This window comes from Streptomyces sp. NPDC090442 (assembly GCF_044769405.1).
Classification (GTDB): Bacteria; Actinomycetota; Actinomycetes; order Streptomycetales; family Streptomycetaceae; genus Streptomyces.
Genome location: NZ_JBIVXW010000010.1, coordinates 113,629 through 164,321 on the forward strand (window position 1 = coordinate 113,629; position 50,693 = coordinate 164,321).

The 50,693-nt window shown below is 72.8% G+C and carries 46 protein-coding genes and 3 tRNA genes (1 of these 49 running past the window's edge); 25 read left to right on the forward strand and 24 right to left on the reverse strand.

The genetic code is table 11. The features are described 5' to 3' along the window. From ACIQU6_RS10215 to ACIQU6_RS10225, 3 genes are all read left to right on the forward strand, one after another. Window positions 1-89, forward strand: partial view of an FkbM family methyltransferase gene (locus tag ACIQU6_RS10215; RefSeq protein WP_403481190.1) — the final stretch only. The gene continues 751 nt to the left of window position 1, outside the view; 89 of the gene's 840 nt are visible here — the last part of the coding sequence; the start codon falls outside the window, past its left edge; its stop codon occupies window positions 87-89. Beyond that, the gene (locus tag ACIQU6_RS10220) at window positions 73-705 is read left to right on the forward strand and encodes a hypothetical protein (RefSeq protein WP_403481191.1); all 633 of its coding nucleotides are present in this window, start codon (window positions 73-75) and stop codon (window positions 703-705) included. Before ACIQU6_RS10215 ends, ACIQU6_RS10220 begins: the two co-directional genes overlap by 17 nt. 408 nt (window positions 706-1,113) lie before the next feature. Then, on the forward strand, window positions 1,114-2,145 hold the full coding sequence (locus tag ACIQU6_RS10225; protein WP_403481192.1) for a rod shape-determining protein: 1,032 nt from the start codon (window positions 1,114-1,116) through the stop codon (window positions 2,143-2,145). Window positions 2,146-2,236: 91 nt separating this feature from the next. Here the strand turns inward: ACIQU6_RS10225 and ACIQU6_RS10230 are convergent, their stop codons facing one another. Beyond that, window positions 2,237-2,833: a histidine phosphatase family protein gene (locus ACIQU6_RS10230; RefSeq protein ID WP_274915840.1), complete on the reverse strand. Its 597-nt coding sequence runs from the start codon at window positions 2,831-2,833 to the stop codon at window positions 2,237-2,239. 64 nt (window positions 2,834-2,897) lie between these two features. After that, window positions 2,898-3,296, reverse strand: coding sequence for a thioredoxin (trxA, locus tag ACIQU6_RS10235; protein WP_403481193.1), 399 nt, complete (start codon window positions 3,294-3,296; stop codon window positions 2,898-2,900). Window positions 3,297-3,766: 470 nt separating this feature from the next. On the opposite strand from trxA, the gene ACIQU6_RS10240 reads away from it, so the two are divergent. Together ACIQU6_RS10240 and ACIQU6_RS10245 are read left to right on the forward strand one after the other, a co-directional pair. Continuing rightward, window positions 3,767-4,558, forward strand: coding sequence for an MBL fold metallo-hydrolase (locus tag ACIQU6_RS10240; RefSeq protein ID WP_403481194.1), 792 nt, complete (start codon window positions 3,767-3,769; stop codon window positions 4,556-4,558). Window positions 4,559-4,692: 134 nt separating this feature from the next. Continuing rightward, window positions 4,693-5,568 carry a glycosyltransferase family 2 protein gene (locus ACIQU6_RS10245; protein WP_403481195.1) on the forward strand — a complete coding sequence of 292 codons (876 nt, stop codon included), beginning with the start codon at window positions 4,693-4,695 and terminating at the stop codon, window positions 5,566-5,568. A gap of 417 nt (window positions 5,569-5,985) precedes the next feature. On the opposite strand, the gene ACIQU6_RS10250 is transcribed toward ACIQU6_RS10245, so the two are convergent. From ACIQU6_RS10250 to ACIQU6_RS10260, 3 genes are all read right to left on the reverse strand, one after another. Beyond that, window positions 5,986-6,062, reverse strand: a tRNA-Ile gene (locus tag ACIQU6_RS10250). A 178-nt stretch (window positions 6,063-6,240) separates the two neighbouring features. Then, window positions 6,241-6,313 (reverse strand) — tRNA-Asn (locus ACIQU6_RS10255). Window positions 6,314-6,318: 5 nt separating this feature from the next. Further along, a tRNA-Asn gene (locus ACIQU6_RS10260) sits at window positions 6,319-6,391 on the reverse strand. Between the two features lie 214 nt (window positions 6,392-6,605). Here ACIQU6_RS10260 and ACIQU6_RS10265 point away from each other — a divergent pair. Together ACIQU6_RS10265 and ACIQU6_RS10270 are read left to right on the forward strand one after the other, a co-directional pair. Then, window positions 6,606-6,905, forward strand: coding sequence for a YtxH domain-containing protein (locus tag ACIQU6_RS10265; RefSeq protein WP_403481196.1), 300 nt, complete (start codon window positions 6,606-6,608; stop codon window positions 6,903-6,905). A gap of 66 nt (window positions 6,906-6,971) precedes the next feature. Continuing rightward, entirely contained in the window at window positions 6,972-8,417 is a 1,446-nt protein-coding gene (locus ACIQU6_RS10270; RefSeq protein ID WP_403481197.1) for an FGGY family carbohydrate kinase, read from the forward strand. A gap of 17 nt (window positions 8,418-8,434) precedes the next feature. On the opposite strand, the gene ACIQU6_RS10275 is transcribed toward ACIQU6_RS10270, so the two are convergent. From ACIQU6_RS10275 to ACIQU6_RS10305, 7 genes are all read right to left on the reverse strand, one after another. Then, on the reverse strand, window positions 8,435-9,625 hold the full coding sequence (locus tag ACIQU6_RS10275) for an RNA polymerase sigma factor (RefSeq protein ID WP_403481198.1): 1,191 nt from the start codon (window positions 9,623-9,625) through the stop codon (window positions 8,435-8,437). A 358-nt stretch (window positions 9,626-9,983) separates the two neighbouring features. Next, window positions 9,984-11,891: a DNA primase gene (dnaG, locus tag ACIQU6_RS10280; RefSeq protein WP_403481199.1), complete on the reverse strand. Its 1,908-nt coding sequence runs from the start codon at window positions 11,889-11,891 to the stop codon at window positions 9,984-9,986. A gap of 78 nt (window positions 11,892-11,969) precedes the next feature. After that, a complete protein-coding gene (locus ACIQU6_RS10285; RefSeq protein ID WP_403481200.1) occupies window positions 11,970-12,995 on the reverse strand; it encodes a threo-3-hydroxy-L-aspartate ammonia-lyase in 1,026 nt (341 codons plus the stop codon). 9 nt (window positions 12,996-13,004) lie between these two features. Then, window positions 13,005-14,267 carry an NAD(P)/FAD-dependent oxidoreductase gene (locus ACIQU6_RS10290; RefSeq protein ID WP_403481201.1) on the reverse strand — a complete coding sequence of 421 codons (1,263 nt, stop codon included), beginning with the start codon at window positions 14,265-14,267 and terminating at the stop codon, window positions 13,005-13,007. A 253-nt stretch (window positions 14,268-14,520) separates the two neighbouring features. Beyond that, window positions 14,521-15,906 (reverse strand): deoxyguanosinetriphosphate triphosphohydrolase, encoded by a 1,386-nt coding sequence (locus ACIQU6_RS10295; RefSeq protein WP_403481202.1) that lies wholly within the window; start codon window positions 15,904-15,906, stop codon window positions 14,521-14,523. Window positions 15,907-16,075: 169 nt separating this feature from the next. After that, complete coding sequence (locus tag ACIQU6_RS10300; RefSeq protein WP_403481203.1) at window positions 16,076-17,086, reverse strand: adenosine deaminase; 1,011 nt, start codon at window positions 17,084-17,086, stop codon at window positions 16,076-16,078. 108 nt (window positions 17,087-17,194) lie between these two features. Then, on the reverse strand, window positions 17,195-17,650 hold the full coding sequence (locus ACIQU6_RS10305) for a gamma-glutamylcyclotransferase family protein (RefSeq protein WP_403481204.1): 456 nt from the start codon (window positions 17,648-17,650) through the stop codon (window positions 17,195-17,197). Between the two features lie 175 nt (window positions 17,651-17,825). Here ACIQU6_RS10305 and ACIQU6_RS10310 point away from each other — a divergent pair, with 175 nt between their 5' ends. Then, window positions 17,826-18,518, forward strand: coding sequence for a vancomycin high temperature exclusion protein (locus ACIQU6_RS10310; protein WP_403481205.1), 693 nt, complete (start codon window positions 17,826-17,828; stop codon window positions 18,516-18,518). 37 nt (window positions 18,519-18,555) lie between these two features. Here ACIQU6_RS10310 and ACIQU6_RS10315 read toward each other — a convergent pair whose 3' ends face one another. Together ACIQU6_RS10315 and cutA are read right to left on the reverse strand one after the other, a co-directional pair. Continuing rightward, on the reverse strand, window positions 18,556-19,494 hold the full coding sequence (locus ACIQU6_RS10315; RefSeq protein ID WP_403481206.1) for a trypsin-like serine peptidase: 939 nt from the start codon (window positions 19,492-19,494) through the stop codon (window positions 18,556-18,558). A gap of 46 nt (window positions 19,495-19,540) precedes the next feature. Beyond that, window positions 19,541-19,918, reverse strand: a complete 378-nt coding sequence (cutA, locus tag ACIQU6_RS10320) for a divalent-cation tolerance protein CutA (RefSeq protein WP_403481207.1) — start codon at window positions 19,916-19,918, stop codon at window positions 19,541-19,543. Between the two features lie 300 nt (window positions 19,919-20,218). Here cutA and ACIQU6_RS10325 point away from each other — a divergent pair, with 300 nt between their 5' ends. After that, the gene (locus ACIQU6_RS10325) at window positions 20,219-20,587 is read left to right on the forward strand and encodes a cupin (protein ID WP_403481208.1); all 369 of its coding nucleotides are present in this window, start codon (window positions 20,219-20,221) and stop codon (window positions 20,585-20,587) included. 27 nt (window positions 20,588-20,614) lie between these two features. On the opposite strand, the gene ACIQU6_RS10330 is transcribed toward ACIQU6_RS10325, so the two are convergent. Beyond that, window positions 20,615-21,403, reverse strand: a complete 789-nt coding sequence (locus ACIQU6_RS10330; RefSeq protein ID WP_403481209.1) for a sulfite exporter TauE/SafE family protein — start codon at window positions 21,401-21,403, stop codon at window positions 20,615-20,617. A 78-nt stretch (window positions 21,404-21,481) separates the two neighbouring features. Between ACIQU6_RS10330 and ACIQU6_RS10335 the strand changes: the two genes are divergently transcribed. Beyond that, complete coding sequence (locus ACIQU6_RS10335; RefSeq protein ID WP_403481235.1) at window positions 21,482-22,333, forward strand: aldo/keto reductase; 852 nt, start codon at window positions 21,482-21,484, stop codon at window positions 22,331-22,333. Here the strand turns inward: ACIQU6_RS10335 and ACIQU6_RS10340 are convergent. Continuing rightward, complete coding sequence (locus tag ACIQU6_RS10340) at window positions 22,330-22,626, reverse strand: hypothetical protein (protein ID WP_403481210.1); 297 nt, start codon at window positions 22,624-22,626, stop codon at window positions 22,330-22,332. The genes ACIQU6_RS10335 and ACIQU6_RS10340 overlap by 4 nt on opposite strands. Before the next feature lie 148 nt (window positions 22,627-22,774). On the opposite strand from ACIQU6_RS10340, the gene ACIQU6_RS10345 reads away from it, so the two are divergent. Genes ACIQU6_RS10345 through ACIQU6_RS10355 form a run of 3 tightly spaced genes read left to right on the forward strand, consistent with a single transcriptional unit; the run spans window position 22,775 to window position 25,105 of the window. Next, window positions 22,775-23,605 (forward strand): helix-turn-helix domain-containing protein, encoded by an 831-nt coding sequence (locus ACIQU6_RS10345; protein WP_403481211.1) that lies wholly within the window; start codon window positions 22,775-22,777, stop codon window positions 23,603-23,605. Then, window positions 23,602-23,892: a DUF397 domain-containing protein gene (locus tag ACIQU6_RS10350; RefSeq protein ID WP_403481212.1), complete on the forward strand. Its 291-nt coding sequence runs from the start codon at window positions 23,602-23,604 to the stop codon at window positions 23,890-23,892. Before ACIQU6_RS10345 ends, ACIQU6_RS10350 begins: the two co-directional genes overlap by 4 nt. A gap of 10 nt (window positions 23,893-23,902) precedes the next feature. Continuing rightward, window positions 23,903-25,105: a M20 family metallopeptidase gene (locus ACIQU6_RS10355; protein WP_403481213.1), complete on the forward strand. Its 1,203-nt coding sequence runs from the start codon at window positions 23,903-23,905 to the stop codon at window positions 25,103-25,105. Window positions 25,106-25,141: 36 nt separating this feature from the next. Here ACIQU6_RS10355 and ACIQU6_RS10360 read toward each other — a convergent pair whose 3' ends face one another. Further along, window positions 25,142-25,411, reverse strand: coding sequence for a hypothetical protein (locus ACIQU6_RS10360; RefSeq protein ID WP_403481214.1), 270 nt, complete (start codon window positions 25,409-25,411; stop codon window positions 25,142-25,144). 188 nt (window positions 25,412-25,599) lie between these two features. Here ACIQU6_RS10360 and ACIQU6_RS10365 point away from each other — a divergent pair, with 188 nt between their 5' ends. Next, window positions 25,600-27,582 carry a glycoside hydrolase gene (locus ACIQU6_RS10365; protein ID WP_403481215.1) on the forward strand — a complete coding sequence of 661 codons (1,983 nt, stop codon included), beginning with the start codon at window positions 25,600-25,602 and terminating at the stop codon, window positions 27,580-27,582. A 34-nt stretch (window positions 27,583-27,616) separates the two neighbouring features. Here the strand turns inward: ACIQU6_RS10365 and ACIQU6_RS10370 are convergent, their stop codons facing one another. Next, window positions 27,617-28,273 (reverse strand): response regulator, encoded by a 657-nt coding sequence (locus ACIQU6_RS10370; RefSeq protein ID WP_403481216.1) that lies wholly within the window; start codon window positions 28,271-28,273, stop codon window positions 27,617-27,619. Window positions 28,274-28,308: 35 nt separating this feature from the next. After that, window positions 28,309-29,640: a sensor domain-containing protein gene (locus ACIQU6_RS10375; RefSeq protein ID WP_403481217.1), complete on the reverse strand. Its 1,332-nt coding sequence runs from the start codon at window positions 29,638-29,640 to the stop codon at window positions 28,309-28,311. A gap of 62 nt (window positions 29,641-29,702) precedes the next feature. On the opposite strand from ACIQU6_RS10375, the gene ACIQU6_RS10380 reads away from it, so the two are divergent. The 7 genes from ACIQU6_RS10380 (at window position 29,703) to ACIQU6_RS10410 (ending at window position 37,574) form a co-directional block, all read left to right on the forward strand. Further along, window positions 29,703-30,641 (forward strand): oxidoreductase, encoded by a 939-nt coding sequence (locus ACIQU6_RS10380; protein WP_403481218.1) that lies wholly within the window; start codon window positions 29,703-29,705, stop codon window positions 30,639-30,641. Window positions 30,642-30,833: 192 nt separating this feature from the next. Continuing rightward, window positions 30,834-32,708, forward strand: a complete 1,875-nt coding sequence (locus ACIQU6_RS10385; protein ID WP_403481219.1) for an APC family permease — start codon at window positions 30,834-30,836, stop codon at window positions 32,706-32,708. 551 nt (window positions 32,709-33,259) lie between these two features. Continuing rightward, a complete protein-coding gene (locus tag ACIQU6_RS10390; protein WP_403481220.1) occupies window positions 33,260-34,519 on the forward strand; it encodes an ABC transporter substrate-binding protein in 1,260 nt (419 codons plus the stop codon). After that, complete coding sequence (locus tag ACIQU6_RS10395) at window positions 34,516-35,439, forward strand: carbohydrate ABC transporter permease (RefSeq protein WP_403481221.1); 924 nt, start codon at window positions 34,516-34,518, stop codon at window positions 35,437-35,439. The genes ACIQU6_RS10390 and ACIQU6_RS10395 overlap by 4 nt, the downstream gene beginning before the upstream one ends. A gap of 6 nt (window positions 35,440-35,445) precedes the next feature. Further along, window positions 35,446-36,282, forward strand: a complete 837-nt coding sequence (locus ACIQU6_RS10400) for a carbohydrate ABC transporter permease (RefSeq protein ID WP_403481222.1) — start codon at window positions 35,446-35,448, stop codon at window positions 36,280-36,282. A gap of 96 nt (window positions 36,283-36,378) precedes the next feature. After that, complete coding sequence (locus tag ACIQU6_RS10405) at window positions 36,379-36,519, forward strand: hypothetical protein (protein WP_403481223.1); 141 nt, start codon at window positions 36,379-36,381, stop codon at window positions 36,517-36,519. A 116-nt stretch (window positions 36,520-36,635) separates the two neighbouring features. Beyond that, entirely contained in the window at window positions 36,636-37,574 is a 939-nt protein-coding gene (locus tag ACIQU6_RS10410; RefSeq protein WP_403481224.1) for a TauD/TfdA dioxygenase family protein, read from the forward strand. Between the two features lie 51 nt (window positions 37,575-37,625). On the opposite strand, the gene ACIQU6_RS10415 is transcribed toward ACIQU6_RS10410, so the two are convergent. Further along, on the reverse strand, window positions 37,626-38,468 hold the full coding sequence (locus ACIQU6_RS10415) for an ArsR/SmtB family transcription factor (RefSeq protein WP_403481225.1): 843 nt from the start codon (window positions 38,466-38,468) through the stop codon (window positions 37,626-37,628). Between the two features lie 579 nt (window positions 38,469-39,047). Between ACIQU6_RS10415 and ACIQU6_RS10420 the strand changes: the two genes are divergently transcribed. Then, a complete protein-coding gene (locus tag ACIQU6_RS10420; protein WP_403481226.1) occupies window positions 39,048-39,533 on the forward strand; it encodes a hypothetical protein in 486 nt (161 codons plus the stop codon). A gap of 160 nt (window positions 39,534-39,693) precedes the next feature. Here ACIQU6_RS10420 and ppdK read toward each other — a convergent pair whose 3' ends face one another. The 3 genes from ppdK to dusB form a co-directional block, all read right to left on the reverse strand. Beyond that, a complete protein-coding gene (gene ppdK / locus ACIQU6_RS10425) occupies window positions 39,694-42,429 on the reverse strand; it encodes a pyruvate, phosphate dikinase (protein WP_403481227.1) in 2,736 nt (911 codons plus the stop codon). A gap of 325 nt (window positions 42,430-42,754) precedes the next feature. Continuing rightward, window positions 42,755-43,486, reverse strand: a complete 732-nt coding sequence (locus ACIQU6_RS10430; protein WP_403481236.1) for a type 1 glutamine amidotransferase — start codon at window positions 43,484-43,486, stop codon at window positions 42,755-42,757. A 575-nt stretch (window positions 43,487-44,061) separates the two neighbouring features. Next, window positions 44,062-45,198, reverse strand: a complete 1,137-nt coding sequence (gene dusB / locus ACIQU6_RS10435) for a tRNA dihydrouridine synthase DusB (protein ID WP_403481228.1) — start codon at window positions 45,196-45,198, stop codon at window positions 44,062-44,064. Window positions 45,199-45,263: 65 nt separating this feature from the next. Here dusB and ACIQU6_RS10440 point away from each other — a divergent pair, with 65 nt between their 5' ends. Then, window positions 45,264-46,721 carry an MFS transporter gene (locus ACIQU6_RS10440; protein ID WP_403481229.1) on the forward strand — a complete coding sequence of 486 codons (1,458 nt, stop codon included), beginning with the start codon at window positions 45,264-45,266 and terminating at the stop codon, window positions 46,719-46,721. 55 nt (window positions 46,722-46,776) lie between these two features. Here ACIQU6_RS10440 and ACIQU6_RS10445 read toward each other — a convergent pair whose 3' ends face one another. Further along, entirely contained in the window at window positions 46,777-47,787 is a 1,011-nt protein-coding gene (locus ACIQU6_RS10445) for a helix-turn-helix transcriptional regulator (protein WP_403481230.1), read from the reverse strand. A 101-nt stretch (window positions 47,788-47,888) separates the two neighbouring features. On the opposite strand from ACIQU6_RS10445, the gene ACIQU6_RS10450 reads away from it, so the two are divergent. Both ACIQU6_RS10450 and ACIQU6_RS10455 read left to right on the forward strand, forming a co-directional pair. Continuing rightward, window positions 47,889-49,343, forward strand: coding sequence for an MFS transporter (locus ACIQU6_RS10450; RefSeq protein WP_403481231.1), 1,455 nt, complete (start codon window positions 47,889-47,891; stop codon window positions 49,341-49,343). 142 nt (window positions 49,344-49,485) lie between these two features. Beyond that, window positions 49,486-50,490 carry an aldo/keto reductase gene (locus ACIQU6_RS10455; protein ID WP_403481232.1) on the forward strand — a complete coding sequence of 335 codons (1,005 nt, stop codon included), beginning with the start codon at window positions 49,486-49,488 and terminating at the stop codon, window positions 50,488-50,490. The last annotated feature ends 203 nt before the right edge of the window (window positions 50,491-50,693 follow it).

Sequence of the window (50,693 nt, forward strand, 5' to 3'; positions counted from 1 at the left end):
CCGGCTCCGCGCACACCGCGCCGGCCGCTGTCTCCGCGTCTCCCCCGGCCGCCATCCGCGACCATGTCCATCATGAACCCCGCCACTGACAACGACCCGCCCGCCGGCACCGCCGCCCACCCCGACCTGCCGGGGCCGCTCGCGTTCCAACTCGTGCTGCTGCGCCGGATGGCCGACCACCACCCGACCCTCGTCGAGGACGCCCTCCGCCAACTCGGCGCCTCCCGGGCCCAGATGCGCGAGGCCAACCGCCGCTGGCAGGCCCGGATGCACAGCCCCCGGGCCCGCGCCGGCATCCAGCCGTACCGGGCGCTGCTCGGCGTGCCCGAGACCGTCACCACCCGCCGGATCGGCGATCTGACCTGCGAGGCGCTCACCTGGCCGGTCCCGCTCTGGCCGGATCTGCGGTTCGAGGTCCTCACCGCTCCCGGGGGCGGCGCCTGGAACGCCTGGCTCGTACGCGCACCGGGCGCCGCCGGCCCGGACCTCCGTACGACCGCGGACCTCGTCCCGTGGTCCTGCACCGTCGACGAGGTCGCCCGCGCCTTCGCCCCGGCCCGCCCGATGGAGGGCAGCGCCCCGACCCGCTGGCGCCTGGCCTGCACCGCTCCCGACCCGGACGGCACCCCGCGGAACGTCGTCGCGGAGTTCACCTGGGGCCTCTACCAGCGACGGGCCGACATCGACGGGCCGGCCAACACCTGAACGGGACGGGCAACGCCCAAGCTCTGGCAGGCGTCGACACCGGACGGGTAGCGAAACAGGGTTGACGACTAGTCATACGCCGCCGCCGAGAGCCACGGAGCGTGGCAGAGCACTCGCCCCCTCCCCTGCCCCCTTCCGGCCTCCCGGCTCGCCGAGCCACAGAGCCACGGAGCCGCCAAACCACCAAACCGCTGAGCTGCCGAAGCCCCGAGCCGCCGCTCCCCCTCGGCCCCGCGGCCGCCCCGACTCCGCCCCTCCCCACCCCCGTCCCCCGACCGGACGCGCTCAGCGCGCGGGGGCCGTCGGCGGCCCGGAGGATGGCGCACGAGCGCTCACGTGCGGGCGCTCGTGACCCAGTTACCGGCCCACCGGGGACGTTCCCATCGGCCCATCGGGGAGGAATCCACCATGACCATCAGCCTCGCCCAACTGCGCCGCTGCTCGGCCGCCGTCGACCTCGGCGCCGCCCGGACCAGGGTCTACGTCAAGAACCAAGGGCTGGTCGTCGACGAACCGACCGTCGCCGCGGTCAACACCCGCACCGGCTCGATGCTCGCCGTGGGCGCCCAGGCCGAGGTGATGGACGGCCGCACCCCCGACTACATCCGGGTCGTCCGGCCGGTCTCCAACGGGACGGTCGTGGACATCGACATGGCCCAGCGGCTGTTGCGGCACCTGGTCGGCGACAAGCTGCGCAAGACCTGGCGGCGGCGCCCGTCCATGCGGGCCGCGGTGTGTCTCCCGTACGGCAGTGAGCCGCTGGCGCAGCGGGCGGCCGTGGAGACCCTGACCGGGTTGGGCGCCCGCCGGGTCGAGCTGGTCGACACGTTGGTCGCCGCGGCCGTGGGGTGCGGGCTCCCGGTGGAGCAGCCGGAGGCGACGATGATCGTGGTGTGTGGTGCGGGCACCACACAGGTGGCGGTGCTCTCGCTCGGTTCGATCGTGGCCGCCGAGACCGTCCCCGTGGGCGGCAACGCCATCGACCACGCGGTGATCCAGCACCTGCGGCTGCAACACGACCTGATGCTGCCCAACCAGTCCTCGCGTCCGCTGCATCTGATGCTGTCCGGGGACGGCGAACTCGCCCCCGGATCCACGGAGGTGCACGGGCGGGACGTGGCGAGCGGGCTCGCCCGGTCCGTGCACGTGGACACCGAGCGGGTGCGGCGCGCGATCATCACCCCGCTGACGGCGATCCTGGACGGCATCGGGGCGGTGCTGCGCCGCTGCCCGCCGGACCTCGTCGCCGACCTGGGCGAGCGCGGCATCATGCTGGCCGGCGGCAGCGCGCTGATCCCGGGGCTGGAGCCGATGATCCACGAGGCCACGTCGATGCCGGTGCACATCGCGGACCAGCCGGGCACCTGCGCGGTGCAGGGGCTGGGCGCCATGATCGAGGGCAAGGTGCAGCCGCTGCATCTCGACCCGTTGGCGCCGTAGGCGGGTCAGGGCCCGTTTTGCGCGGCCGGTGGGCGAAGCCGCGGGAGCGTTCGGCCCACGGGCCGGGGCCCGCTCCCGCCGGCCCCGTCGCTCAGAGGCTGCGGGCGTTCCAGGCGACGACCGCCGGGCGACCGTGTTCCGTGCCCAGGACGCCGATCGCGCCGGTGCCGAAGGTGAACAGGCCGCCGGCGGCGGGCGGGAGGCCCAGGCGGCGGGCGGTCAGTACGCGCAGGAAGTGCGCGTGCGCGACCAGTGCCACATCGCCCTCGTCGGTCTCCAGGTGGGGCGCGACCAGTGCCAGGACGCGGTCGGCGCGGGCGCCGACCTCCTCGGGGGACTCCCCTGGGTGGTCGGCCGGTCCGGGCGCGACGCCGTCGTCGAAGAGGTACCAGTCGGGTCTGCTGCGGTGGATCTGGGCGGTGGTGATGCCCTCGTCGCCGCCGTAGTCCCATTCCCGCAGGTCGTCGACGATCTGCGGGGTGGGGAGGCCGGCCAGTTCGGCGGTGCGCAGGGCACGCGTCATGGGGCTGGCGTACACCTGCGCGATCTTCCGGCCGGACAGCAGCGGCCGTAGCGCGCGGGCCTGCTCCTCGCCGTTGGCGGTGAGCGGGAGGTCGGTCCAGCTGGTGTGCCGGCCGTCGCGGCTCCACTCGGTCTCGCCGTGCCGGACCAGCAGCAGCTCGCTCATGCCGGGAGCTCGATTCGCTCGCCCTCGCCCGCGCGCGGCGCGCGCCCGCTGGTGGTTCGCCCGGTCACTCGCCCTGCGCCTGCTCTCCGTTGCCGCCCTGGGCCTGCTGGGCCTCGGCGACCGAGGCGCGGACCTCGTCCATGTCGAGCGCGCGGGCCTGGCCGATGACGTCTTCGAGGGCGGCCTCCGGGAGCGCGCCGGGCTGGGCGAACACCGCGATGTTCTCGCGGACGATCATCAGGGTGGGGATGGAGCGGATCTCGAAGGCGGCGGCGAGTTCCGGCTCCTTCTCGGTGTTGATCTTGGCGTAGAGCAGGTCGTCGTGCTTCTCGGACGAGCGCTCGAAGACCGGCCCGAACTGCTTGCACGGGCCGCACCATTCGGCCCAGAAGTCGATCAGCACGAATTCGTTGCCGGAGACGATCTCGTCGAAGTTTTCCTTGGTGAGTTCCACGGTGCTCATAAGCGCTCCCTGCTTCCGGTGTCGGGGCCTTGGCGCGTTGCCGCTTCGGCCTTCGAGGACGGCTGTGGTGGTGTGGCTGGTTCGGTGCGGTGCTGGTTGCGGCTCTTCGGTTGATTCCGGTGCGGGCCCGGTGTCGGGGTACGACGCTACGCCCCGGGCGGAGCGCGTCCGCACCGGCCGTGCCCACGGCATCCGCGGGCGCCCCGGCCGGTTGTCCGGCGCCCCGTCGCACCTTCCGTAACGGGAGCAATCCATGCGGTATTCCGCACACCGGCCCTCCAGCCGTTCGGTCCGAACCGTCCCGCTCCCCTGCCCATCCCACACCGTCCTAGACATCCCGTGGCCGACGTCACTCCGCCGCGACGTGCGCGCCCCCTCCGGCCGCCGTCCACCCCCTTCTGCACGCCCGGCCCGGACCACCGCCGCGCCCTACGATGGACGGAGGGGCGCCCGGAAGGAGGCGCGGCCGTATGGAGACGCGCGTCGATGAGATCGCCGACGGGATCTACCGGATCTCCACCTTCGCTCCCGATGTGGCCGGGCCCGCGGGCTTCACGTTCAACCAGTTCCTCATCGATGCGGAGGAGCCGCTCCTCTTCCACACGGGCATGCGGCACCTCTTCCCGAGGGTCTCGGAGGCCGTGGGCCGGATCGTGCCGGTGGACCAGTTGCGCTGGCTGGCGTTCGGGCATGTGGAGGCCGACGAGTGCGGGGCGATGAACGCGTTCCTGGCCGCGGCGCCGCGGGCCGAGGTGGCGCACGGCCTCCAGGGGTGCCTGGTCTCGCTGAACGACCTCGCCGACCGGCCGCCGCGCCCGTTGGCACACGGCGAGACGCTCGACCTGGGTGGCAAGGAGGTGCTCCGGCGTCGGGTGCTGCACCTCAACACCCCGCACGTGCCGCACAATTGGGAGGCGCGGGTGCTGTTCGAGGAGACCACCGGCACGCTGTTGTGCGGCGACCTGTTCACCCAGCTCGGCGACGGCCCGCCGGTGACCGATCACGACCTGGTGGAGCCGGCGTTGGCTGCGGAGGAGGCGTTCCGCCAGACGTCGTGCCTGACGGCGGCGGTGGAGACCATGCGGTCGTTGGCGCACCTCGCGCCGCGGACGCTGGCGGTGATGCACGGCTCGTCGTATTACGGTGACGGAGCGGCGGCGCTGCGCGCGTTGGCGAACGGCTATGCGGAGCGGTTCAGTCCGGAGGTGGCCTTCGCCGCCCGTCCGAGCGCCCTCGCCGGCGCCAACGCCCCGCGGGGCTGAGCTCCGACGTGGCGCCCGTCGGCCGGTCGGTCCGGGGGCCAACGGAACGTCGCGGGGGCTGCGTCGTGGTGCGAAGTGGTCTGCGGCGACGGCTAGCATCGCTGAAGAGACCGCCAAGAACGGAGTGTTCATCTGTGCGTCAGTTGCGCGTAGGCGTCGCCATCTTGACCATGGGAAACCGCCCCGCCGAACTCCGGGACCTGCTGGATTCGGTGGCGAAGCAGGATCTCCCCGCGACGCACATCGTGGTCGTCGGCAACGGTTCGCCGCTGCCGCCGCTGCCCGAGGGCGTGACCGGCGTCTCGCTCAGCGAGAACCTGGGCGTCTCCGGCGGCCGGAACGTCGCCCTGGACGAGCTGCGCAAGCTGGGCGACCTGGACGTGGTGGTCGATCTGGACGACGACGGGCTGCTGATCAGCACGGACGTCTTCAGCCGGCTCGCGGAACTGTACGAGGGTGACCGGGAGTTGGGGATCGTCAGCTTCCGCATCGCCGACGAGCTGGGCCGTACCCAGCGCCGCCACGTCCCGCGCCTGCGGGTCGGCGATCCGCAGCAGGGCGGGCTGGTCACGACGTTCCTGGGCGGCGGGCACGCGCTCTCCGTCCCGATGCTGGACCGGATCGGCGGCTGGCCGGACGAGTTCTTCTACGCCCACGAGGAGACCGATCTGGCCTGGCGGGCGTTGGACGACGGCTGGCGGATCCGTTACGCGCCGGAGCTCCTCCTCCAGCACCCGTACACCTCGCCGACCCGACACGCGGTCTACCACCGGATGGTCGCGCGGAACCGCGTCTGGTTGGCGAAGCGCCATCTGCCGGCCGTCCTCGTCCCCGTGTACCTCGGCGTCTGGGCGGCGCTGACGGTCGTCCGCAGCCGCTCGGTGGCGGGCCTGCGGGCCTGGGCCGCGGGCTTCGCCGAGGGGGTCCGCACGCCCTGCGGCCACCGCCGCCCGATGCGCTGGCGCACGGTGTGGCGCATGACGCGCCTGGGCCGCCCGCCGATCATCTAGCCGGCGCCGGCGGTTCCGCCGGGCCCTGGACGCGGGCCCCCGACCAAGTGGGCACTCCCGAAGGGGTTTTCGGCCCTTCGCCGCCCACCGGGCGCTGCGGGCCTCGCTCTTCGGGCGCCCGCTGTCCGACATCGCCGGAATCGACGCCCACGACCGACGGAACCGCCCAGCGCCCCGACACGCACCTGACGGCGCGCCGGCCACCCCGAAGCCCCCCTCCGGCCTCGCGGGGCGCGACATCGCCGCTCAGGCGCGCCTGGCGCCCGCGGACATCGCCCCGTGGGCCAGGGGGCAGGGCACCCGCCCCCTGTAGACCTCCTCGTTCCCGATCGCAACGCAAAGACGGTGGTCACCGCTTCGTGCGATGACCACCGTCTTGGTGTTTGCGCAGGCACAAGGTTTCTGCGCCGGGGTCCGTGGTGGGGCGGGTGGGACTCGAACCCACGGCCGACGGATTATGAGTCCGCTGCTCTAACCGGCTGAGCTACCGCCCCTCACGGCGCGTCGCGCACATTTGTGCGCGCCGTCTGCCGCAGCATAGCCGCTCATACGATCTGCTGCCCGTGCGGGCTGCCGTCGGGCGACCTTGCACGCCCAAGAGGACTGGGATCAGGCGGGGTTCGGTTCCCGAACGCAAGAAAAAGGACCCCTTCCGGGGTCCTCGTTCCTCTGCTCCCCCGACTGGACTCGAACCAGTAACCCTCCGGTTAACAGCCGAATGCTCTGCCAATTGAGCTACAGGGGATTGAGCTCCCCCGACTGGACTCGAACCAGTAACCTGCCGGTTAACAGCCGGCTGCTCTGCCAATTGAGCTACAGGGGATTGCTCTGCTTGCCTCGAATGCATCGCTGTCCGGGGCTCCGGACGGCGTGCGCTCGCTGCGACACATACATTAGCGCAAGCAGGGGGGTGCTCCGCCAATCGGTACCGTCACCAGGTCTTCCGCGGGTGGTCCGGTGCCGGTGGGCAGGTGCCCAGCCCGGCGTCGGTGCCGGCCGGCACCGACGGGATCGAGCGGCAAGGGAAAGGTGGAGCGATGCGCTACCGGCTCACGTTCGTCGCGGGACTGGCGGTGGGTTACGTGCTCGGCACCCGGTCCGGGCGGGAGCGGTACGAGCAGCTCCGGAAGGGGGCGCAGCGGATCGCGCAGAACCCGGCGGTGCGCAACACCGCCGAGGCGGCGGCGCTGGGCGGGCGGCAGGTCGCGTCGAAGGCGTTCGCGACGGTGTCGGAGAAGGTCGGGGACCGGTTGCCGGGGTCGGTGGCGGAGCGGGTGCGGTCGCTGCGGGAGCAGCGGGCGGCCGAGGAGGACGACTGGGGCACCAGCAATACGTGAGTTCGGGGGGCGGTGGGCAAACCCTGACGCCTTCCTCATGGTCGGCATGGGGCATCATCTGGGGCCATGGGGATAGTCGCCGGGTTGGACAGTTCGTCCGAGAGCACACGGATCGTCGTCTGCGATGCGGACACGGGTGCCGTCATCAGGCAGGGGTACGCGCCGCACCCCGTGGAGAAGGGGCCGGAGGCCGATCCGCAGGCGTGGCTGATGTCACTCGGGGAGGCCGCGGGGAACGGGCTGCTGGAGGGCGTGCAGGCCATCGGGGTCTCGGCGCAGCAGGGCGGTCTGGTGGCGTTGGACGTCGAGGGCGATCCGGTGCGGCCGGCGCTGGTGGGCAACGACAAGCGGGCGCAGAGCTCGGCGGCTGACCTGGTGGATGCGCTGGGCGGGCGGGCCGCGTGGGCGCAGGCCGTGGGGGCGGTGCCGCAGGCGCAGCACCCGGTGACGAAGCTGCGGTGGTTGGCGCGGAACGAGCCGGCGCAGGCGGCGCGGGTCGCGGAGGTCATGCAGCCGCACGACTGGTTGGCGTGGCAGTTGCTGGGGCGGCCGGCGCGGCGGACCACGGATCGGGGCGGGGCCTCGACGACCGGTTACTGGTCGGCGGCGAGCGGCGCGTACCGGCCGGATCTGGTGGAGCTGGCGCTCGGGCACCAGGTGCGGTTGCCGGAGGTGCTGGGGCCGTCGGGGACGGCGGGGTTCACGCCGGAGGGGCTGCTGATCTCGGCGGGGACCGGCGAGACGATGGCGGCGGCGTTCGGGCTGGGCGTCGGGGTGGGCGATGCGGTGGTGTCGCTGGGGGCCTCGGGGTCGGTGTTCGCCATCCATGAGGAGGCGTTGGCGGATCCGAGCGGGACGATCACCTCGTTCGCGGACGCGACCGGGCGGCATCTGCCGGTGGTGCACACCACCAACGCGGTGCGGGTGCTGCGCGGGACGGCGGAGATGCTGGGCACGGATCTGGCGGGGCTGTCGGAGCTGGCGCTTCAGTCGTCGCCGGGGGCGTACGGGATGGTGATGCTGCCGTATCTGGAGGGCGAGCGGACGCCTCATCTGCCGCACACCGCGGGCTCGTTGCACGGGATGCGGCGGGAGAGCATGAAGCCGGAGCATCTGGCGCGGGCGGCCGTGGAGGGCATGCTGTGCGGGCTCGCGGACGCGTTGGACGTGCTGCGCGGGCGGGGTGTGGCGGTGCGCCGGGTGTTCCTGTTGGGGGCGGCGGCGGAGTTGGGTGCGGTGCAGGTGGCCGCGCCGGGGCTGTTCGGGGCGCAGGTCGTGGTGCCGCAGCCGGCCGAGTACGCGGCGCTGGGCGCGGCCCGGCAGGCGGCGTGGGCGTGGCAGGTGGCGCACGCCGGTGGCGAGGGCGGTGCGGCGTACCCGGAGCCGCCACGGTGGCCGGCGGCGGCGAGCCAGGTCTTCGAGCCGGGTGACGAGCTGCCGGTGTGGCAGGCCGTGCGGCAGCAGTACGTGGCGGTGCGGGACGAGACGCATCCGGGGGCGTTCCAGCCCTAGAGCGGGCCGGTGGCCGGTCAGTCGAGGTAGCCGCGGAGCTGGTCGGCGAAGGCGTGGTCGCGGAGCTTGCCAAGGGTCTTGGACTCGATCTGGCGGATGCGTTCGCGCGTGACGCCGAAGATCCGGCCGATCTCCTCCAGGGTGCGGGGGCGGCCGTCGACGAGGCCGTAGCGGAGCTGGACGACCTTGCGTTCGCGTTCGGCGAGGGTGGAGAGGACCGCGTCGAGGTGTTCGCGGAGCAGCAGGAACGCGGCGGTCTCGACGGGTGAGGCGGCGTCGCCGTCCTCGATGAGGTCGCCGAGGGCGACGTCGTCCTCCTCGCCGACGGGGGCGTGCAGGGAGACCGGTTCCTGGGCCAGCCGCAGGACGTCGGTGACGCGTTCGGGGGTGAGGCCGAGGTGGGCGGCGACCTCTTCGGGGGTGGGTTCGTAGCCGCGTTCCTGGAGCATGCGGCGTTGGACGCGGACGACGCGGTTGATCAGTTCGACGACGTGGACGGGGACGCGGATGGTGCGGGCCTGGTCGGCGAGCGCGCGGGACATCGCCTGGCGGATCCACCAGGTCGCGTAGGTGGAGAACTTGTAGCCGCGGGCGTAGTCGAACTTCTCGACGGCGCGGATCAGGCCGAGGTTGCCCTCCTGGACGAGGTCGAGCATGGTCAGGCCGCGGCCGACGTAGCGCTTGGCGACGGAGACCACCAGGCGGAGGTTGGACTCGATCAGGCGGCGCTTGGCGATGCGGCCGCGGACGACCAACGTGTCGAGGTCGTGGGCGAGTTGGGAGTCGAGGTCGGGGGTGTGGGTGAGCTTCTCCTCGGCGAACAGGCCGGCCTCGACGCGGCGGGCCAGATCGACCTCCTCGGCGGCGCTGAGCAGGGGGATCCGGCCGATTTCGCGGAGGTACTGACGGAAGAGGTCGGAGGAGGGGCCGCCGGCGTCGGGGCGGGGGGTGGGCTCGGCGGGTTCGGTGGCGTCCTCGGTGTCGGTGGTGTCCTCGGTGGCCGTGAGGTCTCCGGCGCCCTCCGTGTCCCGGGCGTCCGGTGGGGCGGAGGGTTCGGGCGGTTCCTGGGCGGGCTCCGTGGTGAGGAGTTCGGCGGCCGGGGGGTCGGGCTGTTGGGGCACGGTGACCGGCACGGTCAGGAGGCCGGTATCGGGTGGTGCGGTCGGTGCGCCGCCGGCAGCTGCGGCGGAGAGGGTCCGGGTCTGCACGGGGGCGACCTCCAGGATGATCGCGGCTGGGGCGGCACGAGGACCGGGGCGGAGGCGACCGAGCCGCCGCGTCCACCCCACGTCACGAGCGGCTGCGCGGGGGCTCACGGACCGCACGGCGGGGCGTGCGGGCGGATGCGCCGCGCTCCGGGGACGTGAGGCACCGCTCCTCAGTGTGGAGTACGACACGTGGCCGCACGAGGGGCGTGCGGGCACTTTTTGAGTCCGGTCCGTGACCAGTTCGCTACCCGGAGGTTCCGGGCGGGGGCAGAGGGGCCCGGGGTGCGGGTGGGGCGGGAGGAACTGGGGCCCGGCGCACGGGTCTTGGCCGGGTCCGGCCCTGCCCCTCCGGCGGGCCCTAGAGGGCGGCGGCGCCGCGTTCGCGGAGGGTCTGGCCGTACTGCTGGAGGACCCAGGCTTCCTTGTGGACGGCGGCGGCGCCCTCGTGGTCGCCTTGGAGCTCACAGCGGCGGGCGGCGCCCTCCAGGCTGGCGATCCGGGCGTCGACGGCGGCGATGCGGACGCGCACCAACTGCTCGCCGGCGTAGGCCGGATCGGGGTCGCGGCGGGTGTGCAGCGGCTCGACGGAGAGCTCGGTGATCATGGAGCGGATGGTGTCGTCGGGGGCGGCGTCCATGACACGGGCGGTGTAGTCGGCGTCCGCGGCGGACACTCCGCCGGCCTCCTGGATGCACTGGCGGACCACGGCGTACGGGGGCGCGGTGAACTCGTCGGCACCGTAGGCGTCGAAGGCGGGGGCGACCAGGTCGGGGCGCTGGAGGGCGAGCTTGAGCAGTTCGCGCTCGACCATGCGGGCGGGGCTGCGGAGGTTGAGGGCCGGGCCGCGCTGCTGGGCGGTGGGGGCGGGCGCGGCGGGGCCGGCGGGGCCGCGGGCGGCGGTGCGGGCGGGGGCCTGGGGGGACCGGTCGTCGCGGCTGCGGGCCAGGCCGCGCACGCGGCGGACGATGGCCTGCTCCTCGGCCTGGCTGGTGATGCCCACGAGGCCGACGAGACGGATGGCGTAACGGTCGCGCAGGCCGCGGTCCTTGATGGCGGCGACGACCGGCACGGCCTCCTCGACGGCGGCGATCCGGCCCTCCTCGGTGTCGAGGTTGTAGCGGGTCACGATGGAGCGCAGGGCGAAGGCGAAGAGCGGGGTGCGGGACTCGACGAGGGTGGCGACGGCGTGGTCGCCCTCGGCCAGCCGCAGGTCGCAGGGGTCCATGCCGCCCGGGGAGATGGCGATGGAGGTCTCGGCGGCGAACTTCTGGTCGTCCTCGAAGGCGCGCAGGGCGGCCTTCTGGCCGGCGGCGTCGCCGTCGAAGGTGAAGACCACCTCGGAGCCGGAGTTGTCCATCAGCAGCCGGCGGAGGATCTTGATGTGGCCCTCGCCGAAGGCGGTGCCGCAGGTGGCGATGGCGGTGGTGACGCCGGCGAGGTGGCAGGCCATGACGTCGGTGTAGCCCTCGACGACGACCGCGCGGTTGGTCTTGGCGATCTCCTTCTTGGCGAGGTCGATGCCGTACAGGACCTGGGACTTGCGGTAGAGGGGGGTCTCGGGGGTGTTGAGGTACTTGGGGCCGTTGTCGTCGTCGCGCAGCTTGCGGGCGCCGAAGCCGACGACCTCGCCGGAGATGTCGCGGATCGGCCACATCAGGCGGCCGCGGAAGCGGTCGATGGGGCCGCGGCGGCCCTCCTGGGCGAGGCCGGAGAGGACGAGCTCCTTGTCGCTGAAGCCACGGCCGCGCAGGAAGCGGGTGAGGTGGTCCCAGCCGGCGGGGCTGTAGCCGACGCCGAAGTGCGCTGCGTGGGCCTGCTCGAAGCCGCGCTCGGCGAGGAACCTGCGGGCGATCTCGGCCTCGGGGCCGTCGAGTTGCTCGGTGTAGAACTGGGCGGCGGCCTTGTGGGCCTCGACGAGGCGGGTGCGCTCGCCCTGCTGGCGGCCGGGGGTGTAGCCGCCCTCCTCGTAGCGGAGGGTGATGCCGGCCTGGGCGGCGAGGCGCTCGATGGTCTCGGCGAACGAGAGGTGGTCGATCTTCATGACGAAGTCGACGGTGTCGCCGCCCTCCTGGCAGCCGAAGCAGTGGTAGAGCCCCTTGGCGGGGCTGACGTGGAAGGAGGGGGACTTCTCGTCGTGGAAGGGGCACAGGCCCTTGAGATTGCCCCCGCCGGCGTTGCGGAGCTGGAGGTACTCGGACACGACGGCGTCGATCGGGACCGCGTCCCGCACCGCCTTCACATCGTCATCGTTGATCCTGCCTGCCACGGGTGAATTCTACGGGGGAGGTACGACAGCTCCGGGCGGGCGAACCCCCCAGCGGATCTTCGCCGGTGGCGGGGCGGCTCAGCCGAGCAGTTCCAGGAAGCGCGGCAGGCCGATGTTGCCGCCGGAGAGGAGCACGCCGGTGCGGGCCGGGAGGGGGTCCAGACGGCCGGTGAGCAGGGCGGCGAGGCCGGTGGCGCCGCTGGGCTCGACGACGATCTTGAGGCGTTCGAAGGCGAAGGCCATGGCGGCGCGGATCTCGTCGTCGGTGACCAGGACCACGGAGTCGACCAGCCGCTGGTTGATCGGGAAGGTCAGGGCGCCGGGGGTGTCGACGGCCTGGCCGTCGGCGATGGTGCGGGGCACCGGGATGGTGACGCGGTGGCCGGCGGCCAGGGAGCGGCGGGTGTCGTCGCCGGCCTCGGGCTCGACGCCGATCATGCGGATGCCGGGGACCAGGGCGGTGGCGGCGGTGGCGCAGCCGGCCATCAGTCCGCCGCCGCCGACGGGGACGAGGAGGGCGTCGAGCGGGCCGGTCTCCTCGATGAGCTCCAGCGCCGCGGTGCCCTGTCCGGCGATGACGTGCGGGTGGTCGTACGGGGGGATCAGGGTCAGGCCGCGCTCCCGGGCGAGGCGGCCGCTGAGGGCGGCGCGGTCCTGGGTGTAGCGGTCGTAAGCGACGATCTCGGCACCGTAGCCGGCGGTGGCGTCCCGTTTGCTGCGCGGGGCGTCCTCGGGCATCACGAGGACGGCGTGGGTGCCGAGTTCGCGGGCGGCGAGGGCGAGGGCCTGGGCGTGGTTGCCGGAGGAGTGGGCGACCACGCCGCGGGCCCGTTGCTCGGGGGTGAGGCGGGAGAGGGCGTGGTAGGCGCCGCGGAACTTGAAGGCGCCGACGCGTTGGAAGTTCTCGCACTTGAGGAACGCCTCGGTGCCGGTGCGCGCGTCGAGGGTGCGCGAGCGCAGCACCGGGGTGTGGTGGGCCACGCCCGCCAGCCGCCGGGCGGCGTCCCGGACGTCGTCGAGGGTGACGGCCGGGGCGCCGGTGTCGTCGGCCACCGGTTGGTCGCTGCCAGCGGGACCAGTGGGGCGGGTGGGGCCTTCGCTCATACGGGCACGCTACGTCAGAAGGTCGGTCAGCGGAATCGTCGGATCGGCCAGCTTGTCGGGGTCCAACGGGGCGCCGGAGCGGATCAGTTGCTGGATCGGCCCGGCGACGTCCCAGACGTTGACGTTCATGCCGGCCAGCACGCGGCCCTGGTGGAGCCAGAAGGCGATGAACTCCCGCTTGCCGACGTCGCCGCGGCAGACGACCTGGTCGTAGGAGCCGGGCGGGGCGTAGCCGGAGTACTCCATGCCGAGGTCGTACTGGTCGGAGAAGAAATACGGGACGCGGTCGTAGCTGATGTCCTGGCCGAGCATGGCGCGGGCGGCCGCCGGGCCGCCGTTGAGGGCGTTGGCCCAGTGCTCGACGCGCAGCCGGGTGTCCAACAGGGGGTGGTCGGCGGCGGCCGCGTCACCGGCGGCGTAGATGTACGGGTCGGAGGTGCGCAGCGCGGCGTCGACGGCGATGCCGCCGCCGTCGGCGCGGTCGACGACGGCGAGGCCGGCCTGTTCGGCGAGGGCGGTGCGGGGGGCCGCGCCGATGGCGGCGAGCACGTCGTGGGCGGGGTGTTCCTCGCCGTCGTCGGTGCGGACCGAGACCACCATGCCGTCCTGGCCGACGATCTCGGTCAGGCGCGCGCCGAAGTGGAAGCGGACGCCGTGTTCGCCGTGCAAGTCGGTGAACAGCGCGCCGAGTTCGGGCCCGAGGATGCCGTGCAGGGGCGTCGGCTCGGGCTCGATGATGGTGACCTCGGCGCCGTAGGTGCGGGCCGCGGCGGCGACTTCGAGGCCGATCCAGCCGGCGCCGGCGATGACGAGGTGCCCGTTGTCGCGGCCCAGGGAGGCGAGCACGCCGCGGAGCCGTTCGGCGTGGGCGAGGCGGCGCAGGTGGTGCACGCCGGCCAGACCGGTGCCGGGGATGTCCAGGCGGCGGGGTTCGGCGCCGGTGGCCAGCAGCAGCTTGTCGTAGGCGATCAGGGTGCCGTCGCCCAGCCGCACGGTGCGGCCCGCGGGGTCCAGGTGGACGGCGGGCTGGCCTAGGTGGAGCTCGATCCGGGCCTGGGCGTAGAAGGCCGGTTCGTGGACGAAGACGCTGTCCCGCTCGTCCTTGCCGAGCAGGTACCCCTTGGACAGCGGGGGGCGCTCGTAGGGGTGGTCGCGCTCGTCACAGATGAGGATCACCCGGCCGGTGAAGCCTTCCGCGCGGAGTGTCTCCGCTGCCTTGGCCCCGGCCAGTCCACCCCCGACGATGACGAACGTCTGGTGTGCGTCGACCACTTGCTTCCTCCTCGTTGCGGTGCCGTACGTCCGCGTCCGTGAACGCCCCCGTCGATGCCCCCCGTTGGTGCCCCCGTATGCGCTGCCCCCCGTTTCCTCCTCGCTTCCTTGACGCACCGCTTCGTCGGTGTGTCGCTCTGTCGGTACGTCGTTGCCTGGATGCGCCGGGCGGTCTTCCGGTTCCGTTGCGCCGGTGCGTGGACGAGGGTCCCGCACGGAGCGTGAGGGGGGAAGAGGGGCTGCCCCCCAAGGGTCACCCTGGGTTGCCCCAACCGTTACCAGGGGGACGCGTGAGGCGGGCGTGAAGACTACGCGCCGAGGCGTCGGTGAGCGCGGCGATCTGGTCGATCACGGCGCGCATCCGGGCGGTGTCGTCGCCGGCCGCCTCGAACAGCGAACGGAACTGTGGGTCAAGGCCGTCGGGGGCGCGGGCGAGCAGCGCCTCGGCGAGTTCGGCGATCACCACGCGCTGGTCGGCGCGGAGCGCTTCCTGGTCCGGGCGCTGTATGACGTAGCGGTCGGCGACGGCCTTGAGAACGGCGCATTCCAGCCGGGTTTCGGCCGGAACCACCAGCTCCGCGGCGTACCGGGTGAGCCGTTCGCCGGCTCCTCCGGGGCCCGTTCGGCTTCCGGGGGGTCCGAAGCGGTCCCGGGTGGCGATCTCGGCGGCCAGGCAGAAACGGCCGATGAGTTGGCTGGTGGCGTCCTTGAGGCGAGCCTGGGCGAGTGCGGTGCCGTCGTAGCCGTGCGGCCACCACTCCTGGTCCAGGAGGCGGTCCAGGGCGGCGGCGAGGGCCGCCTCGTCGGCGCCGGGGGCGTAGCGGTCCGCGGCGAGGGCGAAGATCTCGGCGCGCTCGGGGTCGGCGAGCAGGACGTTGGGGTCCAGGTGGCCGGCGTGCAGCCCGTCCTCGACGTCGTGCACCGAGTAGGCGACGTCGTCGGACCAGTCCATGACCTGCGCCTCGAAGCTGCGGGCGGCGCTGGGGGCGCCCTGCCGGAACCAGGCGAACACCGGCAGGTCGTCGGCGTAGACGCCGAACTTGGTGGCGGTCGGCCCGTCGGGGTGTCCGCCGCGCGGCCAGGGGTACTTGGTGGCGGCGTCCAGGGTGGCGCGGGTGAGGTTGAGCCCGACGCTGACGGGGGCGCCGCCGTCCGGGGCGGGCACGAACCGCTTGGGCTCCAAACGGGCCAGCAGGCGCAGCGATTGGGCGTTGCCCTCGAAGCCGCCGCAGGGCGCGGCGATCGCGTTGAGGGCCTGTTCGCCGTTGTGCCCGAAGGGCGGGTGGCCGAGGTCGTGCGCCAGGCAGGCGGCCTCCACGAGGTCCGGGTCGCAGCCGAGGGCGGCGCCCAGTTCGCGGCCCACCTGGGCGCACTCCAGGGAGTGCGTCAACCGGGTGCGCGGGCTGGCGTCCCAGTCCGGGGTGGCGCTGCCGGGGGTGACGACCTGGGTCTTGCCCGCGAGGCGGCGCAGCGCCGCGGAGTGCAGGACCCGGGCGCGGTCGCGTTGGAAGGCGGTGCGTCCGGGGCGCTTGTCCGGTTCGGGGACCCAGCGTTCGGCGTCCGCGGCGGTGTAGCCGGGGAACTGCGCGCGCGGGTCGTGGCCGCCGTGGGGCCCGGTGGCCGATGGTGTGCCCGTCATACAGCGACGGTAGCTCTGTCCATGCCCTCGATGTCGGATCCGGTACGCGTGCAGCACCCGGTCATCACGGTGCAATACGGGACAGGGTGGAAGGGGCTCTCCCCCGGGGCGGGCGGTGTGCCGGGCCGCGTCCGAGGGCGGCGGCCCGGCACACCACCCGGTGACGGCTTCAGTGGGCGTCGAGTTCCTTCAGGTACGCGGCGCGGGTCTCGTCGTCCAGGAAGGACGCCTCGAAGGAGTTGCGGGCGAGCGTCCGCAGGGTCTCCTCGTCCAGGGCGAGGGCGTCGCGTACGGCGGTGAAGTTGTCGTCGGCGTAGCCGCCGAAGTACGCGGGGTCATCGGAGTTGAGGGTCACCAGCAGCCCGGCGTCGAGCATGGCGGGCAGCGGGTGGTCGGCGAGGTCGTCGACGACCCGCAGCCGGACGTTGGACAGCGGGCAGACGGTGAGCGGGGTCCGGTCGGCCACCAGGCGGGCGACCAGGCGCTCGTCCTCCATGCAGCGCACCCCGTGGTCGACGCGGTCCACCTTGAGCAGGTCCAGCGCCTCCCAGACGTAGGACGCCGGGCCCTCCTCGCCGGCGTGCGCGACGCACTTGAGGCCGGCCTCCCGGGCCAGCGCGAAGACCTCCTGGAACTTCGACGGCGGGTGGCCGACCTCGGCGGAGTCCAGGCCGACGGCGGTGATCCGGTCCAGGTAGGGGCGGGCCGCCTCGAAGGTCTCCAGGGCCGAGTCGGCGCTCTCGTCGCGCAGGAAGCACATGATGAGCCGGGTGGTGATGCCGTAGGTCTCGGGGGCGGCGTCCAGGGCGCGGGTCAGGCCGCGGACCACCGTCCCGACGGGGACGCCGCGGGAGGTGTGCGCCTGCGGATCGAAGAAGATCTCGGCGTGCCGGACGCCCTGCTCCTTGGCGCGGGCCAGGTAGGCGTGCGCCAGGTCGGCGAAGTCGTCCTCGGTGCGCAGCACCTCCATCAGCGCGTAGTAGAGGTTGAGGAACGACTGGAGGTCGGCGAAGGAGTAGGCGCGGCGCAGCTCGTCCTCGGTGGCGTAGGGCAGGGTGACGCCGTTGCGGGCGGCGAGCGCGAAGGCCAGGCCGGGCTCCAGGGTGCCCTCGATGTGGAGGTGCAGTTCGGCCTTGGGCAGGGGGCGGTGGGCGGCGGTGTGCGGGGTGTTGGAGGCCACGGGTGACACCTGTTCTGCTGTGCTGCGGGGGCGGGTTGGCGCCTCGGCCGTGCGGAACGGCGCGTCCCGGAGGGGAACGGGTCGCCCGTACGGGACGAGTCGTCCAGGTTATCCGGGGGACCGCGGGGCGGCGCGGCCGGTCCAGCGGCCGTCGGCGAGCGGGGTGCCGGTGGCGCGCAGGCGGGTGGCGAGCGGCTCGCCGGCCAGGTAGACCCAGGCGCGCGCGGTGTGGCCGTCGGGGCGGACGGCCTCGACGGCGACGCGTTCGTAGAGGTTGCCGGCGCCCACGGGGGTGCCGGGGGTGTAGCCCTCCAGGAGGTCCAGCGCGGACCGGACGGCCTCGTAGTCGGCGGGCCGGGGGTGGATCAGGGTGCCGTGCACCACGGCGTCGGCGGGCCCGGCCGTGGCGTAGGGGTAGCCGGGGCCCTCGTAGAGCACTGCGCCCGAGATGCGGGCCGGTTCCTCGGCGACGGTCCGGCCGCGCAGGGTGCGGCCGTAGTTGGCCTCGCCGGGGCGCAGCGTCCCGTAGACGAAGAACGGCAGGCGCTCGGCCTGGGTGGTCATCGCGGTCCTCCACGGGCGGTGCGGTGTGACGTTGCCGACGGCAGCGGGCCGCCCGCACTGCAACCATGCCAGCCCGCACCACGTCGCAGCTTGCGGGAAGCGAGCACGGTGGGGAACGCACGCGGAGGGTCCCGGCGCGACGGCCGGCGGGCTCCGGGGGAGACGGGGGCGGGACATGCGGGGGCTGCGGGCGGGCCTGGGGTGGCTACGGCGGATCCGGCCGCCGCGGACCCGGCGGGGGCAGCGCCGGGCGTTCCAGGTGGTGGTGGCGCTGTCGGTGTTCGCGCTGCTGCCGGCGACCTGGTTGAACGCCACCGCGGGTCCGCGCGTGCGGACGGTCGCCGACGTCCCGGCCGCCCCGGTGGCGGTGGTGTTCGGCGCCGGCCTGTGGAACGGCGAGCCGTCGCCCTACCTCGCCGACCGGCTGGACGCCGCGGTGCGCCTCTACCGGGCCGGCACGGTGCGCGCGGTCCTGGTCACCGGCGACAACGGCCGCACCGACTACGACGAGCCGGACGCGATGCGCGGCTATCTGGTGCGGCACGGCGTCCCGGCGGGGAAGATCGTCGGCGACCACGCGGGCTTCGACACCTGGGACTCCTGTGCGCGCGCCCACCGCGTCTTCGGCGTGGACCGGGCGGTGCTGGTCAGCCAGGGGTTCCACATCCGGCGGGCGCTGGCGCTGTGTTCGGCCGCCGGGATCGACGCGTACGGCGTCGGGGTCGCCGCCCGGCACGACGTGACCTGGGCGTACGGCGGGGTGCGGGAGATCCTCGCGGCGGGCAAGGCGACCGCGGAGGCGGTGCTGCGGCCCGATCCGCACTTCCTCGGCCCCAAGGAGAACGGCCTGGCGGCGGCGCTCCGTTAGGGCACCACCGCCAGGCCGTCCTCCTTGGGCGCGCGGGCTAGTCGCCCTCCTCTTCCTCCCGGTCGCCGGCCCTGCTGGCGCGGTCGTAGAGGCTGAGGATCTCCTTGCCGAAGTAGGGGCTGTAGGAGGTCCGGTCGCTGTGCGGGCCACGGGGGCCGCCGCCGTTGACGCCGCCGATGACGCCGATGACCCGGCCGGTGTGGGTGCGCGGGTTGTAGCCGGCGATCCAGGGGCTGCCGGAGGTGCCGCCGTAGAACCCGTTGCACTCCATTTGGAGTTGGCGGGTGCCCGCCAGGCGCCGGGTGGTGGTGGCGCAGCGCACGGCCCGGTCCGCGGGGTCGCTGTGGACGCTGGGGTAGCCGATGACGCTGACCTGGTTGCGGTAACCGGGCGTCCCGGTCAGGACGTTGGCGCCGGTGACCTCCTCGATGCGCCGGCCGGAGTCGTCCGGGGCGACGGAGGCGAAGGCGAAGTCGAGGTCGGCGCCGTCCCCGTCGGTGGCCCGGTCCGAGTAGGCGTAGGTGTCCTCGATGGCCCACACCCCGTAGGGCCGGCCGTCCTCCCCGGACCGGTACTGGGGGACGAACGCGGCGCGCGCGCCCGGGTTGCAGTGCCCGGCGGTGAGGATCAGGTTGCCGTGCGGGCTGTGCACCACACTGGCGGTGCAGTGGTGTTCGCGGGCGTCGCCGTCGACGGAGAACAGCACGCCGACGGACGGGATGCCGTCGAAGTGCTCGGCGGTCGGGGCCTGTTGGGAGGAGACCGCGGCCGCGGCGGCGCCGCGCTCGGGCGGGGCCGCCTGCGCCATCCGCCGGGGCGTCCAGAAGGCCGCGGCGTCCTTGCTGGTCCAGGTGGCGTGCGGGCGGGACTGGTGGCTGTGGGAGGACTGGACGCCGTGCGCCCCCGGTTCGGTCCCGGCCGCGTGGCCCGCCGGGGAGGCGGCGAGGCCGAAGGCCATGCCCAGGGCGACGGTCACCGCCCTCCTCCGCCGGCGCGTCCGGCACTGTGCTCTGCTCGGCACGTCAGCTCGTCTCCTTCACGACCCAGGCGAGGTACCCGGCGCCCCCGTGGGTGACCGGGGTGGCGATGATCTCCGGGGTGTCGTAGTCGTGCGCGTCGAGGAGGTACGCCTCCAGGGCCGCGTAGCGGGCGCCGGCCGTCTTGAACAGCACCTGCCACTCCTGGTTGGTCTCCACGGCGCCGTTCCAACGGAACACCGAGGTGACCGGCGCGCTGATCTGGGCGCAGGCGGCGAACCGGCCCTCGATGGCGCCGCGCGCCAGCCGCTCGGCCTTCTGCTCGCTGTCGATGGTCGTCATGACGGTCAGGAACCGCGCCGGTGGCCCGTCCGGTGCGGGGACGGCGGCGGGGGGTTCGTTCAGGGCGGTGGGGTCGGCCACGGTCACACAGCCTTCGCGGTCGGTGGGGGGACTGCGGGTCGCACGGTGTCGTTCTCCAGCCCGTCGATCTTTCAATCTTTCGATCAAGGGATCCTGCCGCATCGTACGGACCCCGATGATCAACAGGCGTACGGCGGGCCGCCGTAGGCGGTCAAGCACCCGGACGTCCCATCGGGCCCGGGGTGTGGACGGCCGGTTCCCGGCGCCCCGGTTGCGCCGTGCGGGCCACGGAGAACGATGGAGGAGGAAGCCCCGCCGTCGCCCCTCCCGCAGCCCGGACCGCATCGAAAGGCGCGCGCCATGGTGAACCTCGAAACCCTCGTCCGCGACCAGCTCGACGACGCCAGGGCCTCCGCCCACGGGCGCAGCGCCCACCTCTTCGTGCACGACGGACCGCTGCGCCAGACCGTGATCGCGCTGCTGGCCGGCATCGCGCTGGACGAGCACAACACGCCGCCGGCGGCCAGCCTCCAGGTGCTGCGCGGCCGGGTCCGACTGACCGGACCGGGCGGCGGCGAACAGGAACTGACGGCTGGTCACCTCGCGCCGGTCCCGCACGCCCGGCACGGGCTGCGCGCGATCGAGGACTCGGTGGCGCTGCTGACGGTCGTGACGGAGGTCAGCGAACGGGCCCCGGGCGTCAGGGCGCGGACGCCGATCCACGGCTGACGTCCGCCGGCCGCGAACGGCGCCCGCTCAGGCGGCGAACCACTGGTCGTACGCCAGCTTGCACAGCAGGACGAGGACGACGAGGACGAGGACGCCGCGGACGAAGCCGGTACCCCGCTTGAGCGCCATCCTGGCGCCGACCGTGCCGCCGACGAGGTTGAACAGGGCGAGCAGCGCGCCCAGTTGCCACAGCACCGTGCCCTGGAAGGCGAACATCGTCAGCGCGCCGATGTTGGTGCAGACGTTGACGACCTTGGCGGTGGCGGACGAGGTGACCAGGTCCATGTGGAGCAGGGCGGCCAGCGCGACGACCAGGAACGCGCCGGTGCCGGGCCCGATCAGGCCGTCGTAGAAGCCGATGCCCAGGCCCGCGAGCAGGACGGCCGCCACCATCCGCCGCCGGGAGACCGGGCCGGCGGGCGCCGCGGCGGCCCCGAAGGCCGGCCGGACGAGGACGAAGACCAGGACACCGACCAGCACGGCCATGATCAGCGGGCGGAGCACCGCGCTGTTGATCCCGGCCGCGAAGAACGCCCCGCCCACCGAGCCGGCGAGCGCCGCGCCCCCGATGCGCAGCGCGGTGCGGACGTCGATCGGCGCCTTGCGGACGTAGGTGACGGCGGCCGCGGCGGTGCCCACGATGGCGGTCGACTTGTTGGTGCCGAGGACGAACGCGGTGGGCGTGTGTGGCAGCCCCACCAACAGGGCCGGGAGCAGCAGCAGGCCGCCGCCGCCCACCACCGCGTCGATCCATCCCGCGGCCAGGGCGGCCAGGCACAGCAGGGCGAGCGTGAGCAGCGATATGTCAGAGGGCACCAGGTGATCTTAGGGAGCGGCCGCCATCTAGGCTCCCGGCCATGGATATCCGGATGACTTTCTCCGTCGGGGGGGACGCTGCCCGTGCGGCGGCTGGGGTTCGGGACCGGGGGTCTGGTCGGCCCCGGCTACTGGGGGCCGCGCCACGAGGCCCCCGAGCGGTCGGTGACGTTGCTGCGGCGGGCCGTCGACGCCGGCGTCACGCTGATCGACACCGCCGACAACTACGGACCGGACGTGGCCGAGGAGTTGGTGGCCCGCGCCCTGTACCCGTATCCGGACGGGCTGGTCGTCGCCACGAAGGGCGGCGTCGTCCGCACCGGCCCGGACGTCTGGCACCTCGCCGGCCGCCCGGAGCAGTTGCGCGCCATGTGCGACGCGAGCCTGCGGCGGCTGCGCGCCGACACCCTCGACCTCTACCAGCTCCACCGGCTGGACCCCGACGTCCCGATGGCGGACCAGTTGGGCACCCTGCTGGAGCTCCAACGGGCCGGCAAGATCCGCCACATCGGCCTGGACAGCGTCAGCGCGACGGAACTGGCCCGGGCCCGCGAACTGGCCCCGATCGCCGCCGTCCAGAACCGCTACAACGTGCTGGACCGCGCCTCCGAGGACGTACTGACGCTGTGCGAGCGGACCGGGACGGCGTTCCTGCCGTGGTTCCCGCTCGGCCACGGCGCCCTGACGGACGGTTCCGCCGGTCCCGCCGCCGATGCGCTGACCGCCCTCGCCGCCGCCCACGGCGCGACCACCGGCCAGATCGCCCTGGCCTGGCTCCTGCACCGCTCCCCTGCCCTGCTCCCGACCCCCGGCACCGGCTCCCCCGCCCACCTGGACGAGAACCTCGCCGCGTCCGAAATCTCCCTCACGGACGCGGACTTGGCCCGCCTGGACGGCCTCGCGGCTGACGTTCCGGGCGCCGGCGCCTAGGCTCCCGCCCCCGAAACGGCCAGCAGGCGCGCACCCCGGCTCTTCGCCACCCGTCGCACCTCCACCAGCGATTCGGCCAACTCCACGGCGAGAAGGTGGAGTTCTCCGGCGGTCCAGCTCCGGGCGGCGAAGACCCGCTGCGCGTCCTCGATGAGCCCACCGGCGAGGAAGAGTTGCGCCTCCTCCATCTCGTCCGCCATACGGGACAGGAACCCACCACCCTCACCGACCAGGTAACAGGGCTTACCGTCCAGGCTCGACCACGGCAGAAGTCGCGGTGAAACGTCCATCATTCTCATCAACCTCCATCCGCACGTTCTGTAGCCATTTGGTCACTCGACCCGCCCTGCGGGCAATAGAATTGCGTCACTTGAGCGGCGGCGCGCAAGTCTGCCGCCTGCCGCGATGCTGGACACGACCCCATGGTGAAAGGTCACAGCCTTGGACGAGACGACCCCGTCCCCGCGCTTGAACCCACTCCAACGCTTCGGGCACGACGTCAAACAGGTCAGACTCGCCCGCAAGCTGACGCAGAAGCAGCTCGGCAAGGCGGCGGGCTACTCGGAGGCGTACGTCAGCAGAGTCGAGGCGGGAAAGATGCTCCCCCGCCCCAGCATGAAGTTCGCCCGCGGCTGCGATCTCGCCTTCGGCACCGGCGAGTTGTTCACCGGCATGCTGCAACGGATCGACGAGGGGGACCATCCGTCGTGGTTCGTTCCGTATCTGAACCTGGAGCGGAAGGCTTCGCGGATCCTGGACTACTCGACGGACCTCGTGATGGGAATTCTCCAGACGGAGGCGTACGCCCGCGCCGTCTTCGGTACGTACTTCACTCACGAGGACCGGGACTTGATCGAAGCCAAGGTGGCAGCCAGGCGCCGAAGGCGGGAGGTGTTCGATCGAGAGAGCCCACCCATCCTGTGGGCGATCCTCAGCGAGGCATGCCTGCGAACAGTCGTAGGAGACAGCGATGTCATGTCTATACAGCTCAAGTACCTGCTGGAAACTGCCAAGTCACCCCACATCACGATTCAGGTGATGCCGTTCTCAGCAGGGGCTCCCGCTGCGTCCACTAAGCCATTCACCGTGATGCGATTCAAGGACAGCCCCACGGTGCTCTACACGGAAACCCGGGTAGGAGGACGAATGCACGACTCCGCACAAACGGTCGAAGCAGCCCTGGATGACTACGATCTGCTCCGGGCGCACGCCCTGGCCCCTGACAAGTCACTGACGCTGATCGAGAAACTGCTGAAGGAGTACCAAGAATGATCCCCGACTTGGATCTGGCCGCCACCACCTGGGTCAAGTCCTCCTACAGCGACGCCAACGGGGGCCAATGCCTGGAGTTCTCCCGCGACTTCATATGGATCAAGTCGTCCCACAGCGAAGGCGACGGCGGGGCGTGCCTTGAAATCTCGCCTGGTCACTCCACCACCCACGGCGTCGTCCCCATACGGGACAGCAAGGTGCCCGACGGGGACGTGGTCACGGTCCCCGCGGCGGGGTGGTCCTCGTTCCTCCGGGCGGTCAAGAATGGGGAGTTGGCCGCCGGCTGAGGAGGACCCCGTGGACCTGCGTGACGATGCTCGTGCCCTGTCCGACGACCTCGTGCGCCTGCGGCGCGCGTTGCACCGGATTCCGGAGACCGGGCTCGACCTCCCCCGCACGCAGGAGGCGGTGCTCGCCGAACTGGACGGCCTGCCGCTGGAGGTGCGCACCGGCGAGCAATTGAGCTCCGTGACGGCGGTGTTGCGCGGCGGGGCCGGCGAAGCGGCGCCCGGGCCCGTGGTGCTGCTGCGCGGCGACATGGACGCGTTGCCGGTCGCCGAGCGCACCACCGTGGACTTCGCCGCGGACAACGGGCGGATGCACGCCTGCGGGCACGACCTGCACACCAGCATGCTCGTCGGGGCGGCCAAACTCCTCGCCGCGCACCGGGACCGGCTCGCCGGGGACGTGGTGTTCATGTTCCAGCCGGGCGAGGAGGGGCACGACGGGGCCCGACACATGCTGGCCGAGGGGGTGTTGGAGGCGGCCGGGCGACGGCCGGTGGCGGCGTACGCGCTGCACGTGCTGTCGGCGGGGGTGCCGAGCGGGGTCTTCCAGGCCCGCGGCGGGCCGATGATGTCGGCGTCCAACGTGCTGCGGGTGAGGGTGCGCGGGGCCGGCGGGCACGGGTCCATGCCGCACCGGGCCAAGGACCCGGTGCAGGCGGCGTGTGCGATGGTGACGGCGTTGCAGGAGTGGATCACCCGCAGCTTCGACGTGTTCGACCCGGTGGTCCTGTCGGTGGGGATGTTCCACGCGGGGACGCAGGTGAACGTGATCCCGGAGACCGCGTCCTTCAGGGCGACGGTGCGCAGCTTCTCGCCGGCGGCGCAGGCGCGGGTCAAGGACGGCACGGTGGAGGTGTGCCGGGGCATCGCGGCGGCCCACGGGGTGGCGGTGGACGCGGAGTTCGTCGAGACGTATCCGGTGACGGTGAACGACGAGGCCGAGGCGGACTTCGTGGCGCGGGCGGTCCGGGAGGCGCTGGGCGAGGAACGGTTCGTGCGGCGGCCGAACCCGGTGCCGGCGTCGGAGGACTTCTCGCGGGTGCTGGGCGAGGTGCCGGGCGTGATGACGATGCTGGGGGCGCCGCCGCCCGGCGCGGACCCGGAGCGCACCCCCAACAACCATTCGCCGCTGGCCGAGTTCGACGATGCGGTACTGGCGGACGGGGCGGCGGTGTACGCGGAGTTGGCGGCGCGGAGACTGGCACGGGGGTGAAAGGGGTAGGGCGGCGTCCGCCGGCGGGCGCGGAGTTCAGGCCTCGGGTATGTCCGGCTTGGCCGCGCTGAGCATGATCCCGGGGATCACGACCAACCGTTCGCCCTCGGCGAGCCGCACGCCGACGGGGAGGCTCGGGCCGTAGTGGGCGGTGAGGTCCCGGCCGATCACGGCCACATCGCCGTTGTCGAGCTGCCAGATGTCCGGGCACTCGTCCTTGCCGTCGGAGTGGTCGAGTTCGTGCGCGGACTTCCCCAACCGTCGTTGGAACCGCGCCGACGGATCGGGTTCCCACATGCGGCCCATGCCGCTCTCCCCTCTGCCGGAATCGATACGCACACCGCGCGCCGAGCACACAGGGCACCTGCCTCGCGCGGGCTTGGGAATCTACGCACGGGCAAGGGCGCCGGGAACCCAGCCAACCAGCCATTCCCCGTGGCCCGTTCGCCCCCCTTCTTAGAACCTTCTTAAACCCCGTCACTATCTACATGGCCATGACATCCAGACTCACGCGAGTGATTGCCGTATCGATGGCGTTGACCGCCACCACGTTCGGGGTTTCCGGGTGTGGGAGTGCGCAGGCCGGGACGGTGCGGGGCGGGCGGTTGACGCTGCCGGTGGAAGGGGGGACGGCGAGCGTGGACACCGCGACGTTGGCGGTGAGCGCGCGGGCCGGGGACGGGACGCGGTTGGTGCTGTCCGAGGGGGCGAGGGGCGGGCTCGGGCAGCCCGGGCCGGTGGCGCGGACGGCGGACGGGGCGCGCTGGTCGTATCCGGGCAAGGGGCTGACGGTGACGGCGCGTTCGGAGCAGGGGCGGCTGGCGATCCGGGTCCGCTCGGACCGGGACCAGTCGGTGAGCTGGCCGGTGACCGGGACCGACCGGGCCGCGTCGGACGTGCAGGTGCCGCGCGGCGAGGGGTTGGACATCCCGGTGCGGGACGCGTTCTGGAACTCCGGGCGCGGCGGGCTGGTCGGCAGCACGGTGGACGTGGGGGCGGACCTGGCGTTGCCGTTGTGGGGGTACGCGATGGGCGGGGACGCCTCGCGGGGCAACGGGGCACGGCACGGGGTGAGTTATGTGACGCCGACGGACATCGGGACGTCGCTGCGGTTCGCGTCGGAGGGCGGGGCGCTGCGGGCGACCGCGGCGCACGACTTCGACGCGGGGGACGGGACGCGGGACTACGAGGTGTCCTTCGCGCTGACGGACGGGAACCCGGTGGCGCCGGCGGCCGACTACCGGTCGTACCTCGCGCAGCGCGGGCAGTTGGGCAGCCTGCGGGAGAAGATCGCGAGGAATCCGGCGAACGGGAAGCTGCTGGGCGCGTTCCACGCGTATGTGTGGGGCCAGGCGCGGACCGCGGAAGGGGTGTCGCGGCTGCGGAAGTCGGGCGTGGACCGGATGTGGCTCGGGTACGACGCCGGGCCGGACCCGATGGACGCGGCGGCGGTGCGGGCGGCCGAGCAGGCCGGGTACCTCGTCGGGCCGTACGACTCGTTCGCCAACGGGCAGGACGCGAAGACGGCGGACAGCCCCACGTCCACGTGGCCGGGGACGGTGTATCCGGATTTCTGCGTGCGGAAGGCGGACGGGTCGCCGGAGACCGGGTTCGGGGGGCGCGGGTGCTATCTGAGCTCGCGGGCGTTCGAGAAGGCGGAGCCGACCGAGCACTATCTGGCCGACCGGACGCGGGAGATGACCGCCAACGGGGCGGACAGCTACTTCCTGGACGTGGACGCGACCGGCGAGGTGTTCCGGGACCACGGCGCGGGCCACGAGATGACCAGGGCCGGGGACCGGGCGAACCGGCTGGCCCGGATGGGGCGGCTGGCCAAGGACTTCGTGCTCGGGTCGGAGTCGGCGCAGCCGTGGGCGAACGGGGTGTTGGCCTTCGACCACGGGTCGGGGACGCCGGTCGCCGACGGGCTGTGGCCGCTGGAGCGGGACAAGGCCACCTGGGGCGGCTACTACCCGCAGAACGCGCCGAAGAACTTCTTCAAGCCGGTGACGCTCCCCGCCGACCTGGCCACGGCCATGTACGACCCGAAGTACCGCGTGCCGCTGTACGAGACGGCGCTGCACGGGTCGTTGGTCAACGCCGAGCGCTGGGAGCTGTCCTACGACAAGCTGCCGGCGCAGAAGACCACCCGGGCGCTGCTGGCGATGCTCAACAACACGCCGTTGAACTTCGTGCTGGACGGGCCGTCGATCGCGGAGAACGGGAAGGAGCTGGCGGCGTTGCAGAAGTACTTCGCGCCGCTGCACAAGGCCGCGGGGACGGAGGAGATGACGTCGTTCCGGTGGTTGACCGGTGACCGGAGCGTGCAGCGCACGGTGTTCGGGGACGGGACGCTGACGGTGACCGCCAACTTCGGCGGCCGGGCGTACGACGGGCTGCCGGGCGGGTGCGTGGACGCCCGACTGCGCGGCGAGAAGCAGCCGCGGCGGCTGTGCCCGGCGCAGGTCAACAGCTAGCGGACAGTGGCCTCTTGGGGCGGTCCGGTCGGTGCTACCGGGCCGCCTCCAGGTAGCGCAGAACCGCCAGGACCCGGCGGTGGTCGGTCTCCGAGGGCGGGAGGTCCAGCTTGCCGAAGAGGTTGGCGATGTGCTTCTCGACGGCCCGCTCGGTGACGGTCAGCGCGGTGGCGATGGAGTGGTTGGTGCGGCCCTGGGCCATCAGGGCCAGTACCTCCCGCTCGCGCGGGGTGAGCGCGTCCAGGGCGGTGGCGCGGCGGACGGCGCCGAAGAGCTGGCTGACCACGTCGGGGTCGAGGGCGGTGCCGCCGCGCGCCACCCGGTGCAGGGCGTCGACGAACTCGCCGATGTCCACCACCCGTTCCTTGAGCAGGTAGCCGACGCCGGCGAAGCCCGCGCCGGAGCCGAAGAGGCGGTCCGCGTAGGCGGTCTCGACGTACTGGGAGAAGATCAGCACGCCGGTGTCGGGGTGGGACCGCCGCAGGGCGACGGCGGCCCGCAGGCCCTCGTCGCGGTGGCCGGGCGGCAGCCGGATGTCGATCACCGCGACGTCCGGGCGGTGCGCGTCGACGGCGGCGAGCAGCGCCTCGGCGTCGGCGACGGCGGCCGCGACCCGTACGTCGCGCAGTTCCAGCAGTTGGACCAGGCCCTCCCGCAGAATCGCGGAGTCCTCGGCGATGACGACGCGCATGGTTCCTGTCCGTGGGAAGTGGTCAACGGGTGGGGTCAGCTGGCCCGTTGGGCGGCGGGGTGCGCGGCCGGATACGGGAGGCGGACCGTGACCACGGTAGGCCCTCCGGGCGGGCTGTCGCAGGTCAGGGTGCCGTCCACGGTGCGGACCCGGCCGAGCAGGCCGGTCAGGCCGCTCCCCGCGCCGGGTACCGCGCCGCCGCGCCCGTCGTCCCGTACGCAGAGCAGCAGTGCGCGGCCGTCGCCGTGCACCTCGATGGCGGCGGCGGTGGCGCCGCTGTGCTTGACGGTGTTGGCGAGGAGTTCGGCGGCACAGAAGTAGGCGATGGACTCCAGGGCGGGGGTGGGGCGGTGGGTGAGCGTGGTGTGCAGGGCGACCGGGAGCGGGGCGTCGGCGGCCAGGGTGGCCAGCGCGGTGGCCAGGCCCTCGTCGAGGGCGGGCGGGTGGATGCCGCGGACGAGGTGGCGCAGGTCGGTGATGGCCTGGGTGGCGTTGTCCTGGGCGCGGGCGACGGTGGTCAACAGGCGGTCCCGGCCGGCGTCCTGGGTGAGCAGCTCGCGGATCAGGGTGAGCTGCATGCCCAGGCCGACCAGGCGGGCCTGGGTGCCGTCGTGCAGATCGCGTTCGATCCGGCGGAGGGTGGCGGCGGCGTCCTCGACGGCGTGCGCCCGGGTCTCCTCCAGGGTGCGGATGCGGGCGTCGGCGGCGCTGGGGCCGAGCAGGGCGCGCAGCAGCATCCGGTGCGGGGCGTCGGCGCGGCGGACCAGGTGGGGCGCGAGCAGGGTCAGCAGCGCGCCGGCCGCCACGACCAGCGTCCAGCGCGGCCAACTGTCGAACTCCACGCCGTGGATCAGCAGTCCGACCCGGCGGACGGAGCCGTCGGGTCCGTGCACGGTGACGTAGTTCCAGTGGCGCAGGACGGGGTGGGCGAGCGCCAACGGGCCGTAGAGGTAGCCGAGGACGGCGGCGAGCAGCGGTGGCAGCGCGGTCAGCGGGGCGAGGACGGTGGCGGCCACCGCGCGCCAGCCGGCCCGGTCGCCGAGGAGGGCGCGCCGCCAGCCGAACGCCCCGGGGGCGGTGCGCCGCCCGGCGGGCGCGATCGCCTCTCCCAACAGGGCTTGGGTCAGCGCCCGTTGGAGGTCCCCCAGGGCGAGGGCGCCGCGCACCGTCAGGGCCAGCAGCCAGGGACCGAGCGCCGTCCAGGACAGCACCGCCCCCACGAGCAGGCCGACCAGCACCAGCACCGCGCCCGGCAGCGCGAGCACCGGCCCGATCAGGGCGTGCAGCAGGGCGGCCAGGGCGCGCGGCGTGAACGGGGCGGCGAGCAGCGCGCGCAGGCGGCGGGCCGGGCGGGTCGGGCGGGGCATGCCCCCAGGATCCCCTCCCGGGGCCGGGCGTAGGCTGGGCCTCCCCTACCGAGGAGTACGGCGTGACCCGGTGGAACACCAGCCACATCCCCGACCAGACCGGCCGCGCGGCGATCGTCACCGGCGCCAACAGCGGCCTCGGCTACGTCACCGCCCGTGAACTGGCGCGGCGCGGCGCCCGTGTGGTGCTGGCCTGCCGCAGCGCGGAGCGGGGCACGACGGCGCTGGCCCGGCTGCGTTCCGAAGTCCCCGCCGCCGAGGCGGAGTTCCGCGCGCTGGACCTGGCCGACCTGGCGTCCGTGCGGCAGTTCGCCGAGGGCCTGACCGACTTCTGCGGCGACCGGCTGGACCTGCTGATCAACAACGCCGGCGTGATGGCGCTGCCGTACCGCACCACCGCGGACGGCTTCGAGATGCAGTTCGGCACCAACCACCTGGGGCACTTCGCGCTCACCGGACTGCTGCTGCCCAAGCTGCTGGCGACGCCCGGCGCGCGGGTCGTGACGGTCTCCAGCATGCTGCACGTGCTGTCCGACGTGCGCCTGGACGACCTCAACAGCGAGACCTCCTACCGCCGTTGGCTCGCCTACGGCCGCTCCAAGAGCGCCAACCTGCTCTTCACCCACGAGCTGGCCCGGCGGCTGGCGGTGGCCGACTCGCGGGTCGTCGCGGCCGCCGCGCACCCCGGCTACGCGCACACCAACCTCCAGACCGCGGGGGTGCGGATGGAGGACCGGCAGGGCGCCGAGCGGGTGGTGGAGCTGGGCAACCGGCTGATCGCCCAGCCCGCGGAGGGCGGGGCGCTGGGCACGCTGTGCGCGGCCACCGCCCCGCACATGCGGCCGGACGCCTTCATCGGCCCGCGCAACGGGCTCCGCGGCGCCCCGGCCCGCTCCTTCCGCGCCCCGTGGACCCGCAACGGCGTCACCGCGGAACGGCTGTGGACGGCCTCGGAGGAGCTGACCGGCGTGCGCTACGACTTCGCCGTCCCCGGGGCGTGAGCCGGGGCGCTTTGGGCAGGTGAGCGCCGGGTAGCGGCCGCCGGGACCGGAAGTTGCGACAAGACGGCGTCAAAATCCCGTGAAGATCGCCCCGTCGGCCGCCAAGGCCGCGCCAAGGTGTCTCGCCGCCCGCCGTCGCGGCCCGCACGCTGGGCTGGTCCCAGCCAGTGCCGCACGGAGGTACGACGAACAATGTCGACGGTGTCGCAGCCCGCAAACCGGCCCGAGCAGCCGCCCCCGGCGACCACACCCGGCCACGCCACCGGCGCCGCCCCCGGCCCGGCCGAGGACCGGCACCGCCTCACCGCCCTCCAGGGCCTGGCCGCCCTCTCCCTCGACGCGATGGCCTCCGTCGCGTACGGGCCGGAGTCGATCGTGCTGGTCCTGGCCACGGCCGGCGCCTACGGCCTGGGCTTCACCCTCCCGGTGACGCTCGCCATCGCCGCGCTGCTGGCCGTCCTGGTGCTCTCCTACCGCCAGGTCATCGCCGCCTTCCCCAACGGCGGTGGCTCCTACGCGGTGGCCAAGACCCACCTCGGGCGCCGCCCCGCCCTGGTGGCCGCGGCCTCCCTCGTCCTGGACTACATCCTCAACGTCGCGGTCTCGGTGACCGCCGGCGTCGCCGCCCTCACCTCCGCCTTCCCCCACCTCTACGGGTACCGGGTGTGGATCTGCCTGGCGGTGCTGGTCCTGGTCACCGGCATCAACCTGCGCGGGATCGCCGACTCGGCACGGGCGTTCCTGCTGCCCACCGCGGTCTTCGTGGTCTCGATCCTGGCGATGATCGTGGTCGGCCTGTTCCGCGACGCGCCGGCCTCCACCGTCACGGCCGACGGCCACGCCTCCGTCCTCGCCCACAACGCCACCTCCGTGGGCGCGTTGCTGCTGCTGAAGGCATTCGCGTCCGGCTGCTCGGCGCTGACCGGCGTCGAGGCGGTCGCCAACGCGGTGCCGTCGTTCCGCGCCCCGGCCCCGAAGCGCGCCCAGCGCACCGAGGTCGCGCTGGGCGCGCTGCTCGGCGCCATGCTGATCGGCCTGTCGCTGCTGATCGGCCGCTTCCACCTCCAGCCGGTCGAGGGCGTCACCGTCCTCGCCCAGCTCGCGGACGCCTCGCTCGGCCACAACTGGGCCTTCTACGTCGTCCAGTTCGCCACCATGGTGCTGCTGGCGCTGGCCGCCAACACCTCCTTCGGCGGCCTGCCCGTCCTGATGGGCCTGCTCGCCCGCGACAACTACCTGCCGCACGTCTTCGGCCTGAAGGCCGACCGCCAGGTCCACCGGCACGGCGTGCTCGCGCTGGCCGCGGTCGCCGCGGTCCTGCTGGTCTTCTCCGGCGGCGACGTCAACACCCTGGTGCCGCTCTTCGCCATCGGCGTCTTCGTCGGCTTCACGCTCTGCCAGGCCGGCATGGTCCGCCACTGGCACCTGGAACGGTCCACCGGCTGGCTCGGCAAGGCCCTGCTCAACGGCTTCGGCGCGGTGTTGACCGCCGCCTCGGCAATCGTGGTGACCGCCACCAAGTTCACCGAGGGCGCCTGGCTGATCGTGATCGCGCTGCCGCTGCTGGTCCTCGCCTTCGAGGCCGTCCACCGGGCGTACGGGCGGATCGGCGACAGCGTCGCCCTGGGCCGGGTCCCCGAACCGCCGCGGCGCGCCCAGTCCCTGGTCGTCGTGCCCGTCTCGCACCTGTCCCGCCTGACGGGCGAGGCGCTCAACGCGGCGGTCTCCCTCGGCGACGAGGTCATCGCGGTCACCGTCACCTACGGCACCCCCGACGACCGCCCCGCCACGGAGGCGCTCCGCCGCGACTGGGAACTCTGGAACCCGGGCGTCGACCTCCTCGAACTCCCCTCCCCCACGCGCTCCTTGGGCCGCCCGATCACCTCCTACGTCCAGGACCTGACGAGCCGCCGCCCCGACGCCCGCATCACCGTCCTGATCCCCGAGGTGGAACCGGCCCACCTGTGGCAGCGGATCCTCCAGAACCAGCGCGGCGCGGTGCTGGCGCATGCGGTGCGGCGCGACACGGACGCGGCGATCTGCCGCCTTCGTTTCCGCCTGAGCTGAGGCCGCGGGCGCGGCCCCGTACGTCGTCGACTGTCCCGCCGTGGCGGGGTTTCCGCCTTCGGCGGAGGGGTTGTTGGGGCGGGACCCCGCCGGGCGCCGGGCGGTGGGTGCCGGGTCCGGCGCCTCCGGGGTGGGTGTTCGGACTGCTTCGCTTGACGTCCGAACACCCACCCCTCCGGCACCGCCCCCTCCCACACGTGAACGGCCCCCGCCCCGGTGAGGGAAGAGGCACAAGCGGCACCCCACTCCGCCCCTTCTTCCCTCCCCGCCCACCGGGCGGGGGCGCCCAACTCACGGGAGGGGGCGGGCCGGAGGGGGCGGGTTTCCGGACGTAAAGCGAAGCAGTCCGGAAACCCGCCCCCGGAGGACCGCACCCGGCACCACCCACCGGCAACGAGGCGCCCCCGCCCTACACCGCCCTCCGCCGAAGGCGAAAAGACGGCAACCCGCACGGCGGGACAGCCAACAACGTGGGGATCAAAGCCACACCGTCGGGATCAAACCCACAACGTGGGGATTCGCACGGCCCCGATCCGGCAAAGTTACGTCCCATGACGGTGATCGGCAGAAGACGGCTCCTCGCCGCCGCAGGCGGCCTCGCACTGGCCGGCGCGACGGCCACGGCCTGCGGCACCAACACCGGGCGCAACACCACCGGTTCGGGCCCGGCGCTGGCGCAGTGGTACCACCAGTACGGCGAACCCGGCGCCCAACAGGCGGTGCGGCGCTACGCCGCCGCGTACAAGAAGGCGAACGTCAGCGTCCAGTGGCGGCCGGGCGACTACGACCGGCAGACCGCCGCCGCGCTGCTCACCGACTCGGGCCCCGACGTCTTCGAGGTCAACGGGCCGCTGCTGGAGCAGATCCAGGGGGGTCAGGTGGCGGACCTGACCGACCTCGTCGCGCCGGTGAAGGACGACTTCAACCCGGCGGTGCTGGCGCCGAAGATCTGGCGGGACAGGATCTGGGGCATCCCGCAGACCGTCGACACCCAGGTGCTCTACTACCGCAAGAGCCTGCTCGAAGAGGCCGGCGTCCAGCCGCCGCAGAGTGTTGACGAACTGGTGGACGCCGCCGGGAAGTTGACCACCGACAAGGTGAAGGGGCTGTTCCTCGGCAACGACGGCGGTGTCGGGGTGCTCAGCGGGACACCGCTGACCGCCGCGGGGCTGAGCCTGATCACCGAGGACGGCAAGCCGGGGTTCGACGACCCGGCCGCGGCCCGGGTGTTGGCGAAGATCCGGCAGCTGTACGCGGACAGGTCGCTGCTGTTGGGCGCGCCCACCGACTGGTCCGACCCGGCGGCCTTCGTCCAGGGGCTGACCGCCATGCAGTGGTCGGGCCTGTGGGCGCTGCCGCAGATCACCAAGGCGCTGGGCGACGACTTCGGGGTGCTGCCGTTCCCGAAGGACGGCCCGCACGGGAAGCCGACCGTCCCGGTGGGCGCGTACGCGTCCGCGGTGAGCGCCCGCAGCACACACCCGGCGGCGGCCAAGGCGTTCGCCAAGTGGCTGTGGATCGACCGGACCGACTTCCAGCAGGACTTCGCGCTCTCCTACGGGTTCCACATCCCGGCCCGGCTCTCCCTGGCGAAGCGGGCCCGGCAGCTCCAGCAGGGGCCGGCGGCCGAGGCGGTGCGACTGGCGACCGAACACGGTTACGCCGAGCCGCTGTTGTGGACCAGCGCGGACCGCAACGCCTACCAGGACGCGCTCAGCCGGATCATCAAGGACGGGGCGCATCCGGAGACCGAGTTGCGGGCGGTGCTGCGGAAGGTCGAGGCCGAGCTGACCCGGGTCAAGAACACGTGAGCGCGCTGACGGCCCGGCTGCTCGGCCCGCAGCGGCGGAACCTGTGGTTCTGGGTGTTCGTCGGGCCGTTCGCGGTCGGGCTGGGCCTGTTCACCTACGTACCGCTGGCGTGGAGCGTCTACCTGAGCTTCTTCGACGCGCACAACACGGTGAACCCGACGCACTTCATCGGCCTGGACAACTACGTCGCGATGCTGGGCGACGACGCGTTCCTCGGCAGCCTGGGCACCTTCCTGCTGTTCACCGCGTTCATCGTGCCGGCCACCTTCGCGCTGTCGCTCGCGCTGGCGCTGATGGTCAACCGGCTGCGGGTGGCCCGCGCGTTCTTCCGCTCGGTGTTCTTCCTGCCGACCGCGTGCTCGTACGTCGTGGCGTCGCTGATCTGGAAGCTGTCGCTGTTCAACGGGGTGCGCTTCGGGCTGGCGAACACGGTGCTCGGCTGGTTCGGGATCGACCAGGTGGCGTGGCTGTCCACCACCAGCCCGCCCTGGTACTGGCTGGTGATCGTGACCGTGCGGCTCTGGCTCCAGGCCGGCTTCTACATGATCCTCTTCCTGGCCGGACTCCAGCGGATCTCCCCGCAGTTGTACGAGGCCGCGGCGGTGGACGGGGCCCGGCCGGGCTGGCAGGTCTTCCGGCACCTCACCTTCCCGCAGCTGCGGGCCACCTCGGTGGCGGTGCTGCTGCTCCTGGTCATCAACTCCTTCCAGGCGTTCGACGAGTTCTACAACCTGCTGAGCGACGCCCGCGGTTACCCCCCGTACGCCCGCCCACCGCTGGTGTACCTCTACTACACCGCGCTCGGCCGGGACCAGAACCTCGGGCTGGGCAGTGCGGGCGCGGTGATCCTGGCCGTGATCATCGCGGTGGCGACGGTGGGCCAGGCCCGCTGGTTCGGACTCGGCCGCAAGGAGGAGTGAGACGCCGTGCACGATGCCCTGACCCGGGCCGGACGGGCGCTGCGCGTGGTGCTGTTGGTGGCGCTGGCGCTGCTGTTCCTCGTCCCGTTCTCTCTGCTGGTCCGCAACGGCCTGGCGAGCGAGTCCGACATCACCGCGCCCGACTGGACGTTCCTCCCGCGCACCGTGCACTGGTCGAACCTGACCGAGGTGTTCGCGGACCCGGATCTTCCGCTGGCCCGGGCGCTGGTCAACTCCGCGGTGATCGCGGTGTCGACGACCGTCGGCACGGTGGTGCTGGCCTCGATGGCCGGCTATGGCCTGGCCCGCATCCCCTACCGGTACGCCTCAGTGGTCTTCTACGCCATCCTGGGCACGCTGATGGTCCCGGCGGCGGTGACCTTCGTCCCCAGCTTCGTGTTGGTCTCCACACTCGGCTGGATCTCCACCCTCCGCGGGCTGGTCATCCCGACCCTGTTCAGCGCCTTCGCCTGCTTCGTGTTCCGCCAGTACTTCCTGGGCTTCCCCAAGGAGTTGGAGGACGCGGCGCGGGTGGACGGCCTGGGGTACTGGCGGACGTACTGGCGGATCGTGGTGCCCAACGCCCGGCCGGTGTTCGCGGCGGTCGGCACCATCGTCTTCATCGGGGCGTGGAACTCCTTCCTGTGGCCGCTGGTGATCGGCCAGGACCAGTCGGCCTGGACGGTGCAGGTGGCGCTCTCCACGTTCACCACCGCGCAGAACCTCAATCTGCACGAGCTGTTCGTGGCCGCGGGCGTCTCGATCGTCCCGCTGGTGGTGGTGTTCCTGCTGCTCCAGCGGTACATCGTGGCGGGCGTGGAGCGCAGCGGCATCGACGACTGAGCCGGCGCCCGTCCACCCCGCGCAACCGGGCGGGCCCGGTGGCCCGGTGTCCCGAACCCGTGGGCACCGGGCCGCGGATGGGGTACGGTGCGTGCCATGTGCACGCACCCGATCGTCCGTGAGGCGGCGCCGCGCGACCGCGGCCCCCACGGCGCGTGCGCACCCCGCGGCCTGAGCTTCCTGCGCCGCCGCGGCCGGGTGGGCTCGCCCCCGCCGGCCCACTGTCCGGGCGTCTGAAACCCGCGGCACTCCCGCCGGACGCCCGCGCGCCCCGTTCCGCCGCCCGACCGCCGCACCCTCCTCTCCTTTCCCACCCTTCTCCCCTTCCCCAACTCGGCCCGAAGGAGGACCCGTTGACGACCCTCGACGCCGCCGACGCCCCCGCCCTGCGCCCGCACCGCATCCCCGCCGACGGCCTCCACGAGGGCCGCCGGATCCTGCGCCGCACCCCGGACGACTGGCCGGACCGCCCCTACGAGCTGTTCGAGGTGGTGCCGCTGGCCGCGACCATCGGGGCGGAGATCAGGGGACTGGATCTGGCCCGCCCACTGCCCCCGGCGCTGCGGGCGGAGCTGAACCGGGCGCTGCTGGAGTGGAAGGTGCTGTTCTTCCGCGACCAGCACCTCAGCTCGGCCGCACAGCGTCAATTCGCCTTCCATTGGGGGGAGTTGGAGACCAACCCGCTACTCGCCCCGGGGGACGCGAAGGAGGTGGTGCGGTTTGACAAGACGGCCGGTGGTGTGCCGACGTTCGAGAACGTATGGCACACGGACGTAACCTTCCGCGAGCGGCCGGCGATGGGTGCGGTGTTGCAGCTGCGCGAGGTGCCGGAGGCGGGCGGGGACACCATGTGGGCCGATATGGCGGCGGCGTACGACAATTTGCCGCCGGAAATCCGGGAGCGGATCGACGGGGCCCGGGCGGTGCACGACTATCTCCCGGGGTTCTCCCGTTTCTACTCCGCCACTCAACTTGCGCCATTCCAGGATGAGTTCCCGCCGGTTGTCCATCCGGTGGTGCGCCGGCACCCGGAGACCGGGCGGCGGACGCTGTTCGTCAACGCCTCGTTCACCACCCGGATCGTGGGCCTGCCGGAGGAGGAGAGCGATCGGCTGCTGCGGTTGCTGTTCCAGCAGGCGCACGTGCCGGAGTTCCAGGTGCGGTTCCGTTGGCGGGCCGGCGACGTGGCGTTCTGGGACAACCGCGCCACCCAGCACTACGCGGTCTTCGACTACGGGGCGCGGCGGCGGGTGGCCGAGCGGGTGGCGATCGCCGGGGACCGGCCGTTCTAGGCGCGGGGTGATCCACGGCCCCCGGGCCGGGTCCCGGGCCCGCGTCGGGGCTCACCGCTCGAAGGCCGTCGTCCCATCAAGGCGGGCGCCGCGCAGCAGTGCGGCGCCCAGCGGCGTCAGGGTGTGCAGCACGGCGTTGCCCTGGCGCAGCGTGGAGAGCAGGCCGGCGTCCCGCAGGACGGTGGCGTGCTGGCTGGCGGAGGCCAGCGAGACGTCGACCCGGCGGGCGAGTTCGCTGGTGGTGCAGCCGACGCCGATGCCGTGCAGGATCGCCGAGCGGGTCTGGCCCACCAGGCGGCCCAGCGAACGGTCCGGCGGGGCGGGCCGGGTGAGCCGGGGCGCCGGGTGCTCGACCGGGTAGACCAGGACGGGCGTCAGGTCGGGGTTGTAGAAGGTGACCGGGGTGCGGCGGCAGAAGTACGAGGGCAGCAGGAGCAGCCCCCGGCCGCCCAGGTGGAGGTCCCGGTCGACCGGGTAGTCGGCCTCCAGGACGGGCGGGCGCCAGCGCATCATCGGGGGCAGCGACGCCAACAGCCGGTCCGCGCCGCCGTCCAGGAGGGCCCGGCCGCGGGCCGCCCGGTCGGCCTCTATGCGGCTCTGGACGCGGTGCCAGTAGGGGGCGACGGCGGCGGCGTAGTAGCTCTGCAGTATCCCGGCGAGCCGGCCCAGCGCCCGGGTCTCGCCGTCGGCCATGGCGCGTATCCAGGCGGGCAGCGGACGGCCGGCGACCGGCGTGAGCCGGACGAGCTCGTCGTGCAGCCGGCCGGCGGGCGTCTCGCGCAGCGCGGCGAGCGCCTCGTCCATGCCGAGCAGGCCCTCCGCGGGCGTCAGGAAATCCGGGAAATAGCCGCGGCTGGGCACCAGCGGTGCCAGCAGACGCGTTTCGCCATTCAACCTTCCGCGGGTTTCCGATCGCCAACCGCCGAACGTGGAATCGTCGCGCCGATCGCGAAGTCGGTGAAAACTTAAGACCGTCTCCCACAGCGCATCGGGGCGTGCGGCAATCCGCACGCGGGCCAGATCGAGTCCACTGAAATGGACGCGTAACACTGAACCCCCACTCTTTGGTTATCTCCCTGGGCCCCCGGCACGCCTGAGTATGCACGCCGCCACGTGCGGTCACCATGCCCTTTTGGCCAGACTTGAAAAGGGTCGCGCGGGGCCCTGCCTGCGGTGAATGCTGGAGGCAATTCAACGGCGGTGCGCACGGCCCGGATTGCTCGATCCCGTGGGGGGTGATGGGCAAACAACCGGCCCCGCGGCGTCCGTTGGAGGCCGCCTCCCACGCCGACTGGGAGGACGGCAGCTCCCGAGGGGGGAGTCCGGAGAAAGCGAAGGCGGCACCTGTGCGCACAGGTGCCGCCTTCGCCGTGCGTCAACTTGCCCTACAGCACCGGCCGTTGGCCGTATACGGTCGTCGGCGTAGCCCCGGGGCCCGCCCCGCACGGCCCCGACCGCCCGAGAGAAGCCGCCATGACCACCCTCGCCGTGACCGGACACCTGGACCTGACGGGCCGCACCGCGCGTCTGGTCCAGGACGCCCTGGCTGAGCTGCTGCACGCACACACCGACCGGAAACTGGTCGGCGTCACCTGCCTCGCCCGCGGCGCCGACACCCTGTTCGCACAGGCCGTGGTGGCGGCCGGCGGCCGGCTCGTCGTCGTCCTGCCGTCCCGCGACTACCGGACGGCCAAGGTCCGCCCCGACCACGCCCCCGCCTTCGACCGCCTCGCCGCCGTCGCCGAGGTCGTCACCATGCCCTACGCCACCGCCGACCGGCGGGCGTACGAGGCCGCCAACGGCGAGCTGCTCCGGCGCGCCGACCGCCTGGTGGCCGTCTGGGACGGAACTCCCCCCACCGGCAGGGGCGGTGGCACCGCGGACGCCGTCCTCCAGGCCCGCGCGGCGGGCCTGCCGGTCGAGGTGATCTGGCCGGCGGGCGCGGTGCGCGGCGCCTGACGGCGGCCGGCGCGGGCCACGGGCGCGCACGGGGCCGAGGGCGGCACCTCCGCACAAGGTGCCGCCCTCGGCGGGTACCGGAGTGGCGACGGGCGTTGAGGGTCCAGGGCTGCCCGCCGCCGGTTCCGGGGGTTCGGTGGGGGCGCGGTGGCCCCGTCGGTCAGCGGCTGTCGCTGCCCTTGGACTCGGCCGCCGCGCGGCCCGCCTCCAGCCGTGCGACCGGGATGCGGAACGGCGAGCAGGAGACGTAGTCCAGGCCGACCTCGTGGAAGAAGTGGACCGAGTCCGGGTCGCCGCCGTGCTCGCCGCAGACGCCCAGCTTGAGGTCGGGGCGGGTGGCCCGGCCGGCCGCCGCGGCGCTGCGGACCAGGGAGCCCACGCCGTCCCGGTCGATGGTCTCGAACGGGCTGACGCCGAAGATGCCCTTCTCCAGGTAGGCGGTGAAGAAGCTGGCCTCCACGTCGTCGCGGGAGAAGCCCCAGACGGTCTGGGTGAGGTCGTTGGTGCCGAAGGAGAAGAAGTCGGCGGACTCGGCGATCTGGCCGGCCGTCAGCGCGGCCCGGGGCAGCTCGATCATGGTGCCGAGGGTGAGCTTGAGGCTGACCCCGCGGGCCTTCTCGACCTCGGCGATGACCTGCTCGGCCTCGTCACGGACGATCTCCAGCTCCTGGACGGTGCCGACCAGCGGGATCATGATCTCCGCGCGCGGGTCGCCCTTGGCGTTCTTCCGCTCGGCCGCGGCCTCCGCGATGGCCCGCACCTGCATGGCGAACAGGCCGGGGATGACCAGGCCGAGGCGGACGCCGCGCAGGCCCAGCATCGGGTTCTGCTCGTGCAGCTTGTGCACGGCCTGGAGGAGGCGGAGGTCGTTCTCGTGCTTCTCGTGGCGGGCCTCGGCGAGCGCGACCCGGACCGAGAGGTCGGTGATGTCGGGCAGGAACTCGTGCAGCGGCGGGTCGAGCAGCCGGACGGTGACGGGCAGGCCGTCCATCGCCTCGAACAGCTCGATGAAGTCGGCCTTCTGGAGCGGCAGCAGCTCGGCGAGGGCGGCGTCCTTGTCGGCATCGGTGTCGGCCAGGATCAGCCGCTCGACCATCTCCCGGCGCTCGCCGAGGAACATGTGCTCGGTGCGGCACAGGCCGATGCCCTGGGCGCCGAACCGGCGGGCGCGGGCGGCGTCCTCGGCGTTGTCGGCGTTGGCCCGGACCCGCAGTCGGCGGACCCGGTCCGCGTAGGCCATGATCCGGTGCACGGCCTGCACCAGTTCGTCGGCGTCGTCGGCGCCGGCGTGCATCCGGCCCTCGAAGTACTCCACGACCGGGGACGGCACGACCGGGACCTCGCCGGCGTAGACCTTGCCGGTGGAGCCGTCGATGGAGACGACGTCGCCCTCCTCGATGACGGTGCCGTCGGAGGTGGTCAGCCGGCGGGTCTTGGTGTCGACCTGGAGCTCCTCCGCGCCGCAGACGCAGGTCTTGCCCATGCCGCGGGCGACGACGGCGGCGTGCGAGGTCTTGCCGCCGCGGGAGGTGAGGATGCCCTCGGCCGCGATCATGCCGTTGAGGTCGTCGGGGTTGGTCTCGCGGCGGATCAGGATGACCTTCTCGCCGGAGCGCGACCACTTGACGGCGGTGTAGGAGTCGAAGACGGCCTTGCCGACCGCCGCGCCCGGGGAGGCGGCGATGCCGCGGCCGATCAGCTCGGACTGCGCGTCGAGGTCGAAGCGGGGGAACATCAGCTGCGCCAACTGCGCGCCGGTGACCCGCTGGAGGGCCTCGGCCTCGTCGATCAGGCCCTGGTCGACGAGCTGGGTGGCGATCCGGAAGGCGGCGCCGGCGGTGCGCTTGCCGACCCGGGTCTGGAGCATCCACAGCTTGCCGCGCTCGATGGTGAACTCGATGTCGCACAGGTCCTTGTAGTGCGTTTCGAGCGTCTCCATGATCCGCATCAGCTCGTCGTACGACGCCTTGTCGATCGACTCCAGCTCGGCGAGCGGCACGGTGTTGCGGATGCCGGCGACGACGTCCTCGCCCTGCGCGTTCTGCAGGTAGTCGCCGTAGACGCCCTGGTGGCCGCTGGCCGGGTCGCGGGTGAAGGCGACGCCGGTGCCGGAGTCGGGGCCGAGGTTGCCGAAGACCATGGAGCAGACGTTGACCGCGGTGCCGAGGTCGCCGGGGATGCGCTCCTGACGGCGGTAGAGCTTGGCGCGGTCGGTGTTCCAGGATTCGAAGACCGCGCGGACCGCGAGGTCCATCTGCTCGCGCGGGTCCTGCGGGAACTCCCGGCCGGTCTCCTTGGTGACGATCTGCTTGAACTGGCCGACCAGTTCCCGCAGATCGGCGGCGTCGAGGTCCACGTCGACGGTGACGCCCTTGGCGTGCTTGGCCTCCTCCAGCGCCTCCTCGAAGAGCTCGCCGTCGACGCCCAGCACGGTCTTGCCGAACATCTGGATCAGGCGCCGGTAGGAGTCCCAGGCGAACCGCTCGTCGCCCGCCTGCGCGGCGAGGCCGGAAACCGACGCGTCGGAGAGGCCGATGTTCAGGACGGTGTCCATCATGCCGGGCATGGAGAATTTCGCCCCGGATCGCACCGATACCAGCAGGGGGTCGTCGGCCTGCCCCAGCTTCTTCTCCATCGTCCGCTCAAGGGCGTCGAGGTGCTCGGAGACCTCGGCACGCAGTGCCGCCGGCTCGCTGCCGCTCTCCAGGTAGACCTTGCAGGCTTCGGTGGTGATCGTGAAGCCGGGCGGGACGGGAAGTCCCAGGTTGGTCATCTCCGCGAGGTTGGCGCCCTTGCCACCGAGGAGGTCCTTGAGGTCCTTGTTCCCCTCGGTGAAGTCGTAGACGAACTTCACGGAGGAAGACTGGCTGACGTGGGGATCTTGTGTTTCCGGCACGGCTCTGACTCCTCGCCGACGGGCTGCCCTGACGGCGAGGAACATACCCAGATCGAAGGCGTATGGGTACGTCCACTTGGTCGACATACGTGCGTAACCCGGCGTCAGCCAGCAGATCGAAAGTGATCATGCATTTCGACCATCGTTTACTACCTGAATGCATGACTGCGCTCCGCAGTCACAGGCGACCGAGGCACTACACACTGCACCCATTCGCTTGATGGGTTGAACGCAAGAGGATTGGCACCCGGTGCCACCTATGCGAGAGATGGAGCCCACCCGGTAGCGCTCATCTGAGCGCAACCCCTATCAGGGGTGGCGAGAATCACGCGCTCATGTGTGCGGCGGTCCCGTCATTTGGACCCGCCGTGGCGACGCGATCAAGGAACGCATCGACCAGAACCCGGGCCCGCTCCCGTACGGCGGGCAGCTCCGCCCGCAATTCGGCCACCAGCCGCTCCGGATCGACGCCCACCCGGGCCGGGAGCCTCGGATCGACCCCGGCGAACCAGGCCCGCAGCACCTCGGGCGTCACTTCCGGGTGGAACTGCACGCCCAACGACCGCCCACAGACGAACGCCTGGGACGCGACCTCGTTGCGGGCCAGCTCGCGGGCGCCGGGCGGCGGCCGCCAGCGGTCCCCGTGGAACTGGAACCACGGCCCGGGGCCGACCAGTTCGGGGGCGTCGGTGGCTATCCGGCGCCAGCCCAGCTCGAAGCGGGGCGCCGGCGCCACCTCCCCGCCCAGCGCGGCGGCCAGCGCCTGCCCGCCGAAGCAGATGCCGAGCACCGGGACCCCGGCGGCGTGGGCGGTGCGCAACAGGGCCAGTTCCGCCTCGATCCAGGCGTTGCGGCGGGTCACCGACCACGGGGCGCCGAGCGCCAGTATCAGGCCATAGTTCGTCGCCGGCGGAAACGCCACCTCGACGTCCAAAGTCGTATACCGGCCGGCGGGGACGACCAGCAGTTCGTCGAGCCGGTAGCCCCGTTCGGCCAGCCGCTCGCCGACGTGGCCGGCGGTGGACAGGTGATCGTGCGCGATGACCAGGGCGCGCATCGCCGTCACTTCCCTTCCGTGCCGCGGGCCCAACGGCCCGCGCTGGACGGTGCGTTCGGGGTCCGCGCGTGCCGGTTCCCCGGTGCCGTATGGTGCCGCCCGACGGGCCCGCCCGGAAGACGGCGGGGCGCGACGGCGCGCGCGGGTGGGCTCGGGGCTTCCTTCCCGCGCCCCGCGCACGAATTCCGGTTCCGCGGTCCGCGCCTTTTCTTTCTCGGCCGCGGCTTTCCCGCGCGGCGCGCCGTACCGGATGGTTTCGCGCCGTTCCGCGACCGCCGGCGAGCCATTCCGCGCGGTATTCGGAATTCCCCTTCCGGGGGTGCGAGTTGTTCCGGGTACGGATCATTCCGACCGTTCCGCGCGAGCCGTTCATGGCGGCGCGGACTACCGACCGCGGATACGGACCCGGATACGGATACGGCAATGCGGCGTCCCGATACCCATACGGGGATCAGCATCGGTATCGGGACCGAGTTCGGCGCTATCGGTATCGGGACCGCGTTCGGGATCGACTTTGCGGCCGGTGAACTGCTCTCCCGTTACGGGGAGTTGATAAGGCGAGGCGGCCGGTGCGGTCAGCCGCCGGAGGTGTCCAGTTCGGCGTCCTCGCCGACGCCGGCGCAGTCGTAGGGGTCCTGGAGCCAACCGTCCGGCAGCACCACGCGGTTGTTGCCGGAGGTCCGGCCGCGCGGGCCGTCGGCGCCGGCCGGCCACGGCTGGTCGAGGTCGAGCTCGTGCAGCCCCTCCGCCAGCTCGGCCAGCGACGAGCTGATCGCCAGCCGCTTGCGCATCTCGGAGCCGACCGAGAAGCCCTTGAGGTACCAGGCGACGTGCTTGCGGAAGTCGATCACGCCGCGGGCCTCGTCGCCCAGCCACTCGCCGAGCAGGGTGGCGTGCCGCACCATGACGTCCGCGACCTCGCGCAGGCCGGGGGCCGCGGGTGCGCCGCCGCCCTCGAAGGCGGCGACCAGATCGCCGAAGAGCCAGGGGCGGCCCAGGCAGCCGCGGCCGACCACCACGCCGTCGCAGCCGGTCTGGCGCATCATCCGCACCGCGTCGTCCGCCGACCAGATGTCGCCGTTGCCGAGCACCGGGATCTCCGGGACGTGCTCCTTGAGCCGCGCGATGGCGTCCCAGTCGGCGGTGCCGCCGTAGTGCTGGGCGGTGGTGCGGCCGTGCAGGGCGACGGCGGTGACGCCCTCCTCGACGGCGATCCGGCCGGCGTCGAGGTAGGTGAGGTGGTCGTCGTTGATGCCCTTGCGCATCTTGATCGTCACCGGCAGCGCACCGGCGCCGCTGACCGCCTCGCGGAGGATGGCGCGCAGCAGCGGCCGCTTGTACGGCAGGGCGGAGCCGCCGCCCTTGCGGGTCACCTTGGGGACCGGGCAGCCGAAGTTGAGGTCGATGTGGTCGGCCAGGTCCTCTTCGACGATCATGCGGACGGCCTTGCCGACGGTGACCGGGTCCACGCCGTAGAGCTGGATCGACCGCGGGCGCTCGCTGGCGTCGAAGTGGATGAGCTGCATGGTCTTCTCGTTGCGCTCGACCAGCGCCCGAGTGGTGATCATCTCGCTGACGAAGAGGCCCTTGCCTCCGCTGAACTCCCGGCACAGCGTCCGGAACGGGGCGTTGGTGATCCCGGCCATGGGGGCCAGCACCACGGGGGGCTGCACCGCGTGCGGGCCGATCTGCAGCGAACTCATGCACCCCATTGTCCCGCACTGGATCGGAGGCCCCGCCGGGGGCCGAACGGACCGGATCGTTGTAGCGTTCAACCATGCCTGACCTCAGCCGTCGGCGGCGTCTGCTCGTCCTGGCGATCTGCTGCATGAGCCTGTTGATCGTCAGCCTGGACAACACCGTCCTCAACGTGGCCCTGCCCTCGATGCAGCGCGAGCTGCACGCGTCGGTCTCCGGGATGCAGTGGACCATCGACGCCTACACCCTGGTGCTGGCCTCGCTGCTGATGCTCTCCGGCTCGACCGCGGACCGGCTCGGCCGGCGCCGGGTCTTCACGGCCGGCCTGGTGGTCTTCGCGTTCGGCTCGCTGCTGTGCAGCCTGGCGCCCGACCTGGGGTGGCTGGTGGTGTTCCGGATGGTGCAGGCGGTCGGCGGCTCGATGCTCAACCCCGTCGCGATGTCGATCATCACCAACACCTTCACCGACCCCCGGGAGCGGGCCCGCGCCATCGGGGTGTGGGGCGGGGTGGTCGGCATCAGCATGGCCGCCGGGCCGGTGATCGGCGGGCTGTTGGTGCAGAACGTCGGCTGGCGCTCGATCTTCTGGATCAACGTCCCGATCGGCGCGCTGGCGCTCTTCCTCACCCTCCGCTACGTACCGGAGTCCCGCGCGCCCCGGCCGCGCCGGGTCGACCCGGTCGGCCAACTGCTGGTGATCACGCTCCTCGGCTCGCTGACGTACGCGATCATCGAGGCCCCGTCGACCGGTTGGGCCTCGGCAGAGATCCTGGGGTTCGTGATGGTGGCGCTGGTCTCGCTGGTCACCCTGATCGGCTACGAGCGGCGGCGCCGGGAGCCGCTGATCGACCTGCGGTTCTTCCACAGCGCGCCGTTCGCCGGCGCCACCGTGATAGCGGTCTGCGCCTTCGCCGCGCTCGGCGGCTTCCTGTTCGTCAACACCCTCTACCTGCAGAACATCCGCGGTCTGTCCGCCCTGGACGCCGGCCTCTACATGATCCCCATGGCCGGCATGACGCTGGTCTGCGCGCCGCTGTCCGGGCGGCTGGTCGCCGGCCGCGGGCCACGGCTGCCGCTGCTGCTGGCCGGCTGCGCCATGGCGCTCAGCGGCGCCCTCCTCGCGGCCTTCAACACCGAGTCGGGGACCGGCCTGCTGCTCACCGGGTACGTCCTCTTCGGCATCGGCTTCGGCCTGGTCAACGCCCCGATCACCAACACCGCGGTGTCCGGCATGCCGCGCTCCCAGGCGGGCGTCGCGGCGGCCGTGGCCTCCACCAGCCGGCAGGTCGGGCAGTCCCTGGGGGTCGCGGTGTTCGGCGCCGTCCTGGCGGGCGGGGCGCACTTCGGCGCCAGCCGCCCCGAGTTCCTGGCCGCCGCCCACCCGGCCTGGTGGATCATCGTCGGCTGCGGCGGCGCCATCTTCCTGCTCGGCGCCCTCACCACCGGCCGCTGGGCCCGCACCACCGCCGAGCACACCGCGGCCCTCTTCGAGGACGGGACCGCCCCGGACCACAGCCGGGCGCGCGCCGGCTCGTAACGGCACAGTTCGTCACGGCACCGGCTCGGCACCGCACCGGTCGCCCGGGAGCGCGCTACGGCGCCAGCGCCACGGCCGCCCGGTCGACCGCCGCCCCGGCCACCGCCCCCGTCGCCCTGCGCGCCAGCGCGTCCAGCTCCCCCAGCCGCTCCCGGGTCACCTCGTCGACCGGGGTGTAGCTGAGCATCTTCGAGCCGTGGTTGGGCCCCAACCACAGGTTGGTACTGGTCAGTTGGAGGATGCCGACGACCGGGTGCCGGAAGACCTTGACCGCGCTGGTGGTGCGCTCGACCTCGTGCTGCGCCCATATCCCGCGGAACTCCGGCGACGCCTCCGTCAGCCGGGCCACCAGCGCCTTCCAGCCCGGCTCGGCGAGGTGCTCGGCCATCGAGGCGCGGAACTTGGCGGTCATGGTCCGGACCGTGGCCTCCCAGTCGACCAGGCTGGCCCGCCACCCGGGGTGGGTGAAGGCCAACCACAGGCAGTTGCGGTCCTCTTCGGGCAGCGCGTCCAGGTCGCACATGAGCTGCCCGTAGGCGCGGTTGTAGGCGAGGATGTCGAACCGGCTGTTCTGGATGACGGCCGGATACGGCGCCAGTTGGTCCAGGACCTCGCGCAGCGCCCGGGGGATGCCGGTGCACTCCTTGCCCGGCAACGGGTCGACCGCCCCGGCCAGCGCGAAGAGGTGGCTGCGCTCGGCGCGGTCCAGTTGGAGGGCCCGGGCGACCGCGTCCAACACCTGGGGCGAGACATGGATGTCCCTCGCCTGCTCCAACCACGTGTACCAAGTGACGCCCACGGCGCCGAGTTGGGCGACCTCCTCGCGGCGCAGGCCCGGGGTGCGGCGGCGGCTGCCGCGCGGCAGTCCGACCTGCTCGGGGGTGATCCGCTCGCGCCGGCTGCGCAGGAAGGCGGCCAACTCCGCCCGCCGGACCGCGTCGTCGGCGCGGTGCCCGGCACCGCGCCGCGGCGCCGTCCCCGCCGCGCTCGTCGTACGCGGCGCCTTCACACCAGGCCGGGCCGCCCCGCCGGCCCCCGTCGCGTCTACGCTCGCATCCACGGTCATGCGTCCAGCGTGCCGCAGCCCGCAGCCGGTTGCCAGGTAGCACTGATACCAGGATAAGGACACTCTGGTACCCGTCTGAGCGGGGCGGGATTCTCGTTCCCGTGAGCGAAACCCCGATAGCCACCGTCGTCCCGGATACCCCGTCCACCGCCGCCCGCCCACGTCCGCCGGCCGCCCCGCTGCTGACCCCGCTGGGCCTGCTGACCGTCCTCCTGGGCGCGGCCCTCCCGATGATCGACTTCTTCATCGTCAACGTCGCCCTGCCGACCATCGACCGCGATCTGCACGCCGACCCGGCGACGCTGGAGATGATCGTGGCCGGCTACGGCGTCGCCTACGCCACGCTGCTGGTGCTCGGCGGCCGGCTCGGCGACATGGTGGGCCGGCGCCGGCTGTTCCTGTGGGGGCTGGCCGCGTTCGGACTGACGTCGCTGGCCTGCGGGTTGGCCCCGGACGCCTGGACGCTGGTGGCCGCCCGGGTCGCCCAGGGCGCGGCCGCTGCGCTGCTGCTGCCGCAGGTGCTGGCCACCATCCAGGCCGCCACGACCGGCAGCCGGCGCGCCAGGGCGGTCAGCCTGTACGGCGGCACGGCCGGGGTCTCCAGCGCCCTCGGCCAGGTGCTCGGCGGGCTGCTGGTCACGGTGGACCTGGCGGGCAGCGGCTGGCGCGCGGTGTTCCTGGTGAACGTCCCGATCGCCGCCGTCGCCCTGCTGCTCGCGGCCCGTACGGTGCCCGAGAGCCGCTCCCCGCACCCCAGCCGGGTGGACATCCCCGGCACCGCGCTGCTCGCCGTCTCGATGGTCGCCCTGCTGCTGCCGCTGACCGAGGGCCGTGCCGCCGGCTGGCCCCTGTGGTCCTGGCTGCTGCTGGCCCTCTTCCCGTTCGCCGCCGGGGCGTTCCTGCTGGTGGAGCGCCGCGCGGAGCGCACCGGGCGCACGCCGCTGATCCCGCCCTCGCTCCTGCGCATCCCGTCCGTCCGCAGCGGGCTGACCATGATCGTGCCGTTCTCGGTGGGCTTCGGCGGCTTCATGTTCGTGATCGCGGTCGCCCTCCAAAGCGGGCTGCACTACGGGCCGTTGGCCGCGGGCATGTCCCTCTTCCCGCTCTGCGTCGCCTACTTCCTGGCGTCGCTGGCCGGCCCCCGTCTGGTGCACCGCTTCGGGCGCAAGGTGATCATCACCGGCTCGGTGATCCAGGGGACCGGGCTCGTCGCCCTGGCCCTGACCGTGCACGCGGGCTGGCCCACCGTCCCGGTCGCGGCGCTCGCCCCGAGCATGGCGGTGCTGGGCCTCGGTCAGGGCCTGGTGCTGCCGGTGCTGCTGCGGATCGTGCTGAGCGAACTGCCGGTCACCCAGGCCGGGGTGGGCGGCGGCGTCATGGTCACCACCCAGCAGTCGGGCCTGGCCCTGGGCGTGGCGACGCTCGGCACGCTCTTCCTCGCCCTGCTCCCCTCGGCCGGCATCCGAGACGGGTTCCTCGCCGCCCTGCTGACCCAGCTGGCCATCGTCGTGGGCACCACCCTCCTCGGCCTCCGCCTCCCCCGCACCATGCGCTGACCTGGGGCGGGACGGGGGCCCTCACCCTCACGAATGACAAATATTGAAATCTGTCAGCCGTCATGCGAAGGTGGATGCGGCGACGACGGGCGACCACACCCGCCGTCGCCCCTCCCCACCCCTTCCACCCCAGGAGCACGACGTGCAGACCCGCACCCTCGGCACCACCGGCCCGCAGACCTCCGCCCTCGGCCTCGGCTGCATGGGCATGTCCGCCCTCTACGGCGACGCGGACCGCGCCGAATCCCTCGCCACCCTTCACGCCGCCCTCGAAGCGGGCATCACCCTCCTCGACACCGGCGACTTCTACGGCATGGGCCACAACGAGCTGCTGATCAACGAGGCGCTCCGCACCGCCCCCGCCGCCGCCCGCGAAAAGGCCCTGCTCAGCGTGAAGTTCGGCGCCCTGCGCACCGTCGAGGGCGGCTTCAGCGGCTACGACGGCCGCCCCGCCGCGGTGAAGAACTTCGCCGCGTACTCCCTCCAGCGGCTGGGCACCGACCACATCGACGTCTACCGCATCGCCCGCGTCGACCCCGACGTCCCGATCGAGGAGACCGTCGGCGCCATCGCCGAGTTGGTCGAGGCCGGCCACGTCCGCCACATCGGCCTCTCCGAGGTCGGCGCGGACACCCTCCGCCGGGCCGCCGCCGTCGCCCCGATCTCCGACCTCCAGATCGAGTACTCCCTGCTCTCCCGCGGCGTCGAGGACGCGATCCTGCCCACCGCCCGCGAGCTGGGCATCGGCATCACCGCCTACGGAGTGCTCTCCCGCGGCCTGATCAGCGGCCACTTCGCCCGCGACCGCAAGCTGGCCGCCAACGACTTCCGCGGCATGTCCCCCCGCTTCCAGGGCGACAACCTCGACCGCAACCTCGACCTCGTCGACGCCCTCCGCAAGATCGCCGACGAAAAGGGGATCACGGTCGCCCAGACCGCCATCGCCTGGGTCCTCTCCCGCGGCACCGACATCGTCCCCCTCATCGGCGCCCGCCGCCGCGACCGCCTCACGGAGGCGCTCCGCGCCCTCGACGTCACCCTCACCCCCGCCGACCTCACCGCCATCGAACGAGTCGTTCCCGCCGGGGCGGCGTCAGGCGCCCGGTACCCGGAGAACCAGATGGCCCACCTCGACAGCGAACGCTAGTACCTGCGGCCGGCTGCGGCCCACGTTGCCGTCTGTCCCACCGTGGGGGTGCTGTCTTTGCGCCTTGCGGCGCCGGTCCGCTTGCGCGAGGCGGGGCGAGCCGATGGGTCCGCTGCGCGGTGCTGTCGGGGTGCGGTGACGGGCCTGCGGGGTGGGGGTGCCAGACTGCTTCGCTTTACGTCTGGCACCCCCACCCCTCCGGC

Bases quoted from the DNA above. Each gene is read 5' to 3' on its own strand.
- ACIQU6_RS10220 (WP_403481191.1), top strand. From the start codon at position 73: ATGAACCCCGCCACTGACAACGACCCGCCCGCCGGCACCGCCGCCCAC.
- ACIQU6_RS10225 (WP_403481192.1), top strand. From the start codon at position 1,114: ATGACCATCAGCCTCGCCCAACTGCGCCGCTGCTCGGCCGCCGTCGAC.
- ACIQU6_RS10230 (WP_274915840.1), bottom strand. From the start codon at position 2,833: ATGAGCGAGCTGCTGCTGGTCCGGCACGGCGAGACCGAGTGGAGCCGC.
- trxA (WP_403481193.1), bottom strand. From the start codon at position 3,296: ATGAGCACCGTGGAACTCACCAAGGAAAACTTCGACGAGATCGTCTCC.
- ACIQU6_RS10240 (WP_403481194.1), top strand. From the start codon at position 3,767: ATGGAGACGCGCGTCGATGAGATCGCCGACGGGATCTACCGGATCTCC.
- ACIQU6_RS10265 (WP_403481196.1), top strand. From the start codon at position 6,606: ATGCGCTACCGGCTCACGTTCGTCGCGGGACTGGCGGTGGGTTACGTG.
- ACIQU6_RS10270 (WP_403481197.1), top strand. From the start codon at position 6,972: ATGGGGATAGTCGCCGGGTTGGACAGTTCGTCCGAGAGCACACGGATC.
- ACIQU6_RS10285 (WP_403481200.1), bottom strand. From the start codon at position 12,995: ATGAGCGAAGGCCCCACCCGCCCCACTGGTCCCGCTGGCAGCGACCAA.
- ACIQU6_RS10295 (WP_403481202.1), bottom strand. From the start codon at position 15,906: ATGACGGGCACACCATCGGCCACCGGGCCCCACGGCGGCCACGACCCG.
- ACIQU6_RS10305 (WP_403481204.1), bottom strand. From the start codon at position 17,650: ATGACCACCCAGGCCGAGCGCCTGCCGTTCTTCGTCTACGGGACGCTG.
- ACIQU6_RS10310 (WP_403481205.1), top strand. From the start codon at position 17,826: ATGCGGGGGCTGCGGGCGGGCCTGGGGTGGCTACGGCGGATCCGGCCG.
- ACIQU6_RS10325 (WP_403481208.1), top strand. From the start codon at position 20,219: ATGGTGAACCTCGAAACCCTCGTCCGCGACCAGCTCGACGACGCCAGG.
- ACIQU6_RS10340 (WP_403481210.1), bottom strand. From the start codon at position 22,626: ATGATGGACGTTTCACCGCGACTTCTGCCGTGGTCGAGCCTGGACGGT.
- ACIQU6_RS10350 (WP_403481212.1), top strand. From the start codon at position 23,602: ATGATCCCCGACTTGGATCTGGCCGCCACCACCTGGGTCAAGTCCTCC.
- ACIQU6_RS10360 (WP_403481214.1), bottom strand. From the start codon at position 25,411: ATGGGCCGCATGTGGGAACCCGATCCGTCGGCGCGGTTCCAACGACGG.
- ACIQU6_RS10365 (WP_403481215.1), top strand. From the start codon at position 25,600: ATGACATCCAGACTCACGCGAGTGATTGCCGTATCGATGGCGTTGACC.
- ACIQU6_RS10370 (WP_403481216.1), bottom strand. From the start codon at position 28,273: ATGCGCGTCGTCATCGCCGAGGACTCCGCGATTCTGCGGGAGGGCCTG.
- ACIQU6_RS10375 (WP_403481217.1), bottom strand. From the start codon at position 29,640: ATGCCCCGCCCGACCCGCCCGGCCCGCCGCCTGCGCGCGCTGCTCGCC.
- ACIQU6_RS10385 (WP_403481219.1), top strand. From the start codon at position 30,834: ATGTCGACGGTGTCGCAGCCCGCAAACCGGCCCGAGCAGCCGCCCCCG.
- ACIQU6_RS10390 (WP_403481220.1), top strand. From the start codon at position 33,260: ATGACGGTGATCGGCAGAAGACGGCTCCTCGCCGCCGCAGGCGGCCTC.
- ACIQU6_RS10405 (WP_403481223.1), top strand. From the start codon at position 36,379: ATGTGCACGCACCCGATCGTCCGTGAGGCGGCGCCGCGCGACCGCGGC.
- ACIQU6_RS10420 (WP_403481226.1), top strand. From the start codon at position 39,048: ATGACCACCCTCGCCGTGACCGGACACCTGGACCTGACGGGCCGCACC.
- ACIQU6_RS10430 (WP_403481236.1), bottom strand. From the start codon at position 43,486: ATGCGCGCCCTGGTCATCGCGCACGATCACCTGTCCACCGCCGGCCAC.
- dusB (WP_403481228.1), bottom strand. From the start codon at position 45,198: ATGGGGTGCATGAGTTCGCTGCAGATCGGCCCGCACGCGGTGCAGCCC.
- ACIQU6_RS10440 (WP_403481229.1), top strand. From the start codon at position 45,264: ATGCCTGACCTCAGCCGTCGGCGGCGTCTGCTCGTCCTGGCGATCTGC.
- ACIQU6_RS10445 (WP_403481230.1), bottom strand. From the start codon at position 47,787: ATGACCGTGGATGCGAGCGTAGACGCGACGGGGGCCGGCGGGGCGGCC.